Genomic DNA, 57,671 nt, shown 5'->3' with positions numbered 1-57,671 from the left:
AGTTCCCCGCATACGACGCGAAGGAGCTGATCCAGATCCTGCAACAGCGCGCTGATGTAGCGTTTCACGACGGCGTCCTCGAAGACGGCGTCATCGAGCTGTGCGCTGCGTACGGAGCGAAAGACGCCGGTGACGCGCGGCAGTCCCTCGACTTGCTCATGAAAACGGGCGACCTGGCCCGCGACAAGGATACGGATACGATTTCGGAAGATCTTGTTAGAGAGGCCCGCGACGTTCTGGAACGTGGCCGGATTCAGGAAGGTATTTCGGGACTGACCCAACACGGTCATCTGGTCGTGTACGCAATGGTTACGCTCGACCAGGAAGGGAAGACGCCGGCCCGGACACGGGATATCAGACCTCGATACACGAACTTCGCCGAAAAGGCAGGGATCGATCCGCTTGTCCCACGCCGGATGCGTGATCACCTCGGCGAGCTGTCGATGTTAGGTATCATCTCGGCAATCGAGCGGAACGAGGGACGACGTGGGGGAACCTATCGCGAGTACTCTCTCGAAATGGACCCGGAGATGATTCTCGCAGCGCTTGAGAAGACTGTCGACGATGTTGGAATCCACAAATCCGTCACTAACCTCGTTGATAGCGAAGCGACGCTTTCGGACTTCCAGTCCACTTAGGAACGGCGGACATGGTGGTGTCGAAACCGATTGATACGTAGCGGTTTTCAGGAGATAGAACAGCGGACATGGTGGTGTTGCCGCCGGTGATTGGAAGCTTCTATCTTCACTTCAAGAGCGTGTAGAACTACGGACACGGTGGTGTCTAATGGTACCGACGCTACCTTTGATGCCATAATCACTACCGCGGAAGCTACCGATATATCTTTTGAGAATCAAATTTGTAGAATATGTTTGCAGCTACCCCCCTCTTTCAGGAGAGCCATACTGGATACTAGTTTTCCGGGTCAAACGATAGCTTGTTCGAAAATCGGGGACTCTCTCGTCCATCACTGGGAACGAATCTCTCATTTAACCTATCTCGTAATCCCCTCCCGGCACAGCCCAATCGGACCGATTATTGTAGACTGTCGTGGTCTGGGCCTCCGGTGGTAAGAAGTATGCAATTCAGGCGGTGGACCTTTTGGGATATATCGGCAGTGGAGTGCATATGCAAGGAGGCTACCAACCCAGACGAGATGTCCTGTACCCTCGCGATTAGTTCTTTCTTGCACGGCTGGCGTCAGCGGCCGACAGCTGGATCACACCGTCAGCTCGAACTGTGACGATAATGTTGCGGTATCGAAAGGTGATGTTCTGGCTCGCTGAGCCGATTGACTGGTCTGGCTGTGTACCGAATAGTAGTGTCTCAATGGCATCGACATCGATGTAGTCGTGCAACGGCGACTCACGATATGGTTCTGTTCCCGACTGATCGGCAACGGCCTGAACAATGACCGTAGCAAGCTCCTGGTCGCTGGTTGGATCGTACTGAACTTCAGTTAGAGTGCCGTTCGCTCCCACAAATAGTCCCTCATCCCCATCAGCCTCGTCGCTCTGGCTGTCGTCAGTCATCCACCTAGTAAACAACTGGAACGTACATATAATACATGTATGAATATTCGGGCATAATAACTACTCTCTTCAATCCAATCTTGAATGCGCTAATAGCCATTTTGCTGAGCTATACGGTATAGCTATATTACACTGCATTTATCAGTCTATACACACTCAATGAATCCATTCGTGATCAGAGTGAGACATATATGATAACAATTGTCATGAACTGGTCGGTAGTATCTGCCCGTTGAGGATATCCGCCCCCATGCATCAACTACCCAGACGGAAGTTACTCGGAGCCATGTGTTCGGGATTGATCGTACTCGCCGGTTGCAGCGGCGAGCAAAATAGTGGATCAGATGAAACAGAGAGTGGCGGCGGAGCCGAACCGTCGCCTGAACCCGGTGAGACAACCGGTACGGATACATCGGCGGTCAGCGGAGCCGACGACAGGTCAGCACAGTTCGGACAGGTCACGCGGTTCCCAGAATCGTACGCGATGACAGCTACAATGCAGTCCGGAGGGCAGACCGTCGAGATGACTGGTCGTTTCTATCAAGGGGATATGTACTGGTCGTTTGACCAGCAGGGACAACAGATGGAAATGTACCGTATCGGGAACAGCACGTACACCGTTACTGGAGGGCAGTGTCTCCGGGGAACGATGCAACAGGGGATGGACCGTGACGAGGTTGATCCGGGTCAGTTCTCCGACCAGCCGGAGGAAAACCCAGACATCACGCCGGTCGGCCGGGATACCATCGATGGCGAGGAAGTGTTGGTGTATGAACTCTCTCAGGACGGCTCTCAGGAGCCGGTCACATACTACATCCTCGCGGACTCCGGGTACCCGCGACGCATCGAAGCCGAGTCAATGCGGTGGGACTTCCACTCGTGGGGTTCGGTCGAGCCGATCCGGAAACCCGAAGGAGACTGCCAGTCGATGCCCGGCGGCGGCATGACGGCTGACGGGGGCAGCTAATCGCTCAGCAGGACCTGACTTTGACCGGCTATTCAGAAAGTAAACAGTTCTCGACATACCGCCGAAATTCGGCTCTCACATCGTCGATAGTCTCCTCGTCACTGGTAATCCGTTCCGCCTGAATGCCGACTAAAACCGTGTGGAACAGCGCGGCTGTCTGAGATGGGTCTTCGACATCAAATGCGCCTGCATCAACACCCGCCCGGATGACACGGGCGATTTGTTTTCGAATAAAGTCATCACTTCTGCGAAAGAGGCGATTGTAATCGTCGTCGTGTGCCGCTTGCGCTCGCAGTTCAATTACAGCCTGCGAAAACTCGACATCACTGTTGCTGCTGGTGCCAAATATTTCGTCAACGATTATCTCGATATACTCTTCAGGGGACTGGTTGGGCAGCGGGACCTGATTCTCGACCTGTTCCAGCATATAATCTAGGAGGTCTACCAACAACTCGTCCTTATTGTCGTAATGATGGTATATGAGCGATTGGCTCTTCCCAAACTCGTCACCTATCTTTGAAATAGTAAGATCCGCGTACCCGTGCTGACGTAACGCATAGAATGTAGCTTCAAGTATTTCCTCGCGGGTTCCATCCGGGTTCTGGAAAAAGGATATCTCGTTAGTCATCTTTACGTCGACCGTTTCCTGCTTGTCTACTACGGTTCAAATGGCTCACGGTTTCACCACTCTCTGTAGAGTACTAGACCAATCTGGGTTGTATTTTCTATCATTGAACTGAGTAACGGGTACGGTTGTAGATAACTATATGATTGACTATATATTCAATAACCTTAAGCGTATTGTGGTCCGCTGTCTCAACGGAGCGCACTGGACTGTCCTCAAGCTCACTGTACTCGTACATACATTCCTCCGCTGCCTCACCTTCTAACACCCCATAAGATCTGTAGACCCTGTGTTGACATCGGTGGATGGCGAGGTAATGGTGGCTTTGACTGAACACCAGTTTTCCCTCTGGCCCCGAAAGATACGAAAGCACTATATGTGATTGAACGTTTAGTCAACACCACCAAATGGCTACTCACAAACGAAGAATTCCGAGACGGAGTGTCGCTAGCAACGAGACACGGTTTGAACAAATCCTCAAGTAACATGGCCTCTACAAAGTATAAACTGCTACTTCTGGCTGTAATCGGGATTACCGTCACCAGCGGAACGGCAACCGCTGCGGTCGTTGGGAGCCCCGATATTGCGGCAACGCTTGAAGATGATACCGTCGCTCCGGGTGAACAAAAGACCATAGAAATTTCACTGGTCAACAGCGGGGAACTCGATAGTGGCTCCACTCGAAATCCGGCGTTGAACAACGAGGTAACAACGGCAAAGGGGCTTACTGTGTCACTCGGTTCTGGTGACGCACCCATTTCAGTGAAAAATTCGAAACGAAGCCTCGGCACGCTACAGGCGGGGCCGAAGACGACAGTGCCGTTCGAGATCAGCGTGGACGAAGACGCTAGTTCCGGTACGTACGACGCACAACTGAGACTAAACTATAAGCATACAAGCTACATTTCCGAGGGAACAGGGGCACGAGACGAAGACAGAAAAACTCGCACCGTTGATATTGAAATCGACGTCACCGATGATGCCACCTTCAATGTGACTGATATTGACTCCAATGCACGCGTTGCCTCAACAGGTACGGTGGCAGTTAGCGTCGAAAATACCGGAGATAGCGCCGCACGGGATGCCGCGGTAACGCTCCAATCACAGAATCAGGACCTCGCTGTCAGTGGCGGCGATGCCACCTCACGATTCGTTGATGAGTGGGAACCGGGAGAAGTCCGGACGTTCAACTACCGTGTGAGTTCTGCCGAAGCCGCGGAACCGGAGTCGTACGGATTTGAGCTGTCGGTTGCATTTGATAACGAGGATGGCCTCCGGACACAATCCGTGGGACAGTCCGTCGCAGTCACACCTGACCCGGAACAGCAGTTCTCGGTTGTCAATTCAAGCAGTTCTGTCGCCGTTAGTAACACAGGAACGTACGAGGTTCAACTCCGCAACACAGGCCCGTTGACCGTGAATGACTCCTCGGTTACGTTTGTCTCAGAGAACGCGGATATAACGTTTGGAAAGAGCTCCTCAACAACCGCCTATGTGGGGGAATGGGAACCCGGAGCAGTTCGGACTGTTCGCGTCGATACAACAGCGAGCCCCGATGCCGAGGACCGAAGCTACGCGCTGTCGGCTAACGTACAGTATGAGGATCAAGAGGGCGATACCAGTACCTATGACGATGTCCGGCTAAGCCTCAGTCCTGCGCCTGAGCAGAACTTCGACGTGTCTAACGTCGAAACGTCACTCCAGGCTGGCGAAGACGGCTCACTCAGTGCAACCCTCACAAACACTGGAACGCGTGACGTCGAGAACGTCGTCATCGCATGGGAAAGCCAGCAGTCGACACTGTCGCCAAAAGAATCACAGTACGCTGTTGGAGATCTCGATGCAGGCGAAACGGCCAACTTCAACTTCGGCGTTGACGTGTCCAACAGCGCGGAGGCAGGCGCTCGGCAGTTTGACTTCGGAGTGAGCTACCGCGACGATAACGGCGACAGGGTTGAAGCAGATACACTCGAAGTTCGCTCACAAGTGGCTGGCAGTCAGGACGAATTCGACATCGAAGTGGAAAATTCAACGCTCGGTGTGGGCCAAGACAGGTCAATTACGTTTACAATAACCAACACAAAGAACAAAACACTGACCAGCATTGAGGGGAAGGCGTTCGTCAATGATCCGCTCAGTAGCAGTGACGATGAAACGTTCATCGCTGAACTGGCCCCCGGAGCGTCAGAAACGGTCTCAGTCCAACTCTCGGCGGGCAGCGACGCGCTAGACAAGACCTATCCGCTCAATCTGGACTTCCAGTATGAGACGCCTGACGGCGAAAAACGGGTTTCGGATACCTACAGTCTCCCGATAGAAGTCACGGACCAGTCCGGGGACGGTGGGACGCCACTGTGGCTGGTTGGTGGCATTGGACTCCTTGCCGTTGTTGGCGGCGTCGTCTGGTACAGGCGGCAGTAACCGTCTGAAGCTAACATCTATGTCACAATGCTAGAGTATCAGAAATACATCGACGTATTAGACGATTGGATTGTCAACCGTGACAAGACAGTCGTCGCTGTGTTCATCGTCACAACGCTCGTTCTGTCGGCGGGTTTCGGCATGACTGCGACCGACTCAGGGACATCACAGTTCACTGACGGCGTTCCCGCACAGGAAGCGTTCGACGAGGTCAACGACAACTTCGAGCGCGAACCGTTCGGTGAGGGGACTGGCTCTACAACGCTTATTCAAAAGGACCAGAACGTCCTGTCGAAGCCGGCTATCCTCAACATGCTGAAAGCACAGCACCGGCTCGAACAGCGTGAATCACAGGACGTTGTTGGCACGACGAGTGTCGCACAGGCCGTCGCCCAGACGCTCAACCCGGACGCAGAGACACTGCCCGAACAGATCGATACCGTAGAAGCGGCCTCACAGACGGAGATTAAGTCCGCCACCCGAACCACACTTGAGCGCCAGCCGGCAGTTGCAGGGCTACTCAGCAACGATCTAAACCGAGAGGAGCCGTCGGCATCTGCAACACTGACGACTGTCACACACGAGGTTTCAGGTGTCTCAAGCAGTGCTGGGACAGAGGGGTCATCACCACTGACGCCCATTCAGCAGGAAGCGGAGTTCATTGTCAGCTCGGTTGACGGTGATATCTCTGTCTTCGGCAGTGGACTCATCTCCGCAGAGCTGAACAGTGTTATCTCCGATTCGTTGGGACTCGTCGTCCCAGCCGCTGTTGTCCTGATTCTGTTCTTCCTTATTATCGCATACAGGGATCCGTTTGATCTGCTGATTGGCCTCGTCTCCCTTGCGATGGCGATTATCTGGACATTCGGGTTCATGGGATGGGCCAGTATCCCCTTCACGCAGATGCTGATCACGGTCCCGCCGTTGCTCCTTGCCATCGGGATTGACTTCGGGATTCACGCTGTGAACCGATACCGCGAAGAACGGATCGAGGACGTCGAACCAACACCCGCGATGCGGACCGCAACTGACCAGTTGCTCCCAGCGTTCTTTATTGTGACAGGAACGACAGTGCTGGGATTCGCCGCAAACGGGACTAGCCAGCTCGGCCCGATCCGTGACCTCGGGTTCGTGGCCAGCGTCGGGATCATATTCACCTTCCTCATTTTCGGTATCTTCCTCCCGTCGTTCAAGCACTTCATGGACCGGCAGCGTGTGCGATACGACCTCCCCGAATTCAGTATCGCGCCGATCGGCTCTGAGGACTCCGCAGTCGGCAAGTCGCTAACTGTCGGCGTGACAATCGCCCGCCGAGCCCCGTACATATTCTTTGCCCTCGTACTGGTGTCTACGGCGGCCATGGGGGCGTATGGAACTGGGATTGATACCCGGTTCACCACTGAAGACTTCCTCCCACCGGAGGAGAACCCCGGATACGTCGAGGTTCTGCCGGAAGCTGTGGCTCCGAGCGAGTACACAGTCACGAAGCAGATAAATTACCTTGAAGACACGTTCGAGAGCGGTGAGAGTGACACCGTAACGATATACGTCGAAGGGTCGTTACAGGACGGAACGGCGCTCGAGGAGATCCACCGGGCGAACCAGGACCCACCCGACTCCTTCGTTACAGCCGGCGGGAGTGCAGATACCACAAGCATACTTACGGTGATTAACCGCTACAAGCGTGCTTCACCCGAGTTCCGCCAGCTCGTCGAACAGAACGATCAAAACGGTAACGGTGTCCCCGACCAGAATCTCCCGACCATCTACAACGCGCTGTATGATTCGCCGTACGGCGACCGGGCGGAGTCGTACATGACTGATGACTACGCGCGAACGCGCATCGTGTATTCCGTCGAGTCTGATGCGAGTCAGCAGGAAGTGACAGATGATACGAGAGCCGTTGCGGATGAGTTCCGGATGGAAGCGACCGCAACCGGCAGTGTTGTGGTATTGAAAGCTGTCTCGGACGTAATCGCTGAATCTGCGTACATAAGTCTGGCTCTCGCAATTCTCGCGTCTGCAGCGTTCCTGTTTTTCGCCTACTGGCTACTTGAACGGCGTCCCGGGCTGGGCGCTGCGAACCTCGTGCCGATACTGCTCACTATTGCCGCCTTGGCCGCGACAATGCGGTATCTGGATATCCCGTTCAACGTCCTCACCGGAACGACGTTATCAATCGGAATCGGGCTTGGTATCGATTACTCCGCTCACCTCGTGCATCGGTTCTCGGAGGAGTACCGTGGCGATACTGGCTTGCTCGAAGCACTCGACATTAGTGTCCGGGGAACAGGTGGTGCGCTGGCGGGTAGTATGGTCACCACCACATCTGGAACCGGCGTGCTCGTCCTCGCGGTTGTCCCGATCTTGGGCCAGTTTGGATTGTTAATTGCAGTCAGCGTTCTCTATTCATTCGTGGCGTCCATACTGGTCCTCCCGACGTCAATCGTCATCTGGGACCACGGTCGTGGAACGCTTGAGACACTGCTCTCATCGCGCTCGACACGGAGTGTGAACTAATGCGGCCCGCTCGTTTCGGTTTCCGCCCACCTGTGGCACATGATGAGCAAATTGAGCGGCTTGAGAAAGATCGCTCCGAGGCAGAGCCTGAGGAATTGGCACCGTGCTGTCAAGCTATCTACGATCAGAGCGGAGGACTGTCTGTATGACTACAGATGGTGACGCTCTGGGTGCAACTGAAAAAGAGATTATGCACGCAACCCATCGAGCGCTGGTAAACAGTGGATACGCTGAACTCTCCATCTCGCTTATTGCAGACGAACTCGACAAGGCCAAATCGACGATATACCACTATTACGACTCGAAAGACGACCTGCTAATCCGGTTTCTCAGATTCACTGTTGACCGATTCGAGGCGACAATCAACACGACCATCGGTGACCACCCGAAAGAGGACCTCCATCACATCATTACGACACTCCTCCCGTGCCAGCTAACCGAGGAGAAACGGCAGCTTCACAGCGTTTTAGTTACGCTCTCCCCGCAAGCGCTGGATCAGGAGGTGTTTCGCGAACAGTTCACCGAGATTGATATTCGACTTACTGCAATCATCGAGAAAACTGTTCGTCGAGGGATAGAGGCTGATGTGTTTCGCGATGTGGATCCGACACACATGGCCGAGCACATTCTAGCAATGATTAAAGGAACGATGTATAGCCGCCTCACGACCAATCGCGAAGCCGCAACAGGAGCAGCGAAAGCCTCCCTATTTTCGTATATCGATTCGCATTTGATTTCGTAGCGCCTGTCGCCATGGTCGTCGCCGAATTTCCTCTCTCACACGGCTTGGACCAAGCCGGTCAATAGCTCTTTCCGGCGGAGTGCGGAGCACAGAAACGTACCCCGGGCTGCTATAGTACAATTGAAACGAGTTACACACTGATCGGACTGCCGTCGTGCGATCAGGTATGCATTGATTTTCAATGGTTACTATAGTTCTCCGATACTGTGCTTAGATCGGCAACGCAAGGCGGCGGGACCGATTACCACCCTCTGTTGTACTGCAGTCAGTAGCCGAGGTGCTCGCGGATGAGCACAACGGTAGTGCGATCCTCTTCGAGCTCCTGGCGGAGGATGAGCTGTTTGGCAATCGCGGAGTCGACGCCGTAGGCCTCCTTCGCGCGCTCGTTTTCGAGTGGGTACGCGACGTTTTCCAGTCGGTCGAGCGCGTCTTCGAGTGTCGGCACGATCTTGTTCACGCCGCTGACGATGACCACGTTACTGGCAGCGAACGGATACGCACCGATACGGCTCCCCGAGCGGTCTGCCGCGACGAGTTCGCCGGTCTGGGAAATACCGTTGATGCCACCGAGGAAGTAGTCGGCCGTTTGCGACTTCCGGCGGGCGGCCTGCCGCTCTGCGTCGTCGTCGATACTCCAGATCTCGTCGGGGAGGCTCTCCCACTCGTGGTCCCCGTCACTCAGGTACTCGACGAACCCGATCTCTTCGAGCGTCGTCGAGTGGCCGTTCATCACAGACGCCTCTGTAGGGATGAGTGACTGAAGTTCTGCGAGCGCATCATCAGTCGAGTCAACGACGATGACATCGAACCCGTTTGCCTCGAGGTTCTCGACGGTCTGCTCAATGGTCTCTTCCGAGGCCAGTTCGTCCAGTGATTCGTCAATATCGGCGTCGTCTGCGTACTCTGATTTCTGTTGAGACATATTGTTTCGCGGTAGGTGTATCAGCGTCAACATGAAGGCGTAGCTAGTACAAAAGTGCTCGCGGACACCGATGTCTGGTAGTTACATCGGTGATACCCCGATCACCTGACTGGGTGTGACACACGGCTGTACTTTGTCCGGAAACAGCACGAGGTCTCTGATTGCTGACTGCGATATCAAATGCTGAAAACCGGGGGTAGCATATATTGCCCTCCATTCATCATGTTATGCTATCAATGCAAATGGCTCGTAAGGAAACTACAGACACTATTGGGACACCCTCGAAAATGGTACTGTTCTGTCCGGACTGTGATTTTGAGAGTGGTATGATCGGGGGCGACTGGGACGTTTCGAGCACCGGATATGCGACAAGCTATCACTGCCCGCAGTGCCAGCACTCGTTCAGCGTTTCCAATCGCCGGTGACGCCTGAGCAGTACGGGCGACGCATAGCGGCTCGATATTTCACGGTCTGAACATCGTACACACCGTGTTACGTCGAAAGGGAGGAATCACTAATCTGTTTTAGGCCCACCTGAAAAGCGATGACACGTAGACGCGAAGTACTTGCAGGTAGTGTTGGATTGGTGGCTTCCCTCGCCGGTTGTTCCAGCGGGAGCTCCGATGATGGAGGAACCACCGGGGATGGGGCCGCGAGTGCCCAAACAGACCAGGCCGAAGCCACGGCAGATACCGAGCAATCGACTCCGGAAAATTCAACGCCGTACACCGTCGAAATTGAGCCCCACGGCGAGTTCACGTTCGAAGAAATTCCCGAGTCGTACTCGGTCATTCCCAGTGTCTACCTCGATATCGGGATGGCGCTCGGCATCCAGCCTACCGCCGCGACCGACATGGCACGGGCGCCACGGAAGTTCTACGACATCCTCCCCGACGTTACGTTCAACGAGGACGACATCATGGCGCTGGCGGCCGGCTCCGAGTCCGGCTACGACAAGGAGAACTTCTACGCTGCCGGCCCCGCTGTCAATCTCATCGACCCTCGGGGATTACGACGTTTCACCGACTGGGCGGACTCCGATATTCAGGAGATCGAGGAGGCCACCGGTCCGTTCGTCGCCTCCTCGATCCGCTTCGGCCCCGAACATCCCTTTGGGTACGAGCAGGAAACCTACCACGAACTCTACGACGTTTTCGAGAAGATGGCGGCGGTCTTCCAGCGCCAGGCCCGGTACCGGGCCTGGGAGTCGCTGCACGACGAGTTCATGGCGAACATCAGGTCTGATCTCCCCCCTGAAGACGAACGCCCCTCCGTCATTGCGGTGTGGCGCGGCGTAGACCCGACTTCCGGCCAGTTCTATCTCTCTGATATCCACAAATACCACAATCAGACCAAGCCCCTCTCACGGCTCGGGCTCAGGGACGGTTACGATGCTGAGATCCCTGGCGGTGGTACCGTCGGTTACGAGGAACTCCTCAACCACGATCCAGATTACATCGCTGCCGTGGGCCGGCTCACAACCGCAACTCACGACGAGTTCGTGACCAACGTCGTCGAGCCGTTCGAAAACAACCCGAACGGTCAGGACCTCACCGCCGTTCAGGAAGGTAACATCATCCGCATCGGCGGCCAATACCAGGGTCCTATCGTCGATCTTTTCGCCACGGAGGCCGCCGCCAAGCAAGTCTGGCCCGATCGCTTCGGCGAGTGGCCAGGTCCTGTCCGCGACGTCCCTGACGAAGAGAAACTGTTCGATCGCCAGGCGGTCAGTGACATCATCAACGGAAACATCTAACGCGATGGCGAAGGTATTCGACCGACTCACGAACCTACGCGCAGGAACTACCGACAGGTACGAGGTCTCAAAGCTCGCCCTCATTATCGCCGGCAGCCTCGCCGTCCTGCTCGGGTCGACGATACTGCAGGTGAGCTTCGGCGCGTACCCGTTGACGCTGGTCGAGGCGTGGCAGACGGTCTTCGACCCGACGGTACTGTCCAGCCTCGAAGTCTGGCGGTGGGCGTTTCTCGGTGCAGCGGTCCCGGAGTGGTTGACCCGCCAGCAACTCATCGTCTGGAACCTCAGGCTGCCCCGTATCCTCGTCGGCGTCCTGGTCGGCGCAAACCTCGCAGTATCGGGAGCGCTTTTTCAGATAATTACGCGCAACGAACTCGCGAGCCCGTACATCCTCGGCGTCAGCGACGGGGCTGGATTAGTCGTGTTGCTCACGCTAACACTCCTCACCGGACTGGTGCCGTTCCTACCGATATTTGCGGCTGCCGGTGGCGGACTCGCGTTCCTGCTCGTGTATGCTATCGCGTGGAAGAACGGTACCAGTCCCGTCCGACTGGTGCTTGCAGGTGTTGTGGTAGGCACCGTCTTCGGGTCCGTCCAGCGTGCGCTGTTTTTCTTCATCGACGATCTCGGCGTTGCGATGTCCGCGCAGGCGTGGCTCTCCGGGACTCTGATGAACGCTGGGTGGGCCGAGGTACGAATCGCGTTGCCGTTCACCGTCCTTGCGATGGCGCTCGCGTTCGCCGTTACGCAGGAACTGGATGTACTGGCACTCGGCGAGGACCGAGCGGACTCACTGGGGATGCCGGTCGAGAAAGTCCGGTTCGCTATCGCGGGGATCGGCGTTCTCTCGACGGCGGCTGCCATCGCTGTCGCCGGCCTCATCGGGTTCGTTGGGCTCATTGTTCCCCATATGGTCCGTAATCTCGTCGGTAGCGATTCGAAGCTGCTGCTTGCGGGGTGTCTGTTCCTCGGACCGGCGCTGCTGGTCAGTGCAGACGTGGGTGCACGGCTCGCCTTGAGCCCCGTCCAGTTGCCGGTGGGCGTCATCACCGGCATCGTGGGCGGCCCGTACTTCCTCTACCTGATGCGGAAGAAAACCGACCTGGGTGAAGTCTGATGGCTGACGGTCGGCCCTCACAGATGGACGGAGAGACAGTCGAACACAGGTCCGAGGCCGGAACACGAGCCGTCGATAGCGCCGGTGAAACGACATCGGAGTCGGCCGCAGAAATCGACGGGACCGATCTCGTTGTCGGGTACTCTGGACGGGACGAGCCTGTCATCGACGGCGAGTCGATCGCCGTCCCACCGGACGAAGTGACCGCGCTCATCGGCCCCAACGGGAGCGGGAAGAGCACGCTCCTGAAAGCGATGGCGGACAAGATTTCGCCCGACGACGGAACCGTCTTTGTCGATGGCCAGACGATCGACGAGTTCGGGTCCAAGGAACTCGCACGCAAACTCGGCTTGCTCTCCCAGGAGAACGTCGTTCCGACCGGTATCTCGGTGGGTGATCTGGTCGAGCGCGGACGGTACCCACATACTGGGTTCTTCGAGTCGCTGTCCGACGAGGACCGAGCCGCCGTCGACGACGCGATTCAACTTGCCGGCATTGAGAACCTCCGTGACCGCGATGTCGACAGCCTGAGCGGCGGCCAGAAGCAACTCGTCTGGATTGCGATGGCAATCGCGCAGGACACGGACGTGTTGCTGTTGGACGAGCCGACGACGTTCCTCGACCCACAGCACCAGCTGGAAGTGATGCAGATAGTCGAAACGCTCCGGGATGAGAGTCAGATAACGGTCGTCCTCGTACTCCACGATATCGCACAGGCAGCGCGGTACGCCGACAACATCGTCGCACTCAAGGACGGCTCGATGTACGCCCGCGGCCCGCCAGAGGAGGTGGTCACGAAACAGTTGCTTGCTGACGTCTTCGAGATCGAAGCGGCGGTTCTGGAAACCGAGTATGGGCTTCAGGTGATTCCAATTGACCCGGTCACCGACGCGCAGGCGGCACACACCACTGTTGGTCCTGTTCCCGAGGACGTTCCGGATACTGATCGGGAACCGTGACCGGTGGCAGCACCACTCAGACATCCAGAATTCGTCAGAATCGACATCACTGATCTAGTCGTCAGACGGTTCGGGGGGTACGATTACTCTGTTTGTTGAGAGAGCCGAACGGGTCCCCCGCTTTCCGGCTCCTCCATGTCCGTACGGCCCGGTCGCTCACCACTGGATGAGCGGATTTGATACCACCGAAAATCGGGTTACCGTGGGGAGCGAGCCTCAGTCGTCGCTTGGCACAGCCTCGACGGATTTCTGTCCGTCGTCCTGCCAGCTAAAGAAGCTTGCCAGCGCCGGCCCGGTGATGTTGTGCCAGACGCTGAACAGCGCCGGAATGAGTGCGGCTGCAGGCTCGAATAGCGTTGTCGCCAGCGCGACGGCTAGACCGCTGTTTTGCAGCCCCACTTCGAATGTACAGGTCCGAACGCGGTCTTTCGGCATTCCAGTTGCCCGCCCGACACCGTATCCCGAGCCAAGCCCGATCGCGTTGTGGGCGACGACCGCCACGAGCACAAGCAGACCAGCCGTGAGGATGTTGTCCACGTTCGCGCCAACGACGCCAGCGACAATCGCAACAATCGCGGCGACACTGATAACTGGGAACACGTCGGTGCCGATTTCAGCGGCTTTGGGCGAATAGCGGTCCAGCAAATACCGGATTGTGAACCCGAGCAACACCGGAATGATGACGATCTGAATGATGCTCTGAAACATCTCCGCAAAGGTGACGTTGATCTGTTCGCCGAGGGTAAACACTACCCAGGCCGGCATCACGATCGGCGCTGCAAGGGTGGTAAGCGTCGTGATCGCGACGGACAGCGCCACGTCACCCCGACCGAGATACGCCATCACGTTCGACGCGGTCCCACCGGGAGCGGCACCGACCAGAATGAGACCGATACCGACAGCGTCCGGAAGATCAAGGAGGACATACAGCCCGTACGCAGCGGCAGGCATCACCAGCCACTGCGTGACAGCGCCGATACCGATATCGACCGGTTCCTCGATTAGCCGGTGAAAGTCCGCCGGTTGGAGCGTCAACCCCATCCCGAGCATGATTAGCCCGAGCAGTGGGGACACGTAGTCCAACACTGGGACGAACGGGTCCGGCCTGACGAGAGCGATCCCTGCCAGAAGGATTACCCAGACAACGAAGTACTTGCTCGCAGCCCGACTCACCGCTCGAAGCGTCGATGTCGAAGTCACATATCTGGATGATGAACAATGTAGAAAAAGCTTACTTTGGATCTCTGTACTGTCGGACGACGAACACACAATGTGGGACGGCCGCTGGTTCTCTGGACTATAGTACCAATTGAAACGAGTTACACACTGATCGCACTACAATCGTGCGATCAGGTGTGCATTGATTTTCAATGGCTACTATCGCTATTGTTGGGTCGAGATTGATATCGACGCGCAGTGAGTCTGTCCGAGAGCGAACAGAGCCTCCCGTGGTGAACTGCTCACGGAGTGGTATCCACCTGGCCATTGATAGTATCGTCCAACCCGTCTACACTCAATCTATTCCATGGTCGCTTGCTCAGACAGCGCTTGGATAGATACGAAGATGTTCCGCACGTTTGACTATATTCTCATCCACGACGAAGCCAAACCAAACTTACTTCGACTTTTGAAGATATTTAATATAGGGTAGGACTTTACTGTATAGTTCGCCGATATTCTACTGCAGCTATGCCGACTGATGCACAAAACCCAGGCAAGCAGCCTGACATAGAGTCCGTGAGGAATCGCTCTTTGATTACAAAACTAGCTACGCTGACGAGACCAGTCAGGAATATATTTCTCTACAGTTCCGTGTATCTCGCAGTTATTGCGATGGCGGAAGCAGTCCTTGTGAGTGAACTACTGGCGCTCCCTCTAACGCCGGCTCCGATTGTGGCAGGACTGCTCACGTTCGCAGTGTATGGCAACGACCGGTTGGCAGACTTAGAAACTGATGCGAAAACGTCCCCCGCACGGACTGCCTTCGTGCGCCGATATCAGAACGGCTTCTACGTTCTGGCGGCTATCGCATACGGCCTTGCTGTGGCCCTGTCTGCATTGGGTGGGCCCATCAGCTTTGGTCTATCGCTGTTACCGGGTATGTGCTGGATTCTCTACGCCTGTGACTGGATCCCTACCCTTCCGAGCGGTACCCAGCGACTGAAAGAGGTCTTCCTTCTCAATTCAACTCTCGTCGCTGTAGTCTGGGCGCTCGTCATTGTGTGTCTGCCGCTAACGTACGTTGGTGCGCCCGCTTCTCCGGCGGTCGGTGTCGTGTTCCTGTTTTTCGTATTGGCGACGTTCGTCAATACAGAAATCCCGAATGTGCGCGATAAGGAGGGTGACAGCGAAATCGGCGTCCGGACGCTCCCGGTTGTGGTCGGTGTTCGCTGGACTAAGTATATCCTCTACGGAATCACGGGTCTAACAGCGGTTCTGCTCGGTGTTGCGTTTGTTGCAAACATCATTAATCTCAGGGAAGCGGTCGTTCTCTTAGTTAGTTTGCTCTTCCTGAATGGCGTCATCTTCTGTCTTAACCGAACCGAAAACGACAGTGCACTTGCGGTCGCAGCAGAGTGTACTCGCTTACCAGCGTTTGTTGTTGTGGTCTTCCCACTGCTCGGCCAGTAGCACTATCATATAAATTACCTTTATTTGTAAAGCAACTCTCTTCCGCAAGTATTCGGCCCTCTGATGGCGATTCTGTCAACGTTAGATACTTTCGAAGGCAAATAGGTTATAACGATGGCACCCGATTAATCTTCAACATAGTTGTGTTCTCACTGACGCTGATGAAGATGGTGTTGGTCGCCACGATTGCGGTCGGCGTTACGGGCGGCCTCCTTGCCTGGAAAGAGCGCCCAGAACCCGGCGCTGACCCACTTATTCTGCTCCTGGCAGGCCAGTGCTGGTGGTCGGCCACGTTGATCTTCCGGATTGATGCAGCGACGCTGAGCTCGAAGGTTTTCTGGGTCGATGTCTCTTGGATCGGTGTTGCAATCATTCCGATAGCGTGGCTGCTTTTTTCGCTCGAATATGCTGGCTATACCGAGTATACGGCCCGCAAGCACATCCTGCTCTACTCGATCGTCCCTGCAATTACCGTCTTTCTGGGACTCACGAGCCACTCCCACCAGTTACTGTACACTAATTCGGTCATCATTCAGGAACATGGAATTGCGACGTTGAACAGAACGCCGGGTGTCTGGTTTTGGATTATAGCCGGCTATACGTATCTGCTGGGCCTTCTCGGGGCACTTCCGCTGTTGAAACTCGTTACGAGTCAAGTGGACCCGTTCCGCGGCCAGAGCTTAGCGCTCCTTCTCGGTCTTCTGGCACCCTGGGTGACGAACGTCCTCTTTTTGATGGGCTCACTCCCATCTGCCGGTGTCGATCCGACACCGATTGCCTTTGCCGTGTCCGGTCTCGCGTATCTGGGCGCACTCACCAGGTTCCAGCTCTTCGGTGCAAATCCGACGCCGATACGCCATGCTCGCAATTCGCTGTTTCAGCAGATGCAGCAAGGGGCTCTCGTGTTGGATACGCACGACCATATCGTCGATATGAATGACCAAGCTACCACTGCCCTGCAGACGACGCCCAACGAAGCCCTCGGCCGACCACTTGAACAAATCAGTCCGGATCTATCGGCGCTCGGTAGCGCAACACAGGCCGGGCAAACGATTTACCGTCCCAATGGGGTGTCCCAGTCGTACGACGTCTCCGAAAGTCTCGTAACAGATATCCATGATCGGACTATCGGCCGGGTCATTACCTTACACGATGTGAGTAACCTTCTCCGTGACCAGCAACGGCTAGAGGTTCTCCACCGGGTCTTCCGGCACAACATCCGAACGAACGTGCAAGTCATCCTCGGTAACGCTGCGTATCTAGCCACGCACAATAGTGAGTCGAAGGCCGCAACCCTGCAAGAACACGCCGTCGAAATCAATGAACTCGGGGAAAAAGTCCGTTCGGTTATCGATATCTTTGAACAAAGCCGGGAGGAACGAGATACTCTCAGCCTGAACTCTATTCTCGACGAGTGTCTCGACTCGACCAGCGAAGCGTATCCCGAGGTCACGTTCGAGTATGCTTCCGGGCAGGCCGATTTCGCGGTGGATTGCCTGTTTGATGTCGTCTGTCTGAATATCATTCAAAACGCCGCTCAACACAATACCTCTCCCGACCCTGTTGTGTCAATCGAGGTCGAACGGGACGGCGAATACGTTCAGGTCACTGTCCAAGACAACGGGCCCGGTATTGACTCCAACGAGCTCGCTCTCGTAGAACATGGCTCGGAAACGCCGCTAAAGCACGGGAGCGGATTCGGGCTTGCACTGGTTGTGTGGGGAACTGATATCGCAGGTGGGACCGTCGATATCGAGTCGAGTGAGACGACGGGAACGACTGTCATCCTACGGATTCCGATTCTCTCATCAAAATAAGTAACCGGGACGTTGAGAAGGTGGACGGTTCTTCCTCTGTGCCTGAGTGAGCACCGCTCTACAGTATTCAGTATCTTTCCATTATTGCACAATTCTATCGTTCCAAAACTTCAAAACCTATCCCGCAACCCCCTCCAAGGAAGCTTGTATATTGTATATATCCTTCTGAGACACTACCGTTGTGTTTTTATATGTGGCTGTAGTATTGAGAGTAAGAAACAATACTATGGCCAACCACGAACCTACTCAGATGCTGGGTGTCACCGGGGAGAACTGTCCGATGCCGGTCGTCAAGGCGAAACAAACCATTGACGAGCTATCGTCGGGTGAAAAAGCGAGCACGGACGTTCTCAAGCACTACGTCCGCACAACGATGACTACGGGACCTCAACAGGCGGCTACGGCAGATATACTACCTGACTATGACTGGAGAAATTCTGACAATAGTGTCGACTCGGCGCTGGCCGCCCAGCACACGACCGACTCGAATCTCCAGTCGCTCATCTTCCACTCATGACACGGGTCTCAAACAAGGACGTCGACGCGACCGACTCGACACATCGGGAAGTCGGCGAGGGCCTGCTAGAAGAGGATATGGGTCCGAGTTCAGCCATGGCCCATCTTTACCGCGGCGAGATCCATCGGATGAAGTTCTGGCGCGAGCGCCTCGACCGGACAACCAACTGGGCAGTGTTGGTAATCTCTGCAATCCTTACGTGGGCCTTTTCGCGGCCGGACATTCCGCATTACATCCTCTTGATCGGAACGGCCACGCTTGCAGTGTTTCTGTTCATCGAGGCCAGGCGATACCGAGGTTACGATATCTGGCGCAGCCGAGTTAGAACACTGCAAGCAAACGTCTTCGCCTACGGGTTAGACCCCGCTGCAGGCGTGGCCGACCCGGACTGGCGCAAGTCACTGAGTGCCGATTACCGACAGCCGACGATCAAAATTAGCACGGAAGAAGCTATCGCGCACCGACTCCGACGAGTGTACCTGCCGCTTTTCACTGTCTTACTAACCGCCTGGCTCATACGAATTACCGTGTTCAGTTCCGGTTCGTGGACAGATAGCGCTGCTATCGGTATGCTTCCCGGCGTCGTCGTCATCGGCACTGTCGGACTACTATACGCCGCTGCAATCGTAGTCGCCGTCCGCCCCAGAACATGGCACGCAAAAGGAGAGCTTCGGTCCGAAGATCTCCGCCAATAGGTATTGACTGGAATTCACCGAAGTCCCACGGAAATTATGTAGCGATGGTGCATGCTGTGGGTCACATCGATCACGGACACGAAATAATCGGTCAGTTCGTCTAGGTTCTATATCAGTGTCGATGCACTATTGGAGATTCATCGCTATCCAAATGTAACCAACTGGGAACTACGATTAGTAGCACATACCAATCAGGCTGGGACATGATGACTCAACCTTTACTGCTGCACCGGGAGAGGCGCCAGTACAGTATTCAGGCTACAGCAGAGGTGGTTCACCGGTGACTACGCTTGCACGCAATATCAGTTCCTGGCTACTCATCGCTACTGTGGTGGCCACCAGTGGGATAGTCGGGACAACAGTTGCATTTCAGGATTCTGCACAGGACATACAAACAGAGAACGAAGCCCTCCACGCTGAAAACGAGGAATTGCGTGAACAACTGAACGAGACCCGAGAAGACCGAAAGGCCGAAAAATCCCGTGCTGCAGACCTCAACAAACAGTTAGAAACACGCAACGAGGACGTAGACACACTTGTTTCGGAACTAGAAAGGAAGGAAAAGATGTTAAATGCCAGCCAAGCCCGGCTCGCGGAGTCCCGAGAAAACCAAGCGGGCATGTCACGGTCTGAAATGGAAAAACGGCTCGATTATCTCTGTGCACAGCCAGAGAACATTGACCGATTTGGTTGCCAGGAGTTCGGTCCCGATGAGTGACAACTGAGAGCTTGGTCCTTGAGTAAGCCACATTTCAGAACCGCTGAGTCTGTCCTATACTGCTGGTCTGGCCATTACACGATATCCCACCCCGTGTTGTGAAATCCTTCACAAATAGCCGACGGTGACAGTTACGGGAGCTACCGCACGCTCGGAATACCCTATCCTGTAGTCGGTCTTACCTGCTCATTGGTGCTTTTGGAAGAGCGATGAAGGGGTTGTTCTCAGTACAGACGAGAAACCTGTGCTTGACTCCGCCACAGAGTATACGGAATTTGAGTGGAGATGAGCCCTAAACCGCATAAAACCGCAGTGGAACACTTCTACCGAGCCTGTACAGCACAGAATTTGATATAGCGTTATATAGTTTATGTTCTGCGGTAATGCGACCATCTGTATCTGTCTTGTTATGGGTTTCTGCATGAGAAAACAATACAAGACAAACTATTAGTCGTACGATGGAAATACGCTACATACGAAAACTCGGTGATTCAGACGAACCAGCTAGAGCAGTTCGTCGGTTACTGCAGTTCACACCCAAAATCCAATGACTGAAACTCGCTACTCAACGATGGACTTAGCCGACTGCGAGTCTTTCTATCACGAAACCGTCGTACCGACGATGGAAACCGACGGGCTGGACCCGACCGCTGAAACCCCCACGTACACCTGGCTGAACGGACAGTTCCCGGGATTCGTAAAGCATCTCCAACGGCGATTCGACCTGTCCCCGGGGCAGTTCTACGACGAGATCGGAGTCCCAGAAGCCACGACGACATCAGGATCATTTGACTTCCTCTCTGTCAACACCCAGCGGGCCATCGAGGGGTACCTCGAGGAACTTTCGACTCGACGTGGGCGTGCTGACGCGACAATCGACACACGGCGGTCGATTCTACGACGCTACGCGAAAGTATATACCAATATCCACGATACGAAAGATTTGCTCGCACCGCTGGAGAATCCCGACGAACGCGTTGCAGAGATGGATCGGGTAGCGGCGACGTTTGATGCGCTGGACCAACTGGACGATGCCCTGACGACGCTTGCGTCACGGCGTAAATACGTTCAGGACACGCGGCAGTTCTACAAACACCTGGTGATGTTCGGAAACGCCGCGTACAATCCACTGGCTGACCTCGAAATCCGGTTTGGATGGGATAGAACCCCGTCCTGGGACAACAAAGCACTCGATAGAACCGCCGTCCAACGCTTGTATGGAGCAGCGAGTGAGCTACGGGATCGATTCATCGTGGTCGCATGCTGCGGTTGGGGGCTTCGCCCGAGTGAAGTCGCATCGCTACATATTCGACAGCTCAACCTCGATCCGGACGATGACTCGCATCCGTACATAGAGTTCGGTGACGGCGAGCGGAAAAATGGTCCTGGGACCGTGGCTCTCCTGGCCGGTCTGGAGACGGTAGAACGCCGTATAGAGACGCTTGCCGATCCAGAGTGGAGTGGCTACCTCTTGCCCTCTCCGTCCGCAGCCACTGGCCATCTAACCGCCGAAACCGTCCGACGACGGTTCAAATCAGTGGCTGAGGCCGCAGATGTCACTGTCGACGGCGACACGCCAACGCCAAAAACCGGCCGTCGATTCTGGTACACTACGTACGGCGCTGCTGTCAGGCGGGTTGCGGAACGGTTCGAAGACGTCGCAGCGGAGCAGGGCTCGGCGTCTGCACAAGTCGTACTCGATAACTACCTCTCGGAGTCTGAAGCCCGGTCTCACCGGCGGGCGGAGATGCGCGAGACGCTCGCAGGGCTGTTCGTCGAGTAGCCCGCGTTTTGCGAGACCGCTGTAGAGATGCCAGCTGGCTATACCGTATAGCTATACCGTCTGACTAATCTTTATATCTGTGCGGTGGATCCGATACGGTATGCTGACCTACACCGTGTACAGTGAGGCCGGCGGTGTCGGCAAGACAACGATGGCGGCGAACCTCGCCGTAGCCGACGCCCGTGCTGGTCACGACGTACTGGCAATCGATATGGATCCACAGGAGGGGAGCCTCTCGTTCCTGTTCGACGTCGCGGACCGCCGAACGGACTCGGAGGCCGACAGTTTAGTACGACACCTCGTCGAACGGCCACGCGGGCCGTTCACTGACCTCATTGAGACCTCAGAGGGTGTCGATGTCCTTCCCGCACACAACTCTCTGGAGGTCCTTTCGAAACATCTGCGGCGTCGTGAGGAGGAAGCGGCGGACTTCGGTGAGAACTGGAACCCGAACGTCCAGCTCCTTCGTGTGCTAAAGGACGCGGGCGTTCCGTCTGAGTACGACACTGTCATCATCGACCCGCCTGCGACCGCGGACGTGAAACTGTACAACGCATTGCACGCGACGCGGAACCTCGTTATCCCGTTTGAACCCAGCGGGAAAGGCCAACAGTCCGTCGAGGGCCTCGCAGACCTCGTGACCGGGCTTGAAGACACGCTAGATATCAACGTGGGCGTGTTAGCTGCTGTACCGAATCGGTTCAAAGGGACCAACGATCAAGAGGAGATGCTCAAACGGCTCCGTGCGGAGTCGTACGATATACCTGTCGTGTTCCGGGAGCGGACGTCCTTGCTTGAAGGCTGTTGGCGCAAACAGTGTTCAGCGTTCAAATACATTGAAGAACACCGGAGTCGGGAACGTGACTACGAAATCGAAACGCTGGAGCAGTTCGAAGAGCTAGCTGCGCATCTCCGACAGACTCGCGAACAGGAGGCAACAGCATGAAATCCGGCTCCGGCGACGATCCGTTTGCGGAGACCGATTCGGATCCAGGGCCAGAATCGGACGAGCAGCAGGATGAGGTGATGGATGTTGAAACTGAACCCGCCGACGTAGAAACGGCGACCCAACCAGACATCCCATACAAATTCCGGCGTGACTCAGTCAAGCAAGACCGCAAGCAACGGCCGATCTTCATTCGCCCCGAGGTCGAGGAGCGCGAATCCACTTTCCTCCGTAATCTAGAAGACGCAGTCGGTGAGGATGTGTACAAGACCGACGCGCTGGAAGCGGCTCTCGTCGTTGCCATGGACAATCCGGACCTTGTCGCTGAAAAGCTCCGTGAGTGGGGGTACGACTGGGAGCAGTCGGCCGCGTCTCGCTAAGTCCACAATAGCTATTGAGCGCATACCATCGCGTTCTGTCCCGGCTTTGTCTTTTGCTTTTGCAGTCCTTTCTCGATACCTAACCGAACGAAACTGGACTGCTAACTGTGTCAACTGCCTACCTTCACCCGCTAGCTCATATAACTATCCCAACTAACTATCTCTTTTGAATATGCGGAAGGGCTATACCGTATAACTATACCAATTAGCCATATTGTGTGGGTATACAGTATGGCCAATTCGATTAGCCATGCGGAATGGCTATGGGGTGTCGATAGGTCGAATAGCTGATGAGTTCGATTAGCGGCTGTACGTACTGAGGCGAGCTAATACGTATAGTTCTCTCTTCGAGATATCTCGACTGTTCCTACGACAACAATCGCTGTGGCCGATACCTGTCGGACGGTTCGCCCCTTCTCCCAAAGACAATTATAGATCTGCCGGTGGCGGGCGTCAAGTGCTTTCGAGAGTTACCACCGATAGGTCAAACCGGCACTAGCGGTTTCCGAATCGAACAGGTGTGTCCACCCAAATGCGTCTATACCTGGCTCAGTGCGCTAGATAATGCCCGAACAGCGCTTACGATATCCCCGGGCTGCTGCGGTTCGAAACTCTCCTGATACTCGATGTCCACCTTCGATAGACTGGCTATTCCCTCCAGTCCGATGTGTCATGAATGAGTGAGGCCACACCAGTGACAGCTTTCGTCCAGAAGTTCTGGCACAACAACCTGCGTCTATACGACTCCTGCTGTACGAAGGCGTTACGGCCGCTCGGCCGGACCGCGCCGCGTGTCCCATTCCGAAGCCAGTCAGGGGGTTCGCCAGTCCGATGGCATCACCGGCGATGTGGACCGGCCGTGACTCCAGATTGGTGATTCAGCGTCGTCTTTCCGATTACTCTAAGTAGATTAAACAGATATTGTTCAAGAAGCGACGTTCTATCTATAGAAAAGGGCTTATATAGCCACTAAAGTCAATTATCTCCATCAAATTTGAAAAAGTCATTGTACACTCTCCAAACGATTTGTATAATTGCACATTTTGACTTTCAATTTGTCAATCCACACTTGGATTGGTGTTCGGCTATCTAAGATATAGTTAATAGTGTTAATTAATAACAAGAGGGTCGAACCCCGTTAATCAAATTCCGCGTGTCGTGTGAGAATATATAACGATTGTACCTGTGTTATTGTGCTCAGGAACGGGTACCTCTGACCGTTCCGAATGCTTAGCCACGCATCACGTCACTCTATCAATTTGACCGCATACATCGGCTCCCCTGAGTCAGGGTGTAGCATTTGATGAGTAGGATCGGGACTGCTGACAAACAATGACGATCTCGGCGTGTGAGTCTCGGCTGACCGATCAGGTCATGACCGTCTGACCCGCTGGCTGGGAATGGAAGTGAATATACAGCCCATGCAGCAGATCTGGTTGCCTCCTGAGCCCTGGCGATACTTTGACTATACCGAATGGAATCTCAGTTGCCTTACTCTCCCGCTGCACTGGTTGATGCGCGACCGAAGCGCACACACAGAGGAGACAAAGTTTGCCGACGGCGATGTAGCGCCTCTGGCGTCAGCAAGCAGACTTAGTTCGGAATAAACAAATAAGACTGGAATTCGAGCCGACTAAAACGCTCCAAGACGGTACAACAGCGATTGAAACTGGGCGTATGGTTCACAAGCGGAGAAGGACCGCTGATCGAAGGGGCCTCAAACCGATGCATTAGCCACTCTAATAACGGAATCTGATAGGCGAACTCGACACGAGCGTCAAGCTATCCAGCCATTCAGATTGCTACAGAAGGGAGCGTATCACAGGGTGTCCCTGAGAAGGACTGGATGCCCGTCACCGCTCGAGTATTCAGATAGAGCGCATCTGAACTACAGTTCCGGATTAATGCCTTCTTGTGCCATTTCTGGACTCAACTATATCTTCACGACGTAGTGCAGTAGCGATGGTAGCCTTCGATATATGTGAACACTATTTACTCCGGGCGGCCGCAGACTCTAAATTGACCTCGATGATGTTTGCTGCCTCCATCACTAGCTCCGGAAGGTCACTATTGAGGTATTCACCGGACAGTCGCATTTTCGGTGCGGTTACACTGATCGCACCACAAACTGCTCCGTCCACGTCCTGTATCGGAGCGCCCACGGAGCGCATACCCCGGATTTCCTCCTCATCGTTTATGGCGTACCCCTTCCTTCGAATTTCTGCGAGTCTCTCGCGCAGTTCGTCTGGATCAGTAATCGTTTTTTCTGTCTGCTGAACGAGTTCTTCACTGGCCAGTATATCAGTGACTTGGGCTTCATCGAAATGTGCCAGCAGCGCTTTTCCCGTCGCAGTACAGTGGAGATATTGTGGGGACTCCCTGGTACGCCGTTGATAATCCATGGCTACTGTTTCTCCTCCATTATGCTCGTACAGTGTTACCTCCCTGTTCCGGTACGCAACTGTGAGGTGAACCCATTCACTGGTCTCTTCGGCTAACCGTTCTACTTCCTCCTTTCCGATTTGATAGAGGTCGACCCGATTCCGGACGCTTTCACCGAGTGGGACGAACCGCAGCCCCAACCGATATACGCCGTCTGATTTGTCAATAAAACCCTCTGCAACAAGTGTCTGTAGATACGTATGCAATGTACTTTTGGCAACGTCTACGTCATCACAGAGGTCCGCAAGTGTCACTTCAGACTGTGACTGAATCTCGCGCAGGATATCGCTCGCAGTCTGAATCGACTTGATCTGTCGAGTTGCAGTCGGCGGTTCGCGTTCAGTCATATGTTGAGTCTCGTTTATCAGGTTATATGATTTTGGTATATCGAACGTACAGTTTGTCGGTGCGACCGCTTTCGACAGCACATACTGATCCGACCGGTATGATCGCTCAGTAAGGTGGACTCCGCAGTCCAGCACAATCTGACCCAGAAACAGTTTCGCGACCGCTCTCTACATGAACTTTTATTAATGACGCTGTCAATGGAGCAAACGATATGCGCTGTTGGACAAGTCGGCTTAGTCGCCAAGCTAGCCGTATAGCGACTGAGAAGTCGCTTCAAAGCATACACGTCGGAAAACTGAATGCACACGCACACTGCTGGGAAGAAAACGATACAGACAATAAGTAATCGACTCAATAAGAATGAGCTCCGAATTCGACATCAAGTTGTACGACGATATTGATCCCGAAGACCGACCCTCTCTGGGAGAAGCGCTGATCCCTATTATCGGGATGCTAACCGCGCTGGGCATTGGTATCGGCATCTATGGACTTGACCCGCAGTTCCCACTCCTCTGGGGCATTGCATTCACTGGGCTGTTCAGTTACTACCGGTTCGATATATCCTGGGACGAGATGTACTCCGGGATTACACATACGCTGCTAATGGGCATTCAGGTCGTGTTTATCCTGTTTATCGTCTACGCTCTCATCTCGACCTGGATACAGGCCGGAACGATTCCGACGCTCATGTACTACGGGCTTGACCTGCTGCACCCGATAGTGTTCCTGCCGCTCACGGCGATCATTACTGCAGCGATAACGTTTGCCATCGGCTCATCATGGACCGCAGCGGGGACGCTCGGTGTTGCCTTCATAGGCATCGGATCGGGACTTGGACTCCCTGAACCGATGACCGCGGGCGCAATCCTCACAGGTGCATACACGGGAGACAAACAGTCACCACTCTCGGACACGACAAACCTCGCTTCGGCGGTGACAAACACTGACCTGTACGACCACATTAACGCAATGCGGGCAGGCACTTTCCTTGCCTTCTCCATTGCTGTTGTCCTGTACGCCGGTCTCGGCATCCGCGCGTCAGGAGCGATTCCCGTGGACCGCATCGCCGAGATACAGACGGCGCTCACGGGCTCGTTCACGATCTCTCCGCTCGCTTTCTTCCCGCTTCTCGTTACATTTGGGCTGGCGATATACGGTATCTCCGCTATTCCAGCTCTTGGTGCTGGTGTCTTTGCCGGTGCGATAACATCGGCCGTGCTTCAGGGGAACTCGTTCACATCGGTCTGGACCGTCGCACAGAGCGGAACAAGCCCGGAAACGGGGATGGAGCTCGTGAACGGCCTCCTCGCAAGCGGTGGGATGGTCGGCGGTGCATGGGCCGTAACAATTGCCATCGCCGCACTCGCACTGGGTGGTCTGTTCGAATGCACTGGGATTATCGCTGTCCTGGCACATCACCTCGGCCAGCTCAGTGACAGCGTCGGTAGCCTCACTGGAATCACGGTCCTGTCATCAGTCTCGATGAATGTCCTTGCGGCAGAACAGTATATCAGTATCGTTGTTCCCGGCGTGACGCTCGGGAGCCTCTACGAAGAGAAGGGCCTCAAGACCGAAAACCTCTCCCGGGCAATTGAGTCCTCTGGCACCGTCACGAGCGCGCTCATTCCGTGGAATAGCGGCGCGGTGTTCATGGCCGGAACGCTTGGCGTCAGTACGTTCCAGTACGCCCCCTACTACTTCTTGGGCTTCCTTTCGCCGCTTATCCTCATTCTCATGGGAGTTACCGGCTGGCAAATCACGTATACCGAGACCGAGACTGACAGCCAGACTCCGAGTAATGTGGCTGCGCCGGCAGATAGTGACTGAGCGCACTGCCCGCCGATAGCGGGTAAGTACCCCGAACCTCACTGCGATTCGGAATCACAGGCACCATTCGAGTCCACCGAACTGGATATACTCACTCATTGGTGACAAATATCGACGTCTTCGAATATCCCAACCGAAATAGGCGGTAAGTACCTTTAAAAATCCAATCACAAATATAAAGATACCTATTTATATACGTATACTACAAAACTATCGAAAATAACTATCAATACAAGGTTATTCAACCCAATCCTGGGTGCATACTCTTGTCGACGCTGGGGGGCATGGATGCGAAAATCCCTGCATGGGGGCGTACGACTGTCACATCGAAACGGCTGAACACCCGGAACTGGGGGGCGATTAACCACTGAAGCGCAGTTCACGATGTTCTGTAACGCTAGGGCCTCTCGTTAGGTGAGCTCAGACCACTCCCACACGGTCGGTCTGCCAGCAGCCTCGGAACTCGCCGACGGACTGCACTGATAGACCGAACTCGTACGTGGTCGTTCGTCCATCCGGCCCCGTAATCGTCACCCGCTGTTCAGCGTAGTTTTCGTTTCGCTCGACAGAGCCTCGCACAGCCTCTCCGAAGTCGATTATCGGGCGGTACTGCGGTGACTCGACCATGGCTATAAATCGGTCCAGTGGCCCAGTCGAGCGGCGGTTGGCTGGGGAGGCGAAGTTGTACGCCGTCATAATACCTGCGTTCTCAAACGGGTCGTCGTTCGTTTTTAGCGCATCGACCTGGAGGGCAACAGCATCACCAGGGCTGTATGTCTCGCTGGACGTTGGAAGGCCAGTCACCGGATGCTCGTCTTCAGACATTGATATCGTAGGTGCCGTGTGTCTCTGAAACAGGGGCTATACCAGCATGAATGGCACGGCTGATCGGCTACAAACCCGGATATCGACGGGAGTTTGTGTTCCCGGCAGCTAGAACTGGCGACTGCGATCATGGCCGAACTGAGGGACGTACTTATCGAAACCATGTTGCTCGACGAGGAGCGGTTTCGCCAGCGGCTTCCGGGCCTTGTCGAAACACACCAGCTCCGGACTGTCGATCCACACCCTGCCGACGAGTCGCCGGCAGACATTCTTCAGAACCTCGATACGCTCAAGCTCGGCTCTGTGACGCCCTTCGAGCGAGAGATTATCGCGAAAATGGTGCGACTTGGGACGGCACCGATGGGCCTGACACTCACCGGGCCTGCATACCAAGATAATCCGCTCAGATATGCGACACAGACGTTCAGAGAAATGTCGGGCTACTCGCTGACCGCACTCCGCGGCGAGAATCTCCGCCTCCTGCAAGGGCCGGCAACGGACCCAGAGTCGGTCGCGACACTTCAGGAGGGGATCGACATCTGGGAACAGCGGACCGTCGAACTATGGAACTACCGGGCGGATGGCACACGCTTCAAAAACCGAGTGACGATAGTGCCACTCACCGGTCCCGACGGCTCCATCACGAACTGGCTCGGTGTACAGAAAGCAATCGGCACGGCAGATAGCTAACCGTCGGTGGCACCCCTTCACGACGCGTTTCAGACCGAGTGGACGGTCAGCTTGCACTGTGGGAGGTACACCAGTGTCGCCCGCATATGAGTGTGGCACGCGCAATACCCACTTCACGGGTCGGTCGCGTTCTGGTAGGGAGCGACCGACCCAGCGTCACTCGTCGTCTACCTTTCCGTCGCGTCGGTCACGTTCCCTCGCTGCCGGGTCCCGCTCTGCTGGGTCACCGTGCCCGCCGCCACCGGGCGTTCGGACCGAGACGGTCGTCCCGGCCTCGACGTCAACGGAGGCCTTCGCGGGGACCGGTTCGCCGTCGACCAGATTCTCCCCTGTCGCGCCGTCTTCGCCGCCGTCGATTCCAGCGGGGGCCGTCCGCCGGCGCTCCGTCAGTAGGGACACGGTGGCGTCTGTCTCGACGGTGACGGTTCGTTCGAGGCCCAGGCCGCCACGGTATCGGCCGTCGCCGCCGCTCGACGGACGCAGCGCGTACCGCTCGACCCGGAGCGGATACTCGGTCTCCATCGCTTCGACGGGCGTGTTGAGCGTGTTTGTCATTCCAACCTGGACGCCGTCCATCCCGTCCTTCTCGGGCCTGGCACCGAACCCGCCGCCGATTGTCTCGTAATACGTGAAATCGCCGGTTCGGTCGCCGATGATGAGGTTGTTCATCGTTCCCTGTCCACCGGCAGGAACCTTGTTGGGGACTGCTTCGGCAAGCGCCGCCAGCGTGACGTCCATGACGCGCTGGCTGGTCTCGACGTTGCCACCGACGACCGCTGCTGGCGGCTTCGGGTCGAGTATCGACCCTTCAGGTACGGACACGGATACCGGCTCGTAACAGCCGTGGTTCGGCGGAATCTCCGGGTCGGTTATCGCTCGGACGACGAAGTAGACCGCGCTCTTCGCGACCGAAAGCGGCGCGTTCAGGTTGCCCGCCACTTGGTCGGCGGTCCCATCGAAGTCGACAGCTATCGAGGCCCCATCGATGGTGACGGCCACCTCAATCGGGATGTCGGTATCGGTCACGCCGTCGCCTTCGAGGATATCCTGCGCTCGATACGTCCCGTCCGGGAGCCCGTCGAGTTCAGCTTCGACCCGCTCGCGGGAGTACTCGATGACAGCATCGAACGCGTCGAGCAGGGTCGCCCCGTGTTCAGACAGTAGTTCACCGATGCGTTCCTCGGCCCGGGCGTTCGCGGCGCGCTGGGCTCGCAGATCCGCCTCGCGCTCGTCCGGTGTCCGGACGTTGGCACGGATGAGGTCGTGGACCGCCTCGTTGGGCTCGCCGCCGTCGACGAGTCGAACCGCGGGCAGTCGAAGCCCTTCCTCGTAAATCTCCTGTGCACCCGGTGGCATACTTCCCGGCGAACTCCCGCCCACGTCGGCGTGATGGGCTCGCGAGACGGCGTACCCGACTATCTCGTCGTTGGGCGCGATCGTCGAGACGAGCGTGATGTCCGGGAGGTGTGTCCCGCCAGCGAACGGGTCGTTGACGATGAAGACGTCGCCCGGTTTCGGGTCCTTCTGGAGGACAATATCCACCGCGTCGGGCATCGCGCCGAGGTGGACCGGAATATGCTCCGCCTGTGCGACCATCCGACCCGACGCGTCGAAGAGCGCCGTCGAACAGTCCTGTCGCTCCTTGATATTCGGGGAGTAGGCCCCACGGATGAGCACATGTCCCATCTCTGTTGCAACGCTTTCTAGCTGGTTCCTGAGGATCTCCAGCGTTACGGGGTCGATCGTCTCCTGTTCGGCACTCGATGTGGTGGCTTCGTCATTCATTCGTCGCTCACCTCTGCTGTCAGCGTCCCGTCATCGCGAACCCGGACATTCCAGGCCGGTGGGATGACGATTATGCTCTCATCGCCCTCGACAATCGCGGGGCCGTCGATTTCGTCCCGTGGTGGCAACTTCGGCCGCTCGTAAACCGGGGTTTCGCGGACCTCATCGGCGAACACCGCCTCACGAGAGCCCTTCTGTGGGTCGCCATCGGCATCGTACTCGACCGTCGGTGCGCTCCGCTCGACGGTCGTCGTCACGCGACAGTTCACCAGTTCGACGGATTCGTCTGCCCGATACCCGTACGCGGACTCGTGGGCTGCTCCGAACCGCTCGCGGGCGTCTGCGGTGTCGAACGGCCGGTCGACGTCCACGGTGAGTTCGAAGCTCTGGCCGGCATACCGGAGGTCGGCTGAGTGTCGCACTGTCGCCGCCTCGCGGTCGCTGACTTCAGCCAGTAGCTCTTCGGACAACTCCTCGTAGACTGCGTCGACATCGTCGGGGTCGACCGCGCCGAGCGAGCGCTGATACGTCCGTACTGCGTCGCGCTTCTCGTCGGCTGCGAGCAGGCCATATGCCGACAACACGCCTGAGGCGCGCGGAATCACGACCCGGTCGATATCGAGGCTGTCCGCGATGGACGCCGCGTGCATCGGCCCGGCACCCCCGAATGCGGCGAGGCCGAACTTCCGCGGGTCGTACCCACGCTCGACGGTCACAGAACGGATGGCCCTGGTCATGTTCGCGTTCGCGACGCGATAGACGCCCCGGGCGGCTTCCAGTGGACCGCCGAGTCCTGCCTCGTCGGCAAGGTCCGCGAGTGCATCGTATGCCGCGTCCTCGTCGAGCGATAGTTCCCCACCCAGGCTGGTGCTTGCACCGATGTAGCCCAGCACGAGGTTGGCGTCGGTGACGGTCGGCGCAGTCCCGCCCTTTCCGTAGCAGGCAGGGCCAGGGTCGGCTCCGGCGGAGCGCGGTCCGATGCGGAGTGCGCCCCCGGCGTCGACCCAGGCGATGGACCCGCCGCCGGCTCCGACTGTTTCGACATCGACCATCGGCGTCTTGATCGGCCGCTCGTTGATGACGCCCTCCGTGGTCCGTTCGGCCTCGCCGTCGCGGACGAGACTCACGTCGCTAGAGGTCCCGCCCATGTCGAACGTGACCAGCCCGTCCTGTTCGTCGGCCGCCATCGACCCTGCCCCCACGACGCCGGCGGCAGGGCCCGAGAGAACCGTCGTCACAGCGTTCCGCCTGACGGTATCGGCGTCGGTGATGCCGCCGTTGGCCTGCATGATCCGTGGCTGTGGAACCCCGAGGTCCCGAGCACGGTCGGTGAGGTGACTGACGTAGTGGTCAATCGCCGGCCGTACGTACGCGTCGACGGCCGTCGTCGAGGTTCGTTCGTACTCGCGGAACTCGGCGAGGACTTCGTGGGAAGCCGAGACGGGAACGTCGAGTTCGTCCCGCAGGATGTCTGCGACGTGCGTTTCGTTTTCAGGGTGCGCGTACGCGTGCAAGAGCGAGACGGCGACGGATTCGACATCCAGATCGCGTAACTGCGCGGCGATTGCCCGGACTTCGGCCTCGTCGACGGGCTCTTCGATACCGTCGGTGGTCGTCCGTTCGGACACTTCGAAGCGTCGGCGTCTGGGAACCAGCGGTGTCGGCTTTTCCGCGGACAGGTCATACAGCGACGGGCGATCCTGGCGGCCGATTTCCAGCACGTCCCGGAACCCGTCGGTCGTGACGAGCGCGGTCTTTGCGCCGTCCTCTTCGAGGAGTGCGTTGACCGAGACGGTCATCGCGTGAGAGAACTCGGTCACGCTCTCCGGGTCGATGTCGGCCGCTTCGCAGGCCTTCTCGATCCCGGCGATTACGCCCTCGCTCTGGTCTTCGGTGCTCGGGACTTTCGCAGTTACGAGCGTGCCGTCGAGCGACAGCGTCACGTCGGTGAAGGTTCCACCGACGTCGACACCGATTCTCCGATCTCCCATCTACAGTACCCCCGCGACGCTGAGCAGCGTCCGAACCCCGAGCCACACGACGATGAGCGTCACGATAGCGCCGAGGGCGTTCGCTATCGACCCGTTCGTGTACTCGCCGAGGAGGTCCCGCTGGTTCATCGCGTATATCAGGAATACTGCAACGATCGGCAATAAAATCCCGTTGACCACCTGTGCGAACACGATGATCTGGACGGGACTGCCACCCAGCAACACCGAAAGCACTCCGACGCCGAGGATGGTGCCCCAGACGGCACGGAACTGTGTGCTCTGCATATCCGAATCCCAGCCGAGTGCACCTGTGGTCGCCCACGCGCCCGCAAGCGGTGCTGTCGTCGCGCTCGTGAACCCGGCGGCAAAGATGCCGATGCTGAAGAACAGTTCGGCGTACGGACCCGCGATGGGTCGCAGCTGTTCGGCCATCCGGCCGATATCGCTGATCTGGGTTCCTGGCTCGAACGCTGCAGCCGCGGTGACCATAATCGTAATCGTGATGACGCCGCCTGCGACGATAGACAGCACCGTGTCGATACGCGAGTGGCCGATATCCTCGGGACCGCTCCACCGCTCCTGGACGTTACTCGCGTGCAGGAACAGGTTGTACCCGACGATGGTCGTGCCGATGAGGCCGGTGATGAGGTACAGCGACCCCGAGGGGATACCGGGGATGAACCCCATCGCAATCGAACCGGGATCGGGACCGATGAGGATCGCCGACGCCACGAATGAAAACGCCATCACGGCGACCAGCCCAATGAGCGCTTTCTCGATCAGCTTGTAGCGCCCAGTGTAGAGCAGGAGTCCGGCGACGAGCCCCATCACGACGCCCCACACCGTCGAGTCGATACCCGTGATCGTTGCGAGCCCTGCGGCACCGCCGAGGATGTTCCCGGCCTCGTAGGCGGCAGTCCCGATGCCGATCGCGCCGACAACGAGGAATATACTCACGTATTCGACGATCTGATTGTCGAACCGCTCTCGAAGTGCTTCACCAAGTCCTTCGCCCGAGACGAGGCCCAGTCGCGCGCTCATCTCTTGGAGAACGATCGTTGCCCCAATCGAGAAGACCATTGTCCACAGAAGCGCATAGCCGAACTCCGCCCCGGTGACGCTCGCAGTCGTGACCGTGCCTGGGCCGATGAACGCGGCCGCGACCATCGCTCCTGGACCGACGGCTTTGAGTCGTTTTGTAATGCTCATGATTGTTAGTTTTGATAGCCACTGTCACGGTCCCAGCAGGTAATAAAAAACATTGTTAAGACCTGTGTGTAGTCGGCACATCGGTCGTATGAACACTGTGTACGTGTCACCAGATGTGTGAACGAGTACGAAATACCCTATCTCCGGATTCGAGTCGGTTTGCGTCCCGGGCGGGGGTATTCACTGCTAGCGTTCTCGCAACAGCACCTTCGAAACGCTCTCTTCGATTTCGATTTCGAACGGGAGGTCGGTGATGCTACCGCGGATGAACCGGATCATCAACCATCGCACCGACTCGGATGGGAAAACAACGTGGAAACTCCCTTTTTCGTCCCGTCGAACGGTCAGGAACCCACACAGCGAGAGCCATTCGAGAACGTCTTCGAGTGAATCGAACCGCTCGGCGTACTCCTGTGCGTGGTATTGGGCTACCTGATCGATCATTTCGAGAACCCCCTCGTCACGTTGTGCTGGATCACTAAACTGGCTCAGGAGTGCGTGCAGCAAGTCGATATCCAGAAGCACATGTTCGCCCGTCGAGAGCATCTCGTAGTACGTCTGGAGGTGGTCGCTGTCGCTCGCGTGCGCCGAGTCGAAGTTCGCCGCGTAGAACGCGATTGCCTCGCGGATCAGTTGGCTTTGACTTTCCCCAGTTCGGTCGGTCAGATCCTCTAACGTCTCCTTGGTCTCCTCGTCGAGAGAGACGGTGACGCGGTCGGTTGGCATAGTGCCCCTCGTCGCTGGACGGCCTTAATATCGTGTCGTTTGGTGACAGAGGACTCTCAAACATGGCAGCGATGCGCGACTGACCGTGGTCTGGGACTCGCCTATGGCCAGGTGCCGCGCTGCTCGCCAGCGTTCATGACCCGCTGGAGTGCGACGACGTACGCGGCGGTTCGGAGCGACGGGAGGTTCCGCTCCTCGTAGGCGTCGACGAGGTTCCCGAACTGGTCGACGATAATCGAGTCCAGTTCCTCGTTCACGCGCTCTTCGGACCAGTAGAAGCGCTGTCGGTTCTGGACCCACTCGAAGTACGACACGATGACGCCGCCTGCGTTCGCGAGGATATCCGGAATGACCAGCGTCTCGCGGTCGCTGAGAACGTCGTCCGCTGCGGGGGTAATCGGGCCGTTTGCGGCCTCAGAGATGACGTCGGCGGAGATGTCCTGTGCCAGGGACTCGTCGATGGCGTTCTCGAGTGCGGCCGGGATCAACAAGTCGACATCAAGCGTGAGCAGTTCCTCGTTCGTGAGTTCCTCCGCTGCGTCCGGATATCCGACGACGCTCCCGGTTTCGCGTTTGTAGTCCTTGACTGCGACGGGGTCGAACGACGCTTCGCTGTAGATAGCCCCGCTCGAATCGGACACGGCGACGACGTTGGCACCCATCTGGTGAATGAGTTTCGCCGCGATCCAGCCGGCGTTCCCGTAGCCCTGGACTGCGACCGTCGCGCCTTCGAGGTCCTTGTCGAGATACTCGAAGGCTTCACGCGCTGCGACGACCGTCGAACGCCCGGTCGCTTCGACGCGGCCTTCGCTGCCACCGCTTGCGAGGTCCTTCCCGGTGATGACGCCGGGTTCGGTCGTGTTTTCGAGTGTCTCGTAGGTGTCCTTGATCCAGTTCATCTCGCGCTGGCCCGTGTTGACGTCGGGTGCGGGCACGTCGCGGTCGGCCCCAATCAGCGGCGTCAGTTCCTTCGCGAACGAGCGCGTGACCCGTTCGAGTTCGCTCTCGGAATAGTCACTCGGGTCGATGACGATGCCGCCTTTCCCGCCGCCGAGCGGGATATCGCCCGTCGCCGTCTTGTAGACCATCCAGCCGGAGAGCGCCTTGACCTCGTCCCGGTCTACCTGCGGGTGATAGCGGATTCCGCCCTTGTATGGGCCGCGGTCACCGTTGAACTGTGACCGGTACGCACGGAACACCTCGACCGACCCGTCGTCCATCTCGACAGACAGGTTCGTCTCCAGTATCCGCTCGGGAGTTTTCAGCCGTTCCAGCTGTCCCTCTGAAATGTCTAAATATTGTGCTGCTGCATCTATCTGTGTCCGTAGACTCTGGTACGGATTTACATCAGACATATATCCACGGGATTCATCGAGATACCAAAAGCTATCTATTTCTACCAGGAAAATTACTATATCACTCGGTATAGTAAACACTAAAAGAGGGGCTTACAACCGCGCTTGGCTCCGAATCACTTATCCTATCTTCACATTCTTATCAAATTCTGACACAACTACGTTTCCTGTATTGTCCGTCACCCGAACAGCGGTGTTCGTATCGAGTGCCACAGCGTCCGCAACCTGTTCCGTTCCACGTACTGGAACGTTGACCCGGTCGACGTCCGGGATCAGACAGTCACGACGTTCGGCACGTTCGAGCAGGACGTCTCCGCTGGGGAAGTGCCAGACCCGCGTCACGGAACGGAACACTGGCATCGACGTCGGCGCTTCGACGTGCCTGATAGCTCTCTTCTCCGTCAAGCGACGTTGTACGTCCATCATAGCTGAGCTGAATCGGCGGGAGCTATTGGCTCGCGACTGCCCGGATGACGGGCAGGGACCGACCGTGTCGGCGTCTGTGTGATGTCCGTCATGTGTCTCCCGAGTACCGGCCGTCGACCGATGGCACTCTATCGGAACGACCGCGGGAATGAGCAAATACTAAATTGTTTAGCAACGAAGCCCTCCAGACACCAGGTGTTTACTATTGAACCCTCCATACAGAACACGGCAACCGAAACATCCCGTTCCCGACGGGTGGCGACAACTCGAACGAGCGTCTACGCATAGCGCCAGTGGTCTCAGTGATAGCTCTGTGCCTGGGAGAATCAGATGAGCGACGCCGGGAGTCCACTCCACACGGCCCAGGTTCTCGTCGTCGGTTCGGCGAATTGGACCGAGCGGTTCTCAGACGCTCTCAGCGCGAGCACCGAGGCCACTATTCTCACCGCTGGGACGCCATCGGACGCTCTGGATACGGTTCGGCAGCGCTCGGTCGACTGTCTCGTCACGGGCGAGACACTCGACGACGGGAGTGGCACTGATCTGGTCCGACAGCTCCGGGATTCGGCTCCGGATCTCCCGGTCGTCCTCGGAACCACGGACGGCAGCGAGGCCCTGGCGAGCGAGGCAATCCAGGCCGGCGTTTCCGACTACGTTCCCCTCACAGGGCCGGAGGGCCTGCGGATAGACGAGTTGATCCAGCGAACCGGGAACGCGCTCCAGTCCGCTCGGCGAGCGATCACACAGCGCGAACGGGCGCGGCAGTTCGACGCCGTCTTTCACGACACACAGACGGCCACCTGGGTCCTCGACCCGGATGGCTCGCTCGCCCGTGTGAATCAGACGGGACGGGCGATGATCGACGAGGACGTGGACGCGGTCATCGGTGACCTGTTCTGGACGCTGCCGTGGTGGGCACAGTCCGAGGCGACCGAACGCGATATCCGGCAGCTCGTGGAGGCCGCACGCGACGGGCAGTTCGGGAACGCGGTCGTTCACCGGCCGACCACGGCCACGGACCGCGTTATCGAGCTTTCGGTTCGGCCGGTCGAGAACGACTTCGGCGACGTCACCTCGATCGTGATCGAAGGGATAGACATCACGGAGCAGGTCACTCTCGACCGTGACCTCCGCCAGTCCGAGGAACTCCACCGGGTCACGCTCAGCAACATGACCGACACCGTCCTCATGACGAACGAGGACGGTGAGTACACCTACGTCTGCCCGAACGTCCACTTCATCTTCGGCTACACCGACGACGAGATCCGCGAGCAGGAACCGATCGACACGCTCCTCGGTGAGGACCTGTTCGACCGTGCTGAACTCGCCGAGAAGGGCGTTCTCAAGAACATCGAGTGTACCGTCACCGACAAAGCGGGCCACGAGCACACGCTGCTGGTCAACGTCCGCGAAGTCGAGATTCAGGGCGGGACACTGCTGTACAGCTGTCGGGACATCACGAAACGGAAACAGCGCGAGGAAGCGCTGGCGACGCTGCAGGAAACCGCACGGAAGTTCCTCTACACGGAGACCGATCAGGAGATTGCCCACCACATCGTCGATGACGTGCTCAGTGTGTTCGACGTCTCCGCGAGTGCCATCTACCTGCACGACGTCGAGACGAACGAACTCCAGCCTGTCACACAGTCACAGGCGATGACCGAACACCACGGGCCGCTGCCGGCCGTCCGCACGAACGACGACACGCTTCCGAGCCACAGCTTCGTCAACGACGAGACACTCGTGTTCGACGACGTCCACACGTCGGACCGACTGGAAAACCGGGCGACCGACCTCCGGAGCGTCATGTTCATTCCGCTGGGCAACCACGGCGTGTTCGTCAGCGGCTCGACAGCCGTCGGGGTGTTCGACGACGTCACACAGGAACTCACCGACCTGCTCGCGGCGACCGCCGAGGCTGCCCTTGATCGAGTGGTAAGGGAATCCCAGCTCCGGGAACAGGATCGCGAACTCCAGCGGCAAAACGAGCAACTGACCGCCCTGAATCACATCAACAACACGATTCGGGAGATCGATCAGACGATCGTCAGCGCCGAAACACAGGAAGAGATCAACCACACCGTCTGCGAACGGCTGACTGACACGGACCGATTCAAGTTCGCGTGGATCGGCAGCGTCGATCCGGGCGGTAATACCGTCGAAACGCGAGCGTGGGCAGGCAACGAACAGGGGTATCTCGACAGTCAGCCAATCACCGTCGCGGACTCCGAGACCGAGCCCGCCGGCCGGACGGCTGCGACCGGCGAGGTGACGATGATCCCCAACGTCGCCGCTGACCTCCGGAACGCGCCGTGGCGGTCGGACGCGCTCACGCGTGACTTCCTCTCGGTGCTGAGCATCCCGCTGGTGTACAACGATCTCAGGCACGGCATCCTCACCATCTACGCGGACACGAAAGACGCGTTCGACGAGACAACGCGCACAGTGTTGCGCGAACTCGGCGAGACAATCGCCTCGGCGCTCAGTGCTATCGAACGGAAACACGCGCTGCTCACGACGTCAGTGACCCGCGTCGAGTTCGACATCGATGACGAGCGATTCCTCCTGTCGAGACTCGCCCGGTCGGCGGGGTGTACCCTCTCCTACGAGGGCGGCATCCAGCACGCGCCGGCTGGTAACAGCGTGTTCGTCACGGTCGAAGACGCTGACGTGCAAACGGTCGCGGCGGCTGCGGCGGACATGACGTCGATTGACGACGTGACACAGATCAGTGACGACGACACCGAGAGCGGCGTCCTGCGGCTGGAGTTGTCACAGCCGTTCCTCGCCTTAGAACTGGCCGACCACGGCGCTATCTTCCGGGAAGCGACCGCAGACCCGGACGGGACGACACTCGTCGTCGATGTGCCACAGAGCGTCGACGTTCGAAACATCGCACAGTTGGTCGACAGCACGTTCTCCGGCGTCGAACTCAAGCGCAAGGAGACGCTCGAACGGGGTATCGAGCAGGACCGGAGTTCGGAGTTCCTCACGGACCTCACGGAGCGCCAGCTCGAAGTGATTCAGACCGCCTACTACAGTGGCTATTTCGAGTCACCGCGCACGAAGTCCGGCGAGGACATCGCGACGATGCTCGAAATCTCTCCGCCGGCGTTCTACCAGCACGTCCGGACTGTCCAGCGGAAGCTGTTCACCACACTGTTCGAAGACCGGAGTGTCTCGGGTCTGGAGTCGTGAACGGGGTTCAATAATAAACAACCTAATCAACTCCTGCTTCTTTGTTTAACCTCTGAATATTCCTTTGATGTCCTTCTATTCCTTAATCGAGTACTGGCGGTCGGACACCGTCACTCGTGAATACACATGAGAGATGTAGAGCAAGACCACGACGAGGCGACACCGTACGAGTGCTTTGCGTGTGGCAAAGTCATCACTGCAGAGAGCCAACCGGAGAATTGTCAGGACTGTGGCGGTGAAATGCGCAACCGACTGACACCGTTGGAATAACGATGGGATCGGAACTGAGCCCCGCTTCTCCTTCGGAAGACTCGTCGACGCCGTCCGAGCCCGAATCAGCGCTGGAAACAGCCCGTCTACAACTCCACCGAGCCGCGGACCACCTCGATATCGACCCGAACATCGTCGAGCGACTGAACCACCCGCGAAACGTCCACGAAGTCACCGTTCCGATTGAGCGGGACGATGGCACAGTCGAAGTGTTCACCGGGTATCGAGCCCAGCACGATAGCGTCAGGGGGCCGTACAAGGGCGGGCTTCGCTATCACCCTGACGTGACGAGGGACGAATGCGTCGGACTCGGGATCTGGATGACCTGGAAATGCGCGGTGATGGACCTCCCATTCGGCGGCGCCAAAGGGGGTATCGCCGTCAACCCGAAAACGTTGAGCCGAGACGAGAAAGAACGGCTCACCCGTAGGTTCGCACAGGAACTCCGCAAAGTCATCGGCCCGAACCTGGACATTCCCGCCCCGGACATGGGAACGGACCCACAGACGATGGCCTGGCTGATGGACGCCTACTCCATGCAAGAAGGCGAGACGATTCCGGGTGTCGTCACCGGAAAGCCGCCGATTGTCGGTGGGAGCAAGGGACGCGAGGACGCGCCCGGTCGGAGCGTGGCGATTATCACACAGTTGGTCTGTGAGTACTACGACCAGCCGCTGTCAGAGACCACGGTCGCAGTACAGGGCTACGGCAGTGTCGGTGCGAATGCCGCACGGTTGCTCGACGAACAGGGCGCGACTGTCGTCGCGATCAGCGACGTGAACGGGGCAATGTACGACCCCGCCGGTATCGATACGGCGACAGTGCCATCACACGACGAGGAACCGGAGGCGGTCACCGAGTACGCCGACACCGTGATTTCGAACGACGAGCTGCTGACGCTGGACGTCGACGTCCTCATCCCGGCTGCACTCGGGAACGTCATCACTGAGGCCAACGCGGACGACATCGCCGCGGATTTCGTCGTGGAAGGGGCAAACGGCCCGACCACGTCCACCGCTGACTCCATCCTCGCTGACCGAGATGTCATGGTGATTCCGGATATCCTGGCGAACGCCGGTGGCGTCACGGTGAGCTACTTCGAGTGGCTACAGGACATCAACCGTCGGTCGTGGTCACTTGAGCGCGTGAACGACGAACTCGACGAAGAGATGCGGGCGGCCTGGGACGCCGTCCGGACGGAGTTCGAAAACCGCGACATTACGTGGCGCGATGCGGCGTACATCGTTGCCCTGTCCCGTATCGCGGAGGCCCACGAAGCGCGTGGGCTCTGGCCGTAGCACTGGTTCTGTCGGTTCCATTACGGGTTCCACCACTGTCGATGCCGAGAAACCGCGACCACCGCTTCCCTCAGTAGCGGAACTCGAACTGTGCCCCACCAGCAGTGCTCTCCGTCACACGGACGGTCCAGCCGTGCGCTTTGGCGATGTCCGCCACGATTGAAAGTCCGAAGCCAGTCCCTCCTTTGGTAGACGTCACGCCGTGTTCCAGTACTTCCTCACGCTTTGCCGGCGGAATCCCGTCGCCGTCGTCCGCGACGTAGAACCCGTCAGGGCTGTCTAGTTGCCCGACGGTTACGGTGACGGCGTCCCCACCATGCTCGATAGCGTTCCTGAAGAGGTTCTCGAACAGTTGCGTCAACCGGCCGGCGTCACCAGCCACTGTCGGGACCGCCTCAGCAACTGTCAGCGTTGCGTCAGCGGTGTCGACGTACCCCCACGCCTCCGTCGTCACGGTCTTGAGATCGATTTGTTTCGTATCCGTGATTGTGGTCTCACCGCGTGCCAGCGTCAGGAGGTCGTCGATCAACTGCTCCATGCGGTCGTGTGCCGCCTCGATCCGCTCTAGGTAACTGAGGTCGCCCGTCTCCTCGACGATGTCGAGAAACCCGATGGCGATGGACAGCGGGTTCCGGAGGTCGTGGGCGACGACACTGGCAAATTCGTCGAGCCGCTCGTTTTGCCGCTGCAGTTCGGTTTCCCGGCTTGCGCGTGTGAATGCCGCCTCGACAGTCGCACCCAGTATCTGGAACAGGTCCACGTCTGTATCAGAGAACGTCTGTTCCTGTGTCGTTCCGACGCCGATAAGCCCAAACTCGCCCAGAGGAACGAACAGGCCGCTCCTGAGTTGTGCGTCGGCCTTGCCGAGTGTTACTTCGGACTGGAGATCGTCGTATTTACGCAACTCCGACGCCTCGAACGCCTCCCACGCAAGCGCCTCTCCGGACTCCAGCCGCGGGAGCTCACCGAGCAGTTCTCTCGTGGCCGCACTCGCCGTCAGCGGGACGAGCTCGTCGGCTTGGTTGGCAGACTCCCAGATCCCGGTGAGCTCGAACCCGAGAATATCGACGGCAGCCTCGACAGCGATGTCGCCGATTTCGGCACTCGACTGTGCGCCGCTGAGCCGCTGCGCAGTCGCCTGCAGTGATCGGAGCTTCGACTCTAACTGCTTCTGGTCAGTGATATCCTCCAGAACGGCCAGTATGCTCGTTATTTCCCCATCCGGTGCAGTGATTGGGGCAACCGACAGAAGTAGATCCAGTACCTCACCACCTTTCGTTTCCCGCCGTATCTCCTTGCCGCGAATCGGCTCGCCGCTCAGTGCGCGCTGGCGGTGGGATTCGAATTCAGCCTGCTGCTCGTCCGGGACCATCGGATTGAACTCGCCGAGCACCTCCTCCCGAGACCAGCCGAACATGTTCTCGGCCCCGTCGTTCCAGCGGATGACGGTTCCGTCCGTGTCGATTTCCATGACGGTGAGTGGCGTCGCCTCGATGAGTGATTCGAGTCGCTGGTTCGTCGTTTCGAGTTCGCGTTCCCGCTTGACCTGTTCAGTTACGTTGCGGGCGATGCCGACGATCCGGACGATTTCGTCACCCAACATAACTGGCGCGAGGCTAGTGTCCCAGAACCGTGCGTCGGGAGCGATGTCCAACTCTTCCTGATACGAGATTGGCGCACGCTGTTCGACACAGCGAGTGTAGTTCGCTGCGAGCTCAGCACCACGCTCGGCACCGAATACTTCCCGTGGCGTCTGGCCACGAACTTCGTCGGTAGTGAGTCCGGTCTGTGACTCGTAGCCGGGACTGAGTCGAGCAAACTCGAACGCTCGCTCGTCACCGGCTGTATCGACATCGAGCATGAAGATGGCGTCACCGGAGGTGTCGAGCAGTGCCTCGTACTCCTCGGCGAGCTCTCGGTGTGCGCGCTCCTCGGCTTTTCGCTCGGTGATATCCTGAAATACGCCCCGAATCACTGGCTCGTCATCCTGCGGCTCGTCGACGCGTTCCCCCCACGCCCGAACATCGCGCACGTCACCGCCAGTCCGGACGATTCGGAGATCGAGATCGTACGGTTCTCGGTCCGCAATTGCCCGCTCGACGGCAGTCGTAATCGTCTCCCTGTCGTCAGGATGGTAGAACTCGATCGCGTCGTCGAGCACCGGGTCGTAATCGTCGTCAACACCGTGAATCCGGCGGACCCCGTCAGACCAGTCGAGGGCCCCGGTCGACGGGAAGTACTCCCAGACGCCGATGTCTGCGATGTCCTGCACGCGTTCGAACAGGAACTCCTGGCGCTGGAGGTCGGCGTGGTCCCGCCCCCGCGATATCTCGGCACTCACGAGCTCTGAGAGTAGTTTCACGAACGTTCGCTCTAGCGCTCCAAAGGAATCGACTCGCGTCGTCGGACTCGAAAAATTGACCGTCCCGTACCGGGTCCCGTCGACAACGAGTGGCACGCCGATGTACGACTCTAACTCGAACTCACGATATGCCGGGTGGGTTTCTCTCCCATCGGCAACTGCGTCTGCGAACGAACAGACCGAGTCTGTCCCGATAACTGCCTCGCAGTACGTCGATTCGAGATCGAACTGATCACCGGATTCGATTTCGGACTCCGGTGCGTGCACCGCCTTGACCGTGTAATCGTCGCCCTGAACGCGTGAGACGATTCCGATCTCGAGATCGAGCATTCGACACCCCAGCTCAAGCAGTTCCTGAAGCCGTGTCTCGGCCGAGACATCACTCTTTGCCATGACAGTCTGGAGTTCCCGGAGCGCGTCACGCTCGCGCTCCAACTGTCGCTTGACGTCGCTTTGTTCCGTGATGTCCCGAGCAACGACGAGCGCTTGATTGCTCTTGTTGCTCTGAAACGGTGTCACTCGAACATCAAACGTCCGTTTATCGCCCTCGGCCGTGATATCGAGTTGCAGGTCCGCGTCGTACAATCCCGTGACGCCTCCGTCGCCTTCTATGTCATTGAGCGTCGAACGGACCGCAGATGTAAACTGCTCTGTATCAGACGTAGAAATACGGTTGCCCACAACTGTCTCCAACTGCTGCCCTGCGATCTGCGTTGACTGGTCCCCGGCGATCAGCCGTTTCGAAGCCGCATTCGCGAATTCGATCGTCCCTTCATCGTCGAGGACGAACACGGCGTCGTGGATGTTTTCGAGGATCGTCTCACTGCGCTCCAGTTCCAGCTCTCGCTCCCGCTCGGCTGTAGTTTCGCGTGAAAAAATGGTGAGACCGTCATCGTCCGGGAACACTCGCACTTCGACCCAATAATCGAACGGCTCGCCAAGGTACTGTTCGAACGACACCGGTTCCCCGGTCTCCATCGCGGTTCGGTATTTGTCTTCGAGTTCCGTCCCAACTATCGAGGGGAATTCTTCCCAGATACTGGCACCGATGATATCGTCGGGATTGCGGTCGACACGTCTGGCCATCTTCTCGTTTATGTATTCGATACGCCACTCGTCGTTGACGGCGTAGATCCCGTCAGTTGCCCGTTCCAGCGTTCGCTGGAAGCGGTCGGACAGTCGTTCGGCGACCGCTTGTTTGCGAGCGGCCTCGACGAGCGTCTGTATGCGGCGCCCGAGCAACTCGAAACTGTTCTCGCCCGCATGGAGCGGAATGTAATCGGAGACGCCCGCCTGCGTTGCCTCGCTCGCGATTCGCTCGCTTCCCCGGCCAGTGAATAGTATTGTCGGTATTTCGTATTGTTCAGCTTGGAGCCGATCTAAGAGATCAATTCCCGTCCCGTCCGGCAGCGAGTACGACGTGACTACACAATCGACAGTCGAAGTTACAAGCAAGTCGAGCGCAGCCTCCACAGCCCCGACAGCTGTGACTTCAAAGCCCGATGAGATATTCACGAGTTTCGTCTCCGCCAACTCAGCAAAGTCACTATCGTCGTTTACATACAGAACGTGAATACAATCGGACGTCTCACCACCTGTATAAGTCATTATCACACCTACGCAGCGTGCTTTTAAGAATCGAGCGCACCAGTTCTTATCTGTGATATCCCGAGTACGATACAGCCGGCTTTCTGATGCAGATCCCAATCAGATTTTAGATGGCACAGATGCCACCTATTCGTTCATCGGGTACCACAAATCAGGCACCGCCGGTATCGGAGTATATATTCTGAGATTTGGGTCCGCAACTTTATGAACCGAAATTAGGTAGATCCGATATTGTGCCAGAGATGTCGAGTATTGCTGTGCTGCATGTCGATGACGAACCGGATTTTCTAGATGTAGCAACCGAAATACTCGAACAGCAATCCAGTAAACTCAATGTTATAACTGCAGCAAGTGCTACTGAAGCGCTCGACTGCCTTGCTACAACTCGCGTTGACTGTCTTATCAGCGACTACCGAATGCCCGGGAAAGACGGTATTGAACTCCTCAAAACCGTCCGTGAGGAGTACCCTGATCTCCCGTTTATTCTTTTTACCGGTGAGGGGAGCGAAGCGGTCGCTAGCGACGCCATCGCCGCCGGTGCAACCGATTATCTGCGGAAAGGGCACGGCATGGAACGATACGAACTCCTCGCAAACCGTGTCGAAAACGCCGTCGAACAATACCGCACCAATCAGCGCGCTGCTGAACTTGAACGGGTTCGCGACCTCGTAAGCAGTATCGACCAGGCGCTCATCCGGGCGAGTTCGCTCTCGGAGATCAAAACTCGTGTCTGTGAGATCATTAGCGACTCTGAGCCCTACCTGTTCGCATGGATCGGCGAGCAGGAGCCTGACACAGACCGAATCGAGCCACAGGCCTGGGCCGGCGTCGAGGACGAGTACCTCGATACTATCGTTGTCACTGCGGACGACTCCCCGACCGGACGAGGTCCCGCGGGCACGGCCGTTCGAGAACGACGTATTGCGACGTCACAGAATATTCAAGATGACCCGGCGTTCGAGGTCTGGCGAGAGGAGGCACTCGACCGCGGCTATCGAAGCACCGCTGCGGTTCCGCTGGAATACAATAGCACTCTGTACGGTCTCCTGTGCGTCTATTCGTCCCGTTCGTTTGCCTTTAGTGAGGACGAACAGGAGTTACTCGACGAACTCGGGGATAGCATCTCACACGCCATGCACTCGCTGAAGATCCGAGACGAACTGCGTGCAGAGCGGACATTTATCGATCAGGCGCTCGATTCGCTTGCCGACATATTCTACGTGCTCGATTCCGAAGGCAACGTCCAGCGCTGTAACGAACAATTCGAAAGGCTGGCCGGGTACGCCGACGAGGAGATCTCTGATCTCGACGCACTCAGTCTTTTTCCGGAAGAAGAACGAGAGGGAGTCTCCGAGGCGATTGAGGAGGCGCTCACAACGGGCCACTCGACCATCGAAGCGGAGTTCCTTACCGGAGCGGGGAAGCGTATTCCCCACGAGTTCACCGGTGACCGCTTGACTGATCAGGACGGTAACCTGATAGGGCTTGTCGGCACCGGTCGAAATATATCCGCACGGACAAAGCGTGAACGGGAACTGCAGGATCAAAAAGAACAGCTAGAGCAGTTTGCCGCTACTGTCAGCCACGACCTTCGGAACCCGCTAAACGTCATCCGAGGTCGGCTGGATCTCGTTCAGGAAACGCATTCGAGCGATCACCTTGCTGTGATCGAGACAGCGACTGAACGGATGGAACGCATTGTGGAGGACCTCCTCTGGCTAGCGCGGGAGCAACGGGAAATCGGGTCACTGGAACCTGTTGCGATCGAAGTCGCTGCCGAGGCGGCGTGGAAACTTGTATCTGATCCTGCAGATGAAGCCGAACTGCACTGCGATTGCGAGGCCGATACCCAGCCACTGATAAAAGCGGATACCGACCAATTCCGGCATCTGCTGGAAAACCTGTTCAGGAACACGATCGATCACGCTGGGCTGGATGTCACTGTCGTTGTCGGCGGTATCTTCGATGACACCAACGGATTCTACATCGAAGACGACGGCCCTGGAATCCCCGTCGAGGACCGCGAAAAGGTGTTTGAGGCTGGCTACTCGACTTCCGAATCGGGGACTGGTCTGGGCCTCAATATCGTCAAACGAGTCGCTGACGCACATGGCTGGGATATTCGCGTAACCGAGAGCTCGATGGGTGGGACACGATTTGAGATTACTGGCCTCGAAATCATCGAATGACTCACTGTTTCGCATCGGCACCGGTCTCCTTGCAGTTTGGAGTACCCGCCTCGACGAGATTTCTTGGCTCGGCCAGGGTGGGTACGATTCCTCATTTCTTTGCCATGCGATGCTGATACGAATCTACCCTTACCTTACACAGGAACATATGTGGGCCTCTTTGCTCGCTAATGAACCTCAAGAAGCTGATGAGACAGTTGCTGGGGTATCGACACCATCGGCCAATGACCCGTGTCCAGTTCACCGAGTTGCCACTCCCGTTGCTCACACAACTGCCGAATCATATCGAGGGTGGAGCCGTCCATCCCGCTCTGGGTACAAAGTATATAGCTGGTGGGTAACGATACGTCGGGGGTACCGACGTTCACTTGCTGTCTGAACGTATCCAGTGGATGCGGGACGGCTTTTTCTCGCATCCACTCTGTGTCCTCGTCCGAGATACCCACCCAGCCCGAATGGTCATCTGGGAGAGGCCAGCCGCCAGCATGATCTTCGGCCGCTGCCTCCATCGTTTTCCACTCGTCCAGTGGATAGAATTCAGCTGCTGAAACCGGATCGTCGTTCATTGGAATCAGCGCATCCAAGTAGACCATGTGTTTGAGCCGCTCGGGAACTCGCTCTGCCACTCCCGTCACAACAAGGCCCGCATAGCTATGCCCGAGGAGGACAACATCTGTGAGGTCGTTGTATTCGAGGACATTTACAATGTCCGTAATATGTGTTTCTAAGTCGACCTCACAGTGTGAAAGGTGTTCTCGCTCACCAAGGCCAGTGAGTGTCGGTGTATATACTTCGTGTCCCTCCTCACGGAGCAGTGGGTGAAGGTACTTCCAGCACCATCCACCGAGCCATGCTCCGGGGACGAGAACGAACTGTTGTTCCATGTCTCTCGGTAGGATTGCAGAGGTGATATAGTCCGTTGTAGCAAAGCGGAATGATCCGGAGCTTAGCTGATACTGTCGATTGTAACTATTTCAAGATATTCGCCACCCCGAGGTGGCGAAATGCTTCACAGACTTACAGCCGACAGTACGAATGCCAGCCCGACTAGCAGTGGGTTACCTGTCGGGTCCGATCTGTACTTGACCCCACGACACATGGGCAGTGGGTAGTTTCCGTCGTGTGATCTCCGCTAACACGGCCAGTGCCGTGGTCCTCCGCAACGCTACAGCCAACAACCGGCGGTCGCTTCGGTGATTGTAACGGCTCCTCCCTGGCTGTGTGGGAGTATCGTCCACCTCTCGATGCCGCGATTGCGGAAGCTCAGTCATCGCAGAGCTAATGAAATGGGATAAAACGTCACAACGATTTTTCATACCAAGTCCGTTCCATTCGATAGGGTTCTGGTCCCCGCATCCGCTCCCCCATTGAATCCGATCACGTTCGTCAAACGGTCCGGGTCCAGAACCCGTCGTCGTGGTTGACGACTCCAAATGGTGCCGTTGCACGCCACTCCCCCCGGCTGCCCACCATTCCTTTGCTGCTGGAACGCAGATGTGTCTCGCGCGTGGTTGAATAAGTTAGTGAAAATGAGTGGATTGCGATAAAAACCAACAGACGGCGTGGGGATTTCACAAACGTTTTATATACACTCGTATCGGTGCTAGGTGGGTTCTGGGCCCTGTCCAATCGCGTTGGATTCGCCCACACGATTGCTTCGGGCTGGAATCCGTCGTCGAAATCGACGACTTCCGATGGTACGTTGCACCCCATTTCTCCCACCCCCATAGCAACGTACCATTCTTTCGTGTGATTGACTGAGTTGTGCGTCCCGTTGACGACTGTATTCCGTGGAATTTTCACTATGTTAGGAGTTACCACAAAAATATCACAAACGGCGCATTACACCGACATGGGTTCTGATCCCCGTTTTGGGCCCCTTCCTCCTTTGAGCCACTTCCTCCAACCCATACCTCGGGTCCAGAACCCACCGTGCCTCTGACTGCAGTGGGTGGCACACAAGGTGCCCATTGCCACCCGCCGTCCGCTTTCCCGCAGGAGCCCAAAACCTGTTTGGCCGTACTTGCTTACGAAAGCGTGAAACTGCTGTCTCTGTCGTGGCCGCTACCGATGGTAAGTAACTTCTCGCAGAAGCGTGTGCCGCGTCAGTCAGCGCACCGTTTCAGCACCGCTGAGCAGGTGGTGACAGCTTCAACAGGAACGTCCCGCTCGTCAGTTGCGTACCTCGATCACTGTTTTTGAGCACCGACGGCAACGGTACAACACGTTACTCCGTCACTGTGAGTCGGCACCTCAGCTCGATTCGGCGAGGATGTCGGCGAGTTCATCGCGGTCAAACAGCTGTTCGTCCTCGGGAATGGCCGGGAGCTCGCCAGCGGTGATCTCGCCCGGCCACTCCCCGAACTCGTCGGGATAGAGCTGTTTTCCAAGCATCTCCGTCTGGAAGAGATTGATGATCGGGCCCTGATAGGCTGACCCGCCGACGTACAGTTCGTCCTCCTGAACGGCGGTGAGTTCCTGCCCCAGCGAGCTATCACGCATCCCCTCGACCGTCTTTCTCAGCGCATCCTCGCCGTTCCAGTCGCGGTAATTGACGCCGAAGTGGAACACCAGCACGTCGGGATCGATGTCGAGTAGCGCCTCGTAGTCGACCTGAATCCCGGACTGGCCACCGTACTCGCCCTCGAACGCGTCGACAACGCCGAGATCTCTGTACTGTTTTTTCCCGTACGCCTTGTCGATCTCGGTTCTGGGGTTGTAGGCACGGAAGAACCCCTCGTTGTCGGGGTTTATCTGTGCGTTGAGCAATCCGACGCTCGGACGGTCGGACTCCGGTGGAACCCGGGACCGCATTTCCTGTAGCGCCTGCTCGTAGAGAGTGTTGATAGCAGCGGCTGTCTCGGGCTTTCCGAGCAGTGCCCCGTACCTGCTGACGAATTCGGGGATATCGTAGTAGGGATAGGACTCACCACTGGGCCATGTGGGCCAGTCGTCGCCGCGCTTGCGGCGGCTGGCGTTCCCAAAGAACGGCCCAATCGAATCGGTAATTTCGGAGATATCGCCCTCGTCAGCACCGTAGTACGAAATGAACCGGTTCGGGTCAGTAGCGAACAGGTCCGGGTCGAGTTCGTAGAGCATCTCCGTTCGGAGCGACCAGTCGTCTGTCCGGACCAACTCCAGTGACTCGGGGTCGGGCACGTCTACGCCGGGAAGCTGGTCGTAAAACCCGGTAAACCAGAACTGGTTGCCTTCGGCGGCGATGAGTTTGTCGGCCTCCCCCAGTGCAGTCAGGATGTCCTCCTCGAATCCCCACCCGCCGACGATAGTCTCCGGGTTCGACTCGAGTCTGAGTTCGCCGACCGGTGCCATCGTCCCTGAAAAAGACCGGTCGGGTCCTGCCTTGGTTTCCCCTGACTCGGTGGCCTCACTCGAAGCCCCAGAACAACCCGCGAGCGAGCCAGCGGTCAGCAGCGTGGTCCCGTACTTTACGCACTCCCTCCGTGTCGACCACGTTTCGTCCGGATCTGTCTTCGCCATAGATTTTAGCCCAGCCTAAAGTAACAAATAACCTTCGATTTTTAGCCCAGCCTAAAAATAATGGCAACCCAGCCACGCGGAACGAGTCGTGGCCGCGCACGTGCAGGGCATCTACAATCCGAGATGCTTTTGTGCTAGGAGGGGCTCCGTTAGCGGGGTATGAACGACTTACGTACTGGGTTGAGTTACGGCGACGTTCTTCTCGTCCCGAAACGATCACCGGTCGACAGTCGGAGTGACATCGACCTTTCGACGCCGCTTACTCCCGCTGTTGAGCTAGACACGCCGCTCGTCTCCGCCGCGATGGATACCGTCACGGAGGCAGACCTGGCAATCGAACTCGCGCGTTCGGGCGGGTTCGGGGTGATGCACCGGTTCCTTACGCCCGAAGAACAGGCCGAGCAAGTAAAGCAGGTGAAAGCAGCGGACGAACAGGTCGGTGCGGCCGTCGGCATCAACGAAGATTACGTCGCACGGAGCGCTTCCGTGATTGCGGCCGGTGTCGATGCGCTCGTCGTCGACGTGGCCCACGGACACCTGGACCGGACGCTCAATGCCGTCGAAACCCTCGCCGACGAATTCTCCGACACCGACATCATCGCCGGCAACGTCGCGACGCCCGCGGGTGTCGAAGACCTCGCCGCCGCCGGGGCCGACTGTATCAAAGTCGGTATCGGGCCCGGCTCCCACTGTACCACCCGGAAGGTCGCGGGTGCCGGCGTCCCCCAGCTGACCGCTGTCGATGACTGTGCTACAGCCGCCGAGGATCTGGACGTCACTATCTGCGCGGATGGCGGCATTCGCACGTCCGGTGATGCGGTGAAAGCCCTGATGGCTGGGGCAGACACCGTGATGCTCGGGAGCCTCTTTGCCGGTACGGAGGAGGCCCCCGGTGCAGTCGTCGAAGTCGATGGCACGCGGTACAAGCGATCCCGAGGGATGGCGACCACCGCCGCGGCCGAGGACCGTGATGACAAACAGAACAACGTCAGTGCCGACGAAGGAGTCGAAGCATTGACCCCGTACAAAGGCTCTGTGGCTGTCGTGGCCGAGGAGTTCTGTGCCGGCATTCGCTCCGGACTCTCTTACTGTGGCGGGCACACCATCGTTGCGGCCCGCGACAAGGCGGAGTTCATCCGTGTCGCCCAGAGCGCGAAAGAACGCGAGGGGTTCCACACGGACCACGACTGGGAAGGCGTCAACGTGGAGAGTGAAGCCACACAGGTGCGCGACGCCGGCACCGAAGCAACTGTCGACAGTGACGACTGAACTGATAGCAACGACTGGACAGGCTAGCTGCCTATCGAGGGCATCAAAAAGAGACGGTAAATCACTCCGTATCGCGTTCGAGTGTCGCCCGTCGCTGTTCGTATTCCTCGTCAGTCAGCTCTCCGCGGGCGTAGGCGAGCTTGAGTTCTTCGAACGCTTGGTCCGAGTCATTCTCACTGCCGACTACGGCCCTGTAAACGAGGTAACCACCGCCGATAATGGCGGCTAGGAACAGGAGTCGCATCACGATTCCGACGACGAACATCCAGCCCGGCATCGTTCCGCCGCCCCACATTCCACTGCCCCACATACCGCCCATCATCGGCCCGAACCCCATCATCCCGAAGCCCATGAAGACCATCGGAACGATGACGAAGGCACCAATGATGAGGAGCAGGATCGTGACCAGCCGTGTGTCGTCCGTAGTTTCAGGCATATATGTTCACTCCGTGGGTCCGCCTCTACTGTTACGTACGTGGTCATAGTTCAATGCGGTTGCGCCTTAGATTCATGTGAATCGAACCCCTATATTCTTGTTTCCACAGCTGAAGCCGGCTATAGGGCACGATATCTTAAGGGAAACTGCAAAAGACGACCCCTACGATAGTACCGTTATGCAGGCCACGATGATCGACGGGGTGGTTGAAGCCCTCCGTATCGGTGTCGGATTCCTCTGGACAGCCGCGTGGGCGATCATCATGGGCCTCACGATTACGAGTCTCGTTCAGGTCTACGTCTCGAAAGAGCGAATGGCAGACGTGCTGGGCGACGGTGATCTGACCGGCCTCACCAAAGCGACCGCGTTCGGGGCAGCGAGCAGTGGGTGCAGTTTCGGGGCCGTCGCCATCGGGAAGGGGTTGTTCAAGAAAGGTGCTCACGCGGTGAACTTCCTGGCGTTCATGTTCGCGTCGACGAACCTCATCGTCGAACTCGGGTTGATGATACTGATTCTGCTGGGCTGGGAGTTCCTCGTCGCCGAACTCCTCGGCGGCCTCATCCTCATCGCTGTCATGGCCGTCATCGTCCACTTCACACTCCCCGAGACCCTGTTCGACGAAGTGCGTACGACGCTCAACGAGCGTGACCGAGCGTCGGGCGCAACTGAGGACCCCACATGCGGGATGGAGGGCACAGACGAGTACACACTCACGACCGACGGCGGGGAGACGCTGCAGTTCTGCTCGGAGGGCTGTATGGAGACCTACCTGCAGACGACGTCCAGTCGCGGCGGGTGGCGCGAGGAGTTGCTGTCCTGGGGCGGCTGGTACAAGATCGGGAACCAGTACCGCAAGGAGTGGTCGATGATCTGGAAGGACGTCATCGCGGGCTTTCTCGTCTCCGGGTTCGTCATCGTCTTCGTCCCGCAGTGGGTGTGGAACACGCTGTTCGTCCAGGGTGATGGCCTGCTCGTAACCGCCGAGAACGCGATCATGGGCGTCGCCATCGCCGTCGTCAGCTTCGTCGGCAGTATGGGTAACGTCCCCTTCGCCGTCGCACTCTGGGGCGGCGGCATCAGCTTCGCCGGCGTCATCGCGTTCGTCTACGCCGACCTCATCACGATCCCCGTGTTGAACGTCTACCGGAAGTACTACGGCTGGAAGGTCATGCTGTACATCCTTTGTGTCTTCTTCGTGACGATGGCGTTCACCGGCTTCCTCATGGAACTGCTGTTCGACGCCTTCGGCATCGTCCCGGATCTGGCCGGCGGGGAGACGGCGACCGAGCAGACGTACTTCCAGCTCAACTACACGTTCTACCTTAACCTCATCGCCTTCGCGCTCTCTGGGTTTCTCCTGTACGTGTACCGCCGCGGCCTCGGTGCGCCCGGGCAGTACCGCGACCCGGTGTGTGGGATGCGGACCGACGAGGCGGGATCGAGCGCGTCCCACGAGGGGACGACGTATTATTTCTGCTCACAGACCTGCAGAGACGCCTTCGATTCGAACCCGGGCGCGTACGCCACCGGACACCCGATGGTGATGGAGGGACACGACCACTGACGGCTGTTTCGTCACAGCCGCCAACACCTGCTTCGGCGACGGCCAGTGTGTACACAGCAGTACCTTTAGACAGAAGTTGCGAGGCCTGGCTGTGTGGCGGATTTGAATTGCTGTCTTTAGGACCGCGACTACCCAGATTTAACCGTATTGTTGACCGTGTTACTCGTCGCCCCCGTCAGCTGCGGGGAGGTCGTCGTCTGTCTCCCCAGCACTCTGCAACAGGAGATCCGTACCGGCTGCGGCGACCATACCAACGCCAACCGCGCGCAACTGCCGGCGATACGCTGGCTTCACCTGCAACTCGGACGCATTGTCGAAGTTCTTCCCGATCATGGCTTTGATAAATTTGACACTTATCTGCGGGAAGAGCGCAGTCACGACGCCTTGGAAAAGTACGACTGCTGCACTGAGTTTGCGACTGTTTCGACTATCCAACATGCATTTATCTACGCGTCCGACAGGAATGACTATTGCGACTAATCCACTGCATTGAGAAACGTAGAAACTGTTTTATTGGTGTCTGGGGCGCATCGACCACGCTCCGCAAGCCGTTTGAATTGGCCACCTGTACGACCAGTCTCTCACCGGTGCACTACCCTGCCTTCCGCACCGTCACCGCCGAGTGCTTGTACTCGGGAATCTCGGCGACCGGGTCGAGGGCATCGCCGGTCAGGGCGTTTGCGAGCGGGTCCAGATAGTGGAAGGTGCAGAACACGACCCCGGGCCGAATAGCCGCCGTCACGGCCGCCGACACTGTCACGCTTCCGCGGTCGTTCTCCACGACGACAGTATCGCCGTCCTCGATACCCCGAGCGGCAGCGTCGTCCGGGTGGATCTCAAGCACGTCCTCTCCACGCATTCGCATAAGTGTCTCCGACCGGCGGGTGAGCGCGCCGCTGTTGAAGTGCTGGAGCGCGCGCCCCGTCGTGAGGACGAGTTGCTCCCCGGAGACGGCATCGGCTGGCGGCGTCGGCGAGACCGGGCGCAGCGGCGCGGTTTGCTGGCCCGAAGCGAACGTCTCCGTGTGGAGAACGTCGGTGCCGGAATCGGCGTCCACCGGGAACGGCCACCGCTGGTAGCTGTCGCCGATGCCGTCGTAACTCATGCCGGCGTACAGCGGATTGACCCGCGTTAGCTCTTCGAACACCGCTTCCGGACCGTCGTAGTCGAACGCGTCTGACTGGCCGACCAGCCGCTGGCCGAGGCCGGTGAGGATGTCGAGGTCACGGCGAGCGTTTCCGGGCAGGTCAGCGTTCGGCCGCATCCGCATCACCCGCCGGTCAGTGTTGGTCACCGTCCCTGCCTTCTCCGCCCAACTGCTTCCCGGGAGCACGACATCGGCGTGGTCGACGGTCGCTGTCTCGAAGAGGTCGATGACGACGCAGAAATCGAGGTCGTCGAAACCGGCCCGGACAGAACTGGCGTCCGGTTCCGTGACAGCCGGGTTCTCACCGAAGACGACTGCAGCTTTGACGGAGTCACCGAACTGGTGTGTTGCAGTCGTCTCCGTCAGGCCGGGTTCGCTCGGCGGTTCGACGCCCCACTCGTCGGCGAGACGCTGTCGGGCATCCGCATCAGTAATGGGCTCGTATCCGGGGAGCACGCTTGGAAGCGCACCGACATCGCCGGCCCCTTGGACGTTGTTCTGGCCACGGAGCGGGTTCACGCCCGTGCCCGGGCGACCGACGTTGCCGGTCAACAGCGCGAGGTTCAACAGCGCGTGAACGTTGTCAGTCCCGGACGTGTGCTGGCTCATTCCCATCCCGGTGACAATCGCCGCCCTGTCGGCTTCGGCGTACGCTCTGGCGGCTTCCCGGACGGTTTCCGGGGTAACACCGGCTGCGTCGGCACCCGATTCGATGTCGGCGTCGTCGAGATGTGCTGTCAGATCTGTATAGCCGGTCGTTCGATCCTCGATGAACGACTCGTCGACGAGTCCCTCCTCAACGACGACTTTCGCCATCGAATTGAGGAGCTGGATGTCGTATCCGGGACGGACATCGAGGTGGATGTCGGCGGCATCGGTCGTGTCCGTCTCGCGCGGGTCGATATGAATGAGCGTAGCTCCGTTGCGAATCGCCGGCAGAAAGTACGAACGGAAAATGACAGGGTGCTGTTCGGCCGGATTCGCGCCGGTGACGAGCAGACAGTCGGTTTCTGCGAGATCATCGAGCGTGTTCGTCATCGCCCCGGCACCGAGGCGCCCGCTCATCGCGGCGACCGTCGACGAATGACAGAGGCGAGCACAGTTGTCGACGTTGTTGGTGCCGAGCATCCGCGCAATCTTTTGAAAGACGTAGTTCTCCTCGTTCGTGCAGTTCGACGAGGCGAAGAATTCGACTGCGTCTGGCCCGTGCTGGTCGATGATTTCCCCGAGTCGGTTGGCCACGCGAGATAGGGCGGTTTCCCAGGGAGCAGTGACGAAGTGACCGCTCTCACGGACCAGTGGCTCGGTCAGTCGGTCCTCGTGTTCGACTACGTCGAACGCGGCTCCGCCCTTGGGACAGATCTCTCCTTTCGTGTTCACTGGCCCCGCTGTGCCGGTCGCCTTCCCGTTGCCCGCGTATTCTATCGTACAGCCGACGCCACAGTACGGACAGACTGTCTGCTCGGCCCGGGGGTTTTGATCCTGACTGTCACTCATTACTCTTTCGAACAAACGGAACGCATATACAAGTAGCCGACCGGTAAAACCTGTGCGAGTTTATTAGTGTGTCAATAACTTCACTTTTGGAACAGTGCCAGACCTGTTTTCGGGCTGTCGCGGCTGACCGTGCTTGCGGGTGCGCCGCCAGTTTCGAGAGCCACACCACATACTGTAATGGGGTGTCGATCGTAGTGTCAGTAGATGCGACCAGCCCTGACGACTGTGCAAGTCTTCGCGCTACTCGCGGTAGTTCTCAGTACACTGGTTTTCGCTGCGTCGTTTGCCGTCGACACCACCAGCGCCCGCCCCGAACCGGTGGCGTTCGACAACACCGTGCAACGCGGTGTTACGGCGGCCGACGAACAGATTGCCCGGAATCGGAGTATCAGCGTTCCGCGCGCGCAAGTCTTCTACTCGCAGTACCGCTACGTCGTCGGCTACGTCGGCCTCAGTCAGGCTGTGACAGCGCTCACGGAGCCGGGACACGAGCAGCAGTTCGGGTATCCACTCGTGGTGTACGTTTCCGACTACAGTGACCGGCCGGTCAGGTGTGGCGATGACGGCTCTCTCCGGACCGCCACACCGCCGGACTGGGTCGAGGCCAATCAGGCCCACTACGTCGTCGACGGGCCAGCGAGGGTGCCGTCCGGTCCGGCGGTG

Annotated in this window: 43 protein-coding genes (2 of these 43 cut by a window edge); 25 read left to right on the top strand and 18 right to left on the bottom strand. The window is 57.8% G+C overall.

Translation table 11 applies throughout. The annotated features are described in order from the left end of the window. Window positions 1-638: the 3' portion of a Cdc6/Cdc18 family protein gene (locus tag SG26_RS18035; RefSeq protein WP_004594978.1), read on the top strand. Its footprint begins 607 nt before the window's first position; 638 of the gene's 1,245 nt are visible here — the last part of the coding sequence; its start codon lies beyond the left edge, outside the window; it ends in the stop codon at window positions 636-638. Between the two features lie 537 nt (window positions 639-1,175). On the opposite strand, the gene SG26_RS18030 is transcribed toward SG26_RS18035, so the two are convergent. Continuing rightward, complete coding sequence (locus tag SG26_RS18030; protein ID WP_014030998.1) at window positions 1,176-1,532, bottom strand: HalOD1 output domain-containing protein; 357 nt, start codon at window positions 1,530-1,532, stop codon at window positions 1,176-1,178. Between the two features lie 496 nt (window positions 1,533-2,028). Between SG26_RS18030 and SG26_RS18025 the strand changes: the two genes are divergently transcribed. Then, entirely contained in the window at window positions 2,029-2,499 is a 471-nt protein-coding gene (locus SG26_RS18025; RefSeq protein ID WP_225308151.1) for a hypothetical protein, read from the top strand. Window positions 2,500-2,527: 28 nt separating this feature from the next. Here SG26_RS18025 and SG26_RS18020 read toward each other — a convergent pair whose 3' ends face one another. Then, window positions 2,528-3,127 carry a TetR/AcrR family transcriptional regulator gene (locus SG26_RS18020; RefSeq protein ID WP_008311719.1) on the bottom strand — a complete coding sequence of 200 codons (600 nt, stop codon included), beginning with the start codon at window positions 3,125-3,127 and terminating at the stop codon, window positions 2,528-2,530. A gap of 483 nt (window positions 3,128-3,610) precedes the next feature. Here SG26_RS18020 and SG26_RS18015 point away from each other — a divergent pair, with 483 nt between their 5' ends. The 3 genes from SG26_RS18015 to SG26_RS18005 all read left to right on the top strand — a co-directional run bounded on the left by SG26_RS18015 (window position 3,611) and on the right by SG26_RS18005 (window position 8,807). Beyond that, on the top strand, window positions 3,611-5,545 hold the full coding sequence (locus SG26_RS18015; RefSeq protein WP_014031001.1) for a COG1361 S-layer family protein: 1,935 nt from the start codon (window positions 3,611-3,613) through the stop codon (window positions 5,543-5,545). A 27-nt stretch (window positions 5,546-5,572) separates the two neighbouring features. Beyond that, window positions 5,573-8,065 carry an RND family transporter gene (locus SG26_RS18010; RefSeq protein ID WP_014031002.1) on the top strand — a complete coding sequence of 831 codons (2,493 nt, stop codon included), beginning with the start codon at window positions 5,573-5,575 and terminating at the stop codon, window positions 8,063-8,065. 145 nt (window positions 8,066-8,210) lie between these two features. Then, window positions 8,211-8,807 carry a TetR/AcrR family transcriptional regulator gene (locus tag SG26_RS18005; protein ID WP_014031003.1) on the top strand — a complete coding sequence of 199 codons (597 nt, stop codon included), beginning with the start codon at window positions 8,211-8,213 and terminating at the stop codon, window positions 8,805-8,807. A 265-nt stretch (window positions 8,808-9,072) separates the two neighbouring features. Here the strand turns inward: SG26_RS18005 and SG26_RS18000 are convergent, their stop codons facing one another. After that, complete coding sequence (locus tag SG26_RS18000) at window positions 9,073-9,729, bottom strand: lactate utilization protein (protein ID WP_008311726.1); 657 nt, start codon at window positions 9,727-9,729, stop codon at window positions 9,073-9,075. Between the two features lie 544 nt (window positions 9,730-10,273). Here SG26_RS18000 and SG26_RS17995 point away from each other — a divergent pair. The 3 genes from SG26_RS17995 to SG26_RS17985 are packed head-to-tail and all read left to right on the top strand — an operon-like array spanning window position 10,274 to window position 13,561. Next, complete coding sequence (locus tag SG26_RS17995; RefSeq protein WP_050038386.1) at window positions 10,274-11,485, top strand: ABC transporter substrate-binding protein; 1,212 nt, start codon at window positions 10,274-10,276, stop codon at window positions 11,483-11,485. A 4-nt stretch (window positions 11,486-11,489) separates the two neighbouring features. Then, window positions 11,490-12,602: an iron ABC transporter permease gene (locus SG26_RS17990; RefSeq protein WP_014031006.1), complete on the top strand. Its 1,113-nt coding sequence runs from the start codon at window positions 11,490-11,492 to the stop codon at window positions 12,600-12,602. Further along, a complete protein-coding gene (locus SG26_RS17985) occupies window positions 12,602-13,561 on the top strand; it encodes an ABC transporter ATP-binding protein (protein WP_014031007.1) in 960 nt (319 codons plus the stop codon). Before SG26_RS17990 ends, SG26_RS17985 begins: the two co-directional genes overlap by 1 nt. Before the next feature lie 216 nt (window positions 13,562-13,777). Here SG26_RS17985 and SG26_RS17980 read toward each other — a convergent pair whose 3' ends face one another. Continuing rightward, window positions 13,778-14,734 carry a bile acid:sodium symporter family protein gene (locus SG26_RS17980; RefSeq protein WP_050038460.1) on the bottom strand — a complete coding sequence of 319 codons (957 nt, stop codon included), beginning with the start codon at window positions 14,732-14,734 and terminating at the stop codon, window positions 13,778-13,780. Between the two features lie 516 nt (window positions 14,735-15,250). Here SG26_RS17980 and SG26_RS17975 point away from each other — a divergent pair. The 8 genes from SG26_RS17975 (at window position 15,251) to SG26_RS17940 (ending at window position 23,048) form a co-directional block, all read left to right on the top strand. Further along, complete coding sequence (locus tag SG26_RS17975) at window positions 15,251-16,192, top strand: UbiA family prenyltransferase (RefSeq protein WP_023842980.1); 942 nt, start codon at window positions 15,251-15,253, stop codon at window positions 16,190-16,192. 167 nt (window positions 16,193-16,359) lie between these two features. Continuing rightward, a complete protein-coding gene (locus SG26_RS17970; RefSeq protein ID WP_225308153.1) occupies window positions 16,360-18,009 on the top strand; it encodes a histidine kinase N-terminal 7TM domain-containing protein in 1,650 nt (549 codons plus the stop codon). A gap of 226 nt (window positions 18,010-18,235) precedes the next feature. Then, window positions 18,236-18,526, top strand: coding sequence for a sulfurtransferase TusA family protein (locus SG26_RS17965; protein WP_023842982.1), 291 nt, complete (start codon window positions 18,236-18,238; stop codon window positions 18,524-18,526). Beyond that, a complete protein-coding gene (locus tag SG26_RS17960) occupies window positions 18,523-19,221 on the top strand; it encodes a DUF2270 domain-containing protein (protein ID WP_014031012.1) in 699 nt (232 codons plus the stop codon). The genes SG26_RS17965 and SG26_RS17960 overlap by 4 nt, the downstream gene beginning before the upstream one ends. Window positions 19,222-19,501: 280 nt before the next feature. Beyond that, complete coding sequence (locus tag SG26_RS17955; protein WP_175055173.1) at window positions 19,502-19,939, top strand: hypothetical protein; 438 nt, start codon at window positions 19,502-19,504, stop codon at window positions 19,937-19,939. Between the two features lie 547 nt (window positions 19,940-20,486). Continuing rightward, window positions 20,487-21,722: a tyrosine-type recombinase/integrase gene (locus tag SG26_RS17950; protein WP_023842984.1), complete on the top strand. Its 1,236-nt coding sequence runs from the start codon at window positions 20,487-20,489 to the stop codon at window positions 21,720-21,722. A 100-nt stretch (window positions 21,723-21,822) separates the two neighbouring features. After that, entirely contained in the window at window positions 21,823-22,668 is an 846-nt protein-coding gene (locus tag SG26_RS17945; protein WP_050038384.1) for a ParA family protein, read from the top strand. Beyond that, on the top strand, window positions 22,665-23,048 hold the full coding sequence (locus SG26_RS17940; protein ID WP_014031015.1) for a hypothetical protein: 384 nt from the start codon (window positions 22,665-22,667) through the stop codon (window positions 23,046-23,048). The genes SG26_RS17945 and SG26_RS17940 overlap by 4 nt, the downstream gene beginning before the upstream one ends. 1,988 nt (window positions 23,049-25,036) lie before the next feature. On the opposite strand, the gene SG26_RS17935 is transcribed toward SG26_RS17940, so the two are convergent. Further along, the gene (locus SG26_RS17935; RefSeq protein ID WP_008311746.1) at window positions 25,037-25,837 is read right to left on the bottom strand and encodes an IclR family transcriptional regulator; all 801 of its coding nucleotides are present in this window, start codon (window positions 25,835-25,837) and stop codon (window positions 25,037-25,039) included. A 361-nt stretch (window positions 25,838-26,198) separates the two neighbouring features. Here SG26_RS17935 and nhaC point away from each other — a divergent pair, with 361 nt between their 5' ends. Next, window positions 26,199-27,665: a Na+/H+ antiporter NhaC gene (gene nhaC, locus SG26_RS17930; protein ID WP_014031017.1), complete on the top strand. Its 1,467-nt coding sequence runs from the start codon at window positions 26,199-26,201 to the stop codon at window positions 27,663-27,665. A gap of 420 nt (window positions 27,666-28,085) precedes the next feature. Here the strand turns inward: nhaC and SG26_RS17925 are convergent, their stop codons facing one another. Beyond that, window positions 28,086-28,490: a DUF4864 domain-containing protein gene (locus SG26_RS17925; RefSeq protein ID WP_008311749.1), complete on the bottom strand. Its 405-nt coding sequence runs from the start codon at window positions 28,488-28,490 to the stop codon at window positions 28,086-28,088. 129 nt (window positions 28,491-28,619) lie between these two features. Here SG26_RS17925 and SG26_RS17920 point away from each other — a divergent pair, with 129 nt between their 5' ends. After that, on the top strand, window positions 28,620-29,180 hold the full coding sequence (locus SG26_RS17920; RefSeq protein WP_008311751.1) for a PAS domain-containing protein: 561 nt from the start codon (window positions 28,620-28,622) through the stop codon (window positions 29,178-29,180). A gap of 156 nt (window positions 29,181-29,336) precedes the next feature. Here SG26_RS17920 and SG26_RS17915 read toward each other — a convergent pair whose 3' ends face one another. From SG26_RS17915 to SG26_RS17890, 6 genes are all read right to left on the bottom strand, one after another. Beyond that, window positions 29,337-30,965: a hydantoinase B/oxoprolinase family protein gene (locus SG26_RS17915; RefSeq protein ID WP_050038383.1), complete on the bottom strand. Its 1,629-nt coding sequence runs from the start codon at window positions 30,963-30,965 to the stop codon at window positions 29,337-29,339. Continuing rightward, on the bottom strand, window positions 30,962-32,956 hold the full coding sequence (locus SG26_RS17910; RefSeq protein WP_050038382.1) for a hydantoinase/oxoprolinase family protein: 1,995 nt from the start codon (window positions 32,954-32,956) through the stop codon (window positions 30,962-30,964). Before SG26_RS17910 ends, SG26_RS17915 begins: the two co-directional genes overlap by 4 nt. Further along, a complete protein-coding gene (locus SG26_RS17905) occupies window positions 32,957-34,165 on the bottom strand; it encodes an Nramp family divalent metal transporter (protein ID WP_050038381.1) in 1,209 nt (402 codons plus the stop codon). It lies immediately after the preceding gene. Window positions 34,166-34,351: 186 nt separating this feature from the next. After that, window positions 34,352-34,891, bottom strand: a complete 540-nt coding sequence (locus tag SG26_RS17900; RefSeq protein WP_014031024.1) for a ribbon-helix-helix protein, CopG family — start codon at window positions 34,889-34,891, stop codon at window positions 34,352-34,354. A gap of 101 nt (window positions 34,892-34,992) precedes the next feature. After that, window positions 34,993-36,246 (bottom strand): Glu/Leu/Phe/Val dehydrogenase, encoded by a 1,254-nt coding sequence (locus tag SG26_RS17895; RefSeq protein ID WP_050038380.1) that lies wholly within the window; start codon window positions 36,244-36,246, stop codon window positions 34,993-34,995. A 120-nt stretch (window positions 36,247-36,366) separates the two neighbouring features. After that, a complete protein-coding gene (locus tag SG26_RS17890; RefSeq protein ID WP_225306799.1) occupies window positions 36,367-36,669 on the bottom strand; it encodes a hypothetical protein in 303 nt (100 codons plus the stop codon). Window positions 36,670-37,002: 333 nt separating this feature from the next. Here SG26_RS17890 and SG26_RS17885 point away from each other — a divergent pair, with 333 nt between their 5' ends. The 3 genes from SG26_RS17885 (at window position 37,003) to gdhB (ending at window position 41,438) form a co-directional block, all read left to right on the top strand. Continuing rightward, complete coding sequence (locus SG26_RS17885) at window positions 37,003-39,870, top strand: bacterio-opsin activator domain-containing protein (protein WP_050038378.1); 2,868 nt, start codon at window positions 37,003-37,005, stop codon at window positions 39,868-39,870. Window positions 39,871-39,996: 126 nt separating this feature from the next. Then, window positions 39,997-40,140 carry a rubrerythrin-like domain-containing protein gene (locus tag SG26_RS21240; RefSeq protein WP_014031028.1) on the top strand — a complete coding sequence of 48 codons (144 nt, stop codon included), beginning with the start codon at window positions 39,997-39,999 and terminating at the stop codon, window positions 40,138-40,140. A gap of 2 nt (window positions 40,141-40,142) precedes the next feature. Next, window positions 40,143-41,438: a glutamate dehydrogenase GdhB gene (gene gdhB, locus SG26_RS17880; RefSeq protein ID WP_014031029.1), complete on the top strand. Its 1,296-nt coding sequence runs from the start codon at window positions 40,143-40,145 to the stop codon at window positions 41,436-41,438. Window positions 41,439-41,508: 70 nt separating this feature from the next. On the opposite strand, the gene SG26_RS17875 is transcribed toward gdhB, so the two are convergent. Continuing rightward, on the bottom strand, window positions 41,509-45,408 hold the full coding sequence (locus tag SG26_RS17875; protein WP_050038377.1) for a PAS domain-containing protein: 3,900 nt from the start codon (window positions 45,406-45,408) through the stop codon (window positions 41,509-41,511). Between the two features lie 242 nt (window positions 45,409-45,650). On the opposite strand from SG26_RS17875, the gene SG26_RS17870 reads away from it, so the two are divergent. Then, window positions 45,651-47,597, top strand: a complete 1,947-nt coding sequence (locus tag SG26_RS17870) for a response regulator (RefSeq protein ID WP_050038458.1) — start codon at window positions 45,651-45,653, stop codon at window positions 47,595-47,597. A gap of 167 nt (window positions 47,598-47,764) precedes the next feature. On the opposite strand, the gene SG26_RS17865 is transcribed toward SG26_RS17870, so the two are convergent. Beyond that, the gene (locus tag SG26_RS17865; protein WP_014031032.1) at window positions 47,765-48,481 is read right to left on the bottom strand and encodes an alpha/beta fold hydrolase; all 717 of its coding nucleotides are present in this window, start codon (window positions 48,479-48,481) and stop codon (window positions 47,765-47,767) included. A 1,369-nt stretch (window positions 48,482-49,850) separates the two neighbouring features. Further along, window positions 49,851-51,095, bottom strand: coding sequence for an ABC transporter substrate-binding protein (locus SG26_RS17860; protein ID WP_014031033.1), 1,245 nt, complete (start codon window positions 51,093-51,095; stop codon window positions 49,851-49,853). 159 nt (window positions 51,096-51,254) lie between these two features. On the opposite strand from SG26_RS17860, the gene SG26_RS17855 reads away from it, so the two are divergent. Then, window positions 51,255-52,364: a guanosine monophosphate reductase gene (locus tag SG26_RS17855; RefSeq protein WP_050038376.1), complete on the top strand. Its 1,110-nt coding sequence runs from the start codon at window positions 51,255-51,257 to the stop codon at window positions 52,362-52,364. A gap of 61 nt (window positions 52,365-52,425) precedes the next feature. On the opposite strand, the gene SG26_RS17850 is transcribed toward SG26_RS17855, so the two are convergent. Beyond that, window positions 52,426-52,800 carry an SHOCT domain-containing protein gene (locus SG26_RS17850; protein WP_007188436.1) on the bottom strand — a complete coding sequence of 125 codons (375 nt, stop codon included), beginning with the start codon at window positions 52,798-52,800 and terminating at the stop codon, window positions 52,426-52,428. A gap of 178 nt (window positions 52,801-52,978) precedes the next feature. On the opposite strand from SG26_RS17850, the gene SG26_RS17845 reads away from it, so the two are divergent. After that, a complete protein-coding gene (locus SG26_RS17845; RefSeq protein WP_050038375.1) occupies window positions 52,979-54,364 on the top strand; it encodes a permease in 1,386 nt (461 codons plus the stop codon). A gap of 159 nt (window positions 54,365-54,523) precedes the next feature. Here SG26_RS17845 and SG26_RS17840 read toward each other — a convergent pair whose 3' ends face one another. Both SG26_RS17840 and fdhF read right to left on the bottom strand, forming a co-directional pair. Continuing rightward, window positions 54,524-54,802, bottom strand: a complete 279-nt coding sequence (locus SG26_RS17840) for a hypothetical protein (protein WP_050038374.1) — start codon at window positions 54,800-54,802, stop codon at window positions 54,524-54,526. Between the two features lie 154 nt (window positions 54,803-54,956). Then, on the bottom strand, window positions 54,957-57,008 hold the full coding sequence (fdhF, locus tag SG26_RS17835) for a formate dehydrogenase subunit alpha (RefSeq protein ID WP_050038373.1): 2,052 nt from the start codon (window positions 57,006-57,008) through the stop codon (window positions 54,957-54,959). 204 nt (window positions 57,009-57,212) lie between these two features. On the opposite strand from fdhF, the gene SG26_RS17830 reads away from it, so the two are divergent. After that, window positions 57,213-57,671, top strand: the beginning of a protein-coding gene (locus tag SG26_RS17830) for a NosD domain-containing protein (RefSeq protein ID WP_050038372.1). Its footprint extends 1,455 nt past the window's final position; only the first 459 of its 1,914 coding nucleotides appear in the window; it begins with the start codon at window positions 57,213-57,215; its stop codon lies beyond the right edge, outside the window.

This window comes from Haloarcula sp. CBA1115, assembly GCF_000827835.1.
Classification (GTDB): domain Archaea; phylum Halobacteriota; class Halobacteria; order Halobacteriales; family Haloarculaceae; genus Haloarcula; species Haloarcula hispanica.
Note: the sequence above shows the minus strand (reverse complement) of the source record. Positions and strands in the feature narration are given on the sequence as shown.

What these genes read in the sequence shown, in the direction of transcription:
- SG26_RS17990 (WP_014031006.1), top strand. Translation starts at nt 11,490, where the DNA reads ATGGCGAAGGTATTCGACCGACTCACGAACCTACGCGCAGGAACTACC.
- SG26_RS17885 (WP_050038378.1), top strand. Translation starts at nt 37,003, where the DNA reads ATGAGCGACGCCGGGAGTCCACTCCACACGGCCCAGGTTCTCGTCGTC.
- SG26_RS17915 (WP_050038383.1), bottom strand. Translation starts at nt 30,965, where the DNA reads ATGAATGACGAAGCCACCACATCGAGTGCCGAACAGGAGACGATCGAC.
- SG26_RS17985 (WP_014031007.1), top strand. Translation starts at nt 12,602, where the DNA reads ATGGCTGACGGTCGGCCCTCACAGATGGACGGAGAGACAGTCGAACAC.
- SG26_RS17905 (WP_050038381.1), bottom strand. Translation starts at nt 34,165, where the DNA reads ATGAGCATTACAAAACGACTCAAAGCCGTCGGTCCAGGAGCGATGGTC.
- SG26_RS17920 (WP_008311751.1), top strand. Translation starts at nt 28,620, where the DNA reads ATGGCCGAACTGAGGGACGTACTTATCGAAACCATGTTGCTCGACGAG.
- SG26_RS18005 (WP_014031003.1), top strand. Translation starts at nt 8,211, where the DNA reads ATGACTACAGATGGTGACGCTCTGGGTGCAACTGAAAAAGAGATTATG.
- SG26_RS17860 (WP_014031033.1), bottom strand. Translation starts at nt 51,095, where the DNA reads ATGGCGAAGACAGATCCGGACGAAACGTGGTCGACACGGAGGGAGTGC.
- SG26_RS17975 (WP_023842980.1), top strand. Translation starts at nt 15,251, where the DNA reads ATGCCGACTGATGCACAAAACCCAGGCAAGCAGCCTGACATAGAGTCC.
- SG26_RS17890 (WP_225306799.1), bottom strand. Translation starts at nt 36,669, where the DNA reads ATGGACGTACAACGTCGCTTGACGGAGAAGAGAGCTATCAGGCACGTC.
- SG26_RS18010 (WP_014031002.1), top strand. Translation starts at nt 5,573, where the DNA reads ATGCTAGAGTATCAGAAATACATCGACGTATTAGACGATTGGATTGTC.
- SG26_RS17850 (WP_007188436.1), bottom strand. Translation starts at nt 52,800, where the DNA reads ATGCCTGAAACTACGGACGACACACGGCTGGTCACGATCCTGCTCCTC.
- SG26_RS17865 (WP_014031032.1), bottom strand. Translation starts at nt 48,481, where the DNA reads ATGGAACAACAGTTCGTTCTCGTCCCCGGAGCATGGCTCGGTGGATGG.
- SG26_RS17925 (WP_008311749.1), bottom strand. Translation starts at nt 28,490, where the DNA reads ATGTCTGAAGACGAGCATCCGGTGACTGGCCTTCCAACGTCCAGCGAG.
- SG26_RS17900 (WP_014031024.1), bottom strand. Translation starts at nt 34,891, where the DNA reads ATGCCAACCGACCGCGTCACCGTCTCTCTCGACGAGGAGACCAAGGAG.
- SG26_RS17995 (WP_050038386.1), top strand. Translation starts at nt 10,274, where the DNA reads ATGACACGTAGACGCGAAGTACTTGCAGGTAGTGTTGGATTGGTGGCT.
- SG26_RS17870 (WP_050038458.1), top strand. Translation starts at nt 45,651, where the DNA reads ATGTCGAGTATTGCTGTGCTGCATGTCGATGACGAACCGGATTTTCTA.
- SG26_RS17950 (WP_023842984.1), top strand. Translation starts at nt 20,487, where the DNA reads ATGACTGAAACTCGCTACTCAACGATGGACTTAGCCGACTGCGAGTCT.
- SG26_RS17855 (WP_050038376.1), top strand. Translation starts at nt 51,255, where the DNA reads ATGAACGACTTACGTACTGGGTTGAGTTACGGCGACGTTCTTCTCGTC.
- nhaC (WP_014031017.1), top strand. Translation starts at nt 26,199, where the DNA reads ATGAGCTCCGAATTCGACATCAAGTTGTACGACGATATTGATCCCGAA.
- SG26_RS17940 (WP_014031015.1), top strand. Translation starts at nt 22,665, where the DNA reads ATGAAATCCGGCTCCGGCGACGATCCGTTTGCGGAGACCGATTCGGAT.
- SG26_RS18015 (WP_014031001.1), top strand. Translation starts at nt 3,611, where the DNA reads ATGGCCTCTACAAAGTATAAACTGCTACTTCTGGCTGTAATCGGGATT.
- SG26_RS18020 (WP_008311719.1), bottom strand. Translation starts at nt 3,127, where the DNA reads ATGACTAACGAGATATCCTTTTTCCAGAACCCGGATGGAACCCGCGAG.
- SG26_RS17965 (WP_023842982.1), top strand. Translation starts at nt 18,236, where the DNA reads ATGGCCAACCACGAACCTACTCAGATGCTGGGTGTCACCGGGGAGAAC.
- SG26_RS17910 (WP_050038382.1), bottom strand. Translation starts at nt 32,956, where the DNA reads ATGGGAGATCGGAGAATCGGTGTCGACGTCGGTGGAACCTTCACCGAC.
- fdhF (WP_050038373.1), bottom strand. Translation starts at nt 57,008, where the DNA reads ATGAGTGACAGTCAGGATCAAAACCCCCGGGCCGAGCAGACAGTCTGT.
- SG26_RS17935 (WP_008311746.1), bottom strand. Translation starts at nt 25,837, where the DNA reads ATGACTGAACGCGAACCGCCGACTGCAACTCGACAGATCAAGTCGATT.
- SG26_RS17970 (WP_225308153.1), top strand. Translation starts at nt 16,360, where the DNA reads ATGGTGTTGGTCGCCACGATTGCGGTCGGCGTTACGGGCGGCCTCCTT.
- SG26_RS17895 (WP_050038380.1), bottom strand. Translation starts at nt 36,246, where the DNA reads ATGTCTGATGTAAATCCGTACCAGAGTCTACGGACACAGATAGATGCA.
- SG26_RS17875 (WP_050038377.1), bottom strand. Translation starts at nt 45,408, where the DNA reads ATGACTTATACAGGTGGTGAGACGTCCGATTGTATTCACGTTCTGTAT.
- SG26_RS17840 (WP_050038374.1), bottom strand. Translation starts at nt 54,802, where the DNA reads ATGTTGGATAGTCGAAACAGTCGCAAACTCAGTGCAGCAGTCGTACTT.
- SG26_RS18030 (WP_014030998.1), bottom strand. Translation starts at nt 1,532, where the DNA reads ATGACTGACGACAGCCAGAGCGACGAGGCTGATGGGGATGAGGGACTA.
- SG26_RS21240 (WP_014031028.1), top strand. Translation starts at nt 39,997, where the DNA reads ATGAGAGATGTAGAGCAAGACCACGACGAGGCGACACCGTACGAGTGC.
- SG26_RS18025 (WP_225308151.1), top strand. Translation starts at nt 2,029, where the DNA reads ATGCAGTCCGGAGGGCAGACCGTCGAGATGACTGGTCGTTTCTATCAA.
- SG26_RS17960 (WP_014031012.1), top strand. Translation starts at nt 18,523, where the DNA reads ATGACACGGGTCTCAAACAAGGACGTCGACGCGACCGACTCGACACAT.
- gdhB (WP_014031029.1), top strand. Translation starts at nt 40,143, where the DNA reads ATGGGATCGGAACTGAGCCCCGCTTCTCCTTCGGAAGACTCGTCGACG.
- SG26_RS17945 (WP_050038384.1), top strand. Translation starts at nt 21,823, where the DNA reads ATGCTGACCTACACCGTGTACAGTGAGGCCGGCGGTGTCGGCAAGACA.
- SG26_RS18000 (WP_008311726.1), bottom strand. Translation starts at nt 9,729, where the DNA reads ATGTCTCAACAGAAATCAGAGTACGCAGACGACGCCGATATTGACGAA.
- SG26_RS17845 (WP_050038375.1), top strand. Translation starts at nt 52,979, where the DNA reads ATGCAGGCCACGATGATCGACGGGGTGGTTGAAGCCCTCCGTATCGGT.